This window comes from Rossellomorea aquimaris (genome assembly GCF_003315075.1).
GTDB classification, from domain to species: domain Bacteria; phylum Bacillota; class Bacilli; order Bacillales; family Bacillaceae_B; genus Rossellomorea; species Rossellomorea aquimaris_C.
The window spans coordinates 229,654-287,324 of record NZ_QNRJ01000005.1 but is presented as its reverse complement, the minus strand read 5'-3'; the positions used below and the strand labels follow the sequence as shown (position 1 = coordinate 287,324).

Sequence of the window (57,671 nt, the reverse complement as noted above, 5' to 3'; positions counted from 1 at the left end):
TTTGGAATGTCCAATCCTTCAGCCTTTGCCTTTTTTCGTAAAATGGCAATTCTCGTCTCTAGATCTGGAGGAGTGATGTCTGTAATAAGTCCCCATTCAAATCGTGAACGAAGTCTGTCTTCGAGTGTCGGAATTTCTTTCGGTGGCCGATCACTTGAAATGACAATCTGCTTGCTTTCTTCATGTAAGGTATTAAAAGTATGGAAAAATTCCTCTTGCGTTTGTTCTTTTCCTGCTAAAAATTGAATGTCATCTATTAATAAAACATCAACGCTGCGGTATTTATTGCGGAAATCGACTGCTTTATTGTCACGAATGGAGTTAATGAATTCGTTTGTGAATTTCTCAGAGGATAGATAAACCACTTTAGCAGCAGGATTATGCTCCAGTACATAATGTCCGATCGCATGCATTAAGTGAGTTTTTCCCAGTCCTACTCCACCATATATAAACAAGGGATTATAGGCTTTTGCAGGTGCTTCAGCCACAGCCAAAGATGCGGCATGGGCGAAACGGTTGCCCGAACCGATAACAAAGGTGTCGAATGTGTATTTTGCATTCAGCATATTTTGATTGATATCCTGTTGTTCGTCGTCTTTCATCGACTTCTTTGGCGGTAATTGAATATCAAATTCTTCCGGCTCCTGATTTTGTGGAATGATAAATTTCACGACCAGCTCTTCGCCCGTAATATCATACAAAACCCCGGAGATTAATTGAGAGTAGCGTCCTTCCAGCCAATCTCGTGCAAATTCATTTGGAGCTGTAATGACAAGTGTGTCACCTTGAATGGAATGTGCCTTAGTCGATTTTAACCAAGTATCAAAGCTCGGTTTACTTATCTTTTTTTCGATGCTTTCTAAGGCTTTGCTCCAAAGATCCCCGATATTCTCCAATCCTGATCCCTCCTTTTCTCAGTTTGTATAACTTCTGTACAACAATTACATGCTATAAAATCCGTGAACTCTCGCTATTTTATAAAAATACAAAACAATGAATGTGGAAAATATATATAATAAGGAAAGAAAATGGTTTTTCGACAATATCCACCACTTGTGGACAACGTTTTACAAACCCTCTGTATAAGTTACCCACATGATATCCACATTTTGTGGATAAGTTATTTCCGTGAACCTAGTTATCAAGAGTGAAAACACAATAATCATATCAAAATATCCTAAGCGGTGCAATGCTTTTTAAATTTTATCCACAAGCCCCCACCCCTTGTGGAATGAAATTGTCCACAACCCAATAACTTGTGAAAAAGTTGTCAGTATGTGTTGTGGATAATTTAAAAACCTGTCGAATCCTATCCACAGGCAGGGTGGATAGAGAAATTGAAGATGATTTGTAGAAGGATAAAGATCAAACAGGGAGATGAGTTATATTCGAAGTAATCGTTCAAATGGACTTAATAATTAGCACATGATCATTTTTCATAGATTTTAATAAATTGGTTTTGGGAAAAGTATAGTAAATAATTTTGTTGATTGTAGCGGAAGGTGCTCGACTCCTGCGGGAATAGCGGGAAAGTTGAGACCCCGCAGGGCGAAGCCCGAGGAGGCTCAACTCACGCCCCGCGGAAAGCGAGCACCTGGAGCGGAAATCAACCACTACACGCTAATAGTAAAGAGCGAAAAGACTTTAAAATGATTTCCGAAATAACATTTAAAAAGAAAAATAATATGAGTGTTGACTTTTTATGGGTACCGTCTTTATAATAGTGAGGAATGTCTTTAACTTTTATAAAGATATCCTTCAGGGAGGTGTCATAGATGAAAAGAACGTTTCAACCAAATAATCGTAAAAGAAAAAAGAACCACGGTTTCCGTGCACGTATGAGCTCTAAAAACGGACGCAATGTTTTAGCTCGTCGTCGTAGCAAAGGAAGAAAAGTATTATCTGCCTAGACCACTGAACTGACTCAGTGGTCTTTTTTTTCCTTTATCCCAAGTGAAAAGACGATTTGGCTCGTTCGTATTTTGTTTTAAGAGAAAAATTACTTATAATTTCAAATGAATGAGCCAATAATGTCGAGGATACATCAAGACAAAAATGAAAATTAGGTGTGGTCAATGCGGAAAGATCAGAGAGTGAAGAAGAATAAAGAGTTCCAGGAGATATTCAAAAAAGGCACATCCTTTGCCAATCGGCAATTCGTCTTATATCTATTGAAGAAAGAAGAGCCTCAACCATTTCGAATTGGAATCTCTGTAAGTAAGAAAATTGGAAACGCTGTTTGTCGAAACCAAATTAAACGATATGTCAGACAGGCTTTCTTAGAATTACAAGAAGATGTAAAAGATCAGTACGATTACTTAATCATCGCCAGAAAACCGGCGGCCGAAATGAATTTCTATGAGGTGAAGGGCAGCCTCACCCATGTGCTGAAAAGAGGAAAAGTGTTGAAAAGATCCTCTAATGGAAAACATGTTAGAAAGAAGTCATAACATTTTACGATATTGACAGGTTTCGTCATCACAAGCCTATGAAAAGATGTTACAATACGAGAGATTGTACTTTTTAAGTAGAGAGACCTGTTTTACATTTAACTTGAAAGATATTAGTAGGGAGGAAATGAAGGGTGAAAAAGAGAATGATAGCCCTGATGGGAATCATTGGGCTAATGGCTATACTATCAGGTTGTACGGAATATAATCAGCCTATAACACCTGAGAGTAGCGGAATATGGAATGAATATATTGTCTATCCTTTATCACAATTAATTACAATGGTAGCTGAGTTCATGAGCGGTTCTTATGGATTGGCCATTGTCATTGTTACATTGATCATTCGTTTAGCGATTCTGCCATTAATGATCAAACAAACGAAAAATTCAAAAGCCATGCAGGCTTTGCAACCGGAAATGAAAAAGCTGCGTGAAAAATATAGCTCTAAAGATGCACAAACTCAACAAAAGCTTCAACAAGAAACGATGGCTTTATTCCAAAGCCACGGTGTTAATCCACTGGCGGGTTGTTTCCCATTGATCGTTCAAATGCCGATCTTAATTGGTTTTTACCATGCGATCGTGAGAACAGAAGAAATTAAAGCTCATAATTTCCTGTGGTTCGATCTTGGTAACCCGGATCCGTACTATATTTTACCTTTAGTAGCAGGTATAACGACGTTTATCCAACAGAAATTAATGATGGCGGGTACAGCGAATCAAAATCCGCAAATGGCGATGATGCTTTATATCATGCCGGTCATGATCATCATTTTTGCGATTAACTTCCCTGCAGCTCTATCCCTTTACTGGGTAGTCGGAAATCTATTTATGATCGTTCAAACGTATTTCATTAAAGGACCTGAAATCAAAGAAGCGCAAACCGCTAAAGCTGGTGGGAATTCGGGAGGAAAGAAAAAGTGAGAGAAGTAGAAGCGACTGGTCAAACGGTGGAAGAAGCCATTGAATCAGCCTTGTCTCAACTGAATATCACCAAAGAAGAAGCAGAAATTGACGTCATTGATCAAGGTAAAAAAGGCTTGTTCGGATTGTTTGGTGGAAGACCTGCTATCGTTCAAGTCAAAAAAGCGATGGATCCGGTAAATGAAGCGAAAGATTTTCTTCTATCTGTTGCACATGAAATGGGAGTGAACGCTACCATAGAAGTGAAAAGAGACGGAAGAGATGTTGAGTTCAACATTTCTGGTGAAAAAATGGCTCTATTAATAGGAAAAAGAGGACAAACGTTGAATGCTCTTCAACATTTAACTCAGCTGATTGCCAATCGGGTTTCCGATCAGTTCATCACCATCCTTTTAGATGCGGAGAACTATCGTGAAAGACGTAAGCAAACATTAACAAACCTGGCGGAACGATTAGCAGAGAAAGCATTGCGCACAAATCGTTCCGTTTCATTAGAACCAATGCCTTCCTATGAACGAAAAGTGATTCATACAGCACTTGTTGATTCGACTACTGTTGATACACATTCAGAAGGCAGAGAACCCAATCGTTATATTGTAATTGCTCCAAAATAAATAAGAGACGATTCCTTTCGGGGGATCGTTTTTTTTTGCAATCCAGGAAACCCCTTTATATTTCTTCCCATGTCGCCGCGTCGCAACCTTGTGGATTCTTATTTTCATCCCGGTTTATTGTTATTCACATGTGGATAAGTTAAAATAATAGAGATGAAGTGTTATCTGTGTGGATAACATTATTTGTTGACGAATAGAGGGTTTCCTTTCTTTAGTATTAAATAGGATTGTGATATTCTAATAATTTGGGGAAACTTTGCTCTCTACTATAATTCATTTATAAATAGATCAACTAAGAAATAAGAGAGGTGAATACAATGGAGTTTGATACAATTGCTGCTATTTCCACGCCGATGGGTGAAGGGGCGATTGCGATCGTGCGTTTAAGCGGTGATCAAGCCTTCGATATCGGTGATGAGGTCTTTAAGGGTATGAAAGGAACCTCTATGAAAGAATTTGCTTCTCATACCATTCATTATGGACATATTATCGATCCGGACACAGAGCAAGTGGTGGAAGAAGTCATGGTTTCTGTCATGAGGGGGCCAAAAACCTTCACCCGTGAAGATATTATAGAAATTAACTGCCACGGAGGACTTGTGTCGGTCAATAAAGTATTGCAGCTCGTCTTGAAAAATGGAGCCCGCCTTGCAGAGCCGGGTGAATTTACGAAACGGGCGTTCTTGAACGGACGAATTGACCTTTCCCAGGCAGAAGCCGTGATGGATCTTATTCGGGCAAAAACCGATCGGGCGATGAATGTTGCCCTTAATCAAATGGAGGGCCGACTTTCCAATTTGATTCGAAAGCTTCGTCAGGAAATCCTTGAAACACTGGCTCATGTAGAAGTGAATATCGATTATCCGGAGTATGATGATGTAGAAGAAATGACGCATCACGTACTGTTGGAGAAATCCAAACACGTCCGTGACGAAATTGACGAGTTGGTCCGAACATCAGAGCAGGGGAAAATTCTGAGAGAAGGTCTTTCTACCGTGATCATCGGACGGCCAAATGTAGGGAAGTCCTCTCTATTGAACAGTCTTGTTCATGAAAACAAGGCGATCGTAACCGATATCCCTGGAACAACCCGGGATGTGATTGAAGAATACGTGAATGTACGCGGTGTTCCGCTACGTCTGGTTGATACAGCCGGAATTCGTGAAACAGAAGACATTGTAGAACGAATCGGTGTGGAACGATCACGACAGGTATTGAAAGAAGCGGATTTAATTTTACTCGTACTCAACTATGCGGACGAATTGACTCCCGAAGATGAACAGCTTTTCGAAGCGGTAAGAGGAATGGACGTTATTGTCATCGTGAACAAAACGGATCTGCCTCAGAAGATTGATATAGATAAAGTAAGAAAACTGGCGGAAAATCATCAGCTGGTCACAACGGCTTTACTTGAAGAGCAAGGGATCGATGAACTGGAAGAAGCGATTTCTTCTTTATTCTTTGCAGGTTCCATTGAATCCGGGGATATGACATATGTGTCCAATAGCCGTCACATTGCTCTGCTTAATCAAGCTTCCCTCTCGATTAATGAAGCCATCAATAGCGTAGAAATGGGGACTCCCATCGATATCGCTCAAATTGACTTAACCAGAACGTGGGAGCTTTTAGGTGAAATCATTGGAGAGAGCGTTCATGAGAGCCTGATTGATCAGCTGTTTTCTCAATTCTGCTTAGGGAAATAAATACTATTATAATGTGGACTCTGAATTCAAGGTCCTACAAGGAGGAAAAAATAAACCATGCAATATGACGCAGGGCAATATGATGTCATTGTCATTGGTGCTGGCCATGCCGGAGTTGAAGCAGGACTTGCTTCTGCCCGTATGGGAGCTAAAACGTTAATGGTCACCATTAACTTGGATATGGTCGCCTTTATGCCATGTAATCCATCGGTTGGCGGACCGGCAAAAGGGATCGTTGTAAGAGAGATTGACGCTCTGGGTGGAGAAATGGGGCGTAATATAGATAAAACACATATTCAAATGAGAATGTTGAATACAGGAAAAGGTCCGGCTGTCCGGGCATTACGGGCTCAGGCGGATAAATTCCTTTATCAGCATGAAATGAAACGCACGATCGAAAATGAACCGAACATGACCTTGCTTCAAGGAATGGTTGAGGAATTGATCGTTGAAGATGATGAATGTAAAGGTGTCGTAACGATGACGGGTGCTGCCTACCGGGCGAAAACAGTGGTCATCACAACGGGTACATTCCTGCGTGGTGAAATCATATTAGGAGATCTGAAATATTCAAGCGGTCCTAATAATCAACAACCTTCCATCAGACTTTCTGATCATTTACATGAATTAGGCTTTGATACTGTTCGTTTCAAAACAGGGACGCCACCGCGAGTGAATAGTTCGACAATCGATTACTCGAAAACAGAAATTCAACCAGGTGATGATGTTCCCCGTGCCTTCAGCTATGAAACGACGAAATATATTACCGATCAACTTCCATGTTGGTTAACGTACACGAACGAACACACTCATCAATTGATTGATGACAACCTGCATCGTTCTCCAATGTATTCTGGAATGATTAAAGGAACCGGACCGCGCTACTGTCCTTCCATTGAAGATAAAGTCGTACGTTTCCATGATAAACCGCGTCACCAGATATTCTTGGAGCCGGAAGGACGAAACACACAAGAAGTCTACGTACAGGGATTATCGACGAGTTTACCTGAAGACGTACAACAAAAGATTCTTCAAACCATCCCGGGTCTTGAGAAAGTACAGATGATGCGTGCCGGGTATGCCATTGAGTATGATTCCATCGTACCGACTCAATTATGGCCGACCCTTGAAACGAAAAAAATAAAAAATCTTTATACAGCGGGACAAATCAACGGAACGTCCGGTTATGAAGAAGCGGCTGGACAAGGTCTGATGGCGGGGATCAATGCTGCGTGCCGTGCCCTGGATAAAGAAGAGGTTATCTTAAGCCGCTCTGATGCGTATATCGGGGTCTTAATCGATGATCTTGTGACAAAAGGGACGAACGAACCGTATCGTCTATTGACTTCCCGTGCTGAATATCGCCTGTTGCTTCGTCATGACAATGCCGATCTTCGCCTGACTGATATCGGCCATAAAATAGGATTAATCTCCGATGATCGATACGAAAGGTTTACAGCTAAAAAAGAAGCGATCTTTTCAGAGAAAAAACGCCTGGAAGGAATCCGCATCAAGCCTACTGACGAAACACAGGCCGTTATCCGTGAAGCGGGCGGCAGTGAGCTGAAAGACGGCATATTAGCAGCGGATCTTCTGAAGCGCCCTGAAATGAACTATAGTCATATTAAATCACTCGTTCCAAGTGAAATCGAGCTTGATCCCGATGTAGAGGAACAGGTTGAAATCCAAGTGAAATATGAAGGCTATATTGAAAAATCCCTTCAACAGGTCGATAAAATGAAGAAGATGGAAAACAAAAGAATTCCTGAAAACATTGATTACAGCGCCATTAGCGGTTTAGCGTCTGAAGCAAGACAGAAATTAATCGAGGTCCAGCCTCTTTCTCTTGCACAGGCTTCCCGGATTTCAGGAGTGAATCCTGCAGACATCTCTATTTTACTCGTCTATATCGAGCAAGGGAAAATCGCAAAAGTATCAGGTGATCAATAGAGGTAAAGGAAGGATAATTTCATGAATGTAAATGAATTTCAATCAATGCTTGAGGAGAAGGGGATCTCCCTTTCTCCAGAGCAATTAAATCAGTTTGAGCGCTATTATGAATTGCTGGTTGAATGGAATGAAAAAATGAACCTGACGGCCATCACTGAAAAGGAAGATGTTTATTTAAAGCATTTTTACGATTCGATCAGTGCAGCTTTTTATGTTGATTTAACCGAGGTGACAACTCTTTGTGATGTTGGGGCAGGAGCCGGTTTTCCGAGTATCCCTCTTAAAATATGCTTCCCGCACTTACATATCTCAATTGTTGATTCCTTGAACAAGCGGATTACGTTCTTAAACCATTTATCAGATGAATTAGGGCTTGATCACACGAACTTCTATCATGATCGTGCTGAGACTTTTGGTAAAAACAAGGCTCATCGTGAAAAGTATGATATGGTTACAGCAAGAGCCGTTGCCAGAATGTCTGTTTTAAGTGAATTATGTTTGCCACTTGTTAAAAAGGGCGGCTTATTTGTAGCGATGAAGGCTTCAAACGTGAAAGAGGAGCTATCCAATGCGAAGAAAGCCATTGGCATGCTGGGTGGACAAACAGATAAAATGTATTCGTTCGTCTTACCGGAAGAGGAAAGTGAAAGAAATATCGTGAAGATCGACAAAGTGAAAGAAACGCCTAACAAATATCCCAGAAAACCTGGGACACCCAATAAATTACCGTTATAATAATATGAATGGTTCTCCTGCCGTGATGTCTTTGATCAAGCTTTGAAAATCTCAGCTTAGGCAGGAACTGGTCATATTTTAGAGAATATTAATAAAGGGAGTTTCTTAAAGGTGGTGTAGGAAGATGAAGCATCCTTTCTCTCGTTTTTTTGGCCTAGGTGAAAAGGAGCAAGATGTTGAATCTGAAGAATCAAATGTAGTGGAAGAAGATCGAGATGAAGTGAAAAAGATACCCGTCTCACAAATCATCCCTAATCGCTTTCAACCAAGAACAGTGTTCAATGATGAAAAGATAGAAGAGTTATCCAGAACGATTCATACTCATGGTATTATCCAACCGATTGTGGTTAGACAATATGATGATGAGCAGTTTGAAATCATTGCAGGTGAACGTCGATACAGAGCCGTTCAGAAGCTTGGCTGGGACACCGTACCGGCCATTGTAAAGAATCTTAATGATACAGAAACAGCATCTGTTGCATTAATTGAAAACTTACAAAGGGAAGAACTCTCTCCTATAGAAGAAGCCATTGCGTATGGAAAACTGTTGGAGTTACATGATTTAACTCAAGAAGCCCTTGCTCAACGCTTAGGAAAAGGACAATCGACTGTGGCGAACAAGCTTCGTCTCCTTAAGCTTCCAAAAGAAATTCAATCAGCCTTATTGGATAAACTAATAACTGAACGTCATGCCAGGGCTTTGATTCCTCTGAAGAATGCTGAAAAGCAGATCCAGCTCCTTCAGGAAATCATTGAAAAAAGCTTGAATGTCAAACAAACCGAAGACCGGGTTGTGAAAATGCAAGAAGGAACGACTCAAAAGCCAAAACCGAAACGAAAAGCCTTCAGTAAAGATATGAGAATTGCTGTGAATACGATTCGTCAATCGCTTTCCATGGTATCAGACAGCGGAATCAATCTGGACTCTGAAGAAGAAGAGCATGAGGAATTCTATCAGTTCACCATCCGTATTCCTAAAAAAAAATAGATTCGTAGTCTAAAAGTGAGAAACATATCGGATTGGTTTCTCACTTTTTTGTTTAGTTCTTTTTGTAAAGTGTTCTTAAATATGTAATCTTCCAGAGTCTCTGTCAACCAGTGTGTGCTGGATGGTGAGGGGAACGGCTCCGCTTGCAGCTAGCGTTCGGCCGAGCCTCCTCAGCTTCGCTTCCGGGGTCTCGGCACGCCCGTTCTTCCGCAGGAGTCTACGCCGTTCCCCTCACCATCTATCTTAAGTTTTTCGTGACAGAGTTATAGAACTTAATAAAAAAATTTTATAGATAAAAGCAATTCTAGTATACAAGCAGTATTAGACCACTCTCTTTTTTAAAAGCTGTTACTAGAAAGTTTTTTGTATGTCTACTAGATTTTCAAACACATGCTTTGAAAGTTGATTGTAGCGGAAGGTGCTCGACTCCTGCGGGAATAGCGGGAAAGTTGAGACCCCACAGGGCAAAGCCCGAGGAGGCTCAACTCACGCCCCGCGGAAAGCGAGCATCCTGTAGCGGAAATCAACTACCACTGTCTCTAGTTCTGTCGATTCAGGACAAACACTGTCGATTCGTGAACGATGATCTATTCACAATTTCCTATTTCTAGAAACACTGCACTTTTTGAAAAATTGACAGACAATTATCGGGGAATTTTGATAGAATAGAAGAATACTGTAAAAAATTTAGTGAATCTTAGGAAGTCAAAAGGTAGGTGACAACCTTGGGCAGAATAGTAGCCGTTACTAACCAAAAAGGTGGAGTGGGAAAGACCACAACATCCGTCAATTTGGGGGCTTGCTTAGCTTATATAGGGAAAAAGGTTTTACTGGTAGACATTGATCCCCAAGGAAACGCCACTAGTGGTGTAGGTGTGGAAAAAGGGGATGTCCAGCAGTGCATATATGATGTGCTGGTAGATGATGTGGATGTCAGAGAAACCATTAAACAATCAAAAGTTGAGAATTTATCCATTGTACCTGCAACGATTTCATTGGCGGGAGCAGAAATTGAACTTGTTCCAACCATCTCCCGTGAAGTGCGTTTAAAGAAAGCGTTAGAGAAAGTGAAAGACGATTTTGATTATATTATCATTGATTGTCCTCCGTCTTTAGGGTTATTGACAATCAATGCCTTAACAGCCTCAGATGCTGTCGTCATACCGGTCCAATGCGAATATTATGCTTTGGAAGGATTAAGTCAGTTATTGAGTACCGTTCGTCTAGTTCAGAAGCATCTGAATCATGATCTGATGATCGATGGTGTGCTGCTTACGATGCTTGATGCGAGAACCAATCTGGGAATACAGGTCATAGAAGAAGTCAAAAAATACTTTCAAGATAAAGTGTATCGCACAATTATTCCGCGTAACGTTCGTTTAAGTGAAGCGCCCAGTCATGGTGAACCGATCATCATCTATGATGCAAAGTCCAGGGGAGCAGAAGTTTATTTAGAACTAGCAAAGGAAGTGGCGGCGAATGGCTAAAGGTTTAGGAAAGGGCCTCAATGCTCTCTTTACCAATATTCAAACAACTCAAAATGAAGAGTCCGTGCAAGAAGTGAGCCTGAAAGAAATACGGCCGAATCCATATCAACCACGAAAGATCTTTGAGCCGCAAGCAATTGAAGAATTAAAAGATTCGATCTTAGAACACGGTATCCTGCAACCGATCATTGTGCGTAAAACGATCAAAGGGTATGAAATTGTCGTTGGGGAACGCCGTTATCGTGCAGCCAAAGCGGCTAAATTAGAATCGGCTCCTGTCGTGGTCCGGGAATTGAATGAGCAACAAATGATGGAGCTTGCCGTTTTAGAAAACCTTCAACGTGAAGACCTGACACCGATCGAAGAAGGCGCTGCTTATCAAATGCTGATGGACAAGCTAAAGCTCACTCAGGAGGAATTAGCGAAGAGATTGGGAAAGAGCAGACCTCATATTGCCAATCATATTCGCTTACTCTCCCTCCCTGCTCCTATTCAGGAACTTATTTCAGAAGGTAAGTTAACGATGGGACATGGACGTGCACTCCTTGGGTTGAAAAATAAGAAGAATCTATCAACGGTTGTCAATCGTATCCTTAAAGAATCATTAAACGTACGCCAATTAGAAAAAATCATTCAGGAGCTGAATGAGAATGTTCCACGTGAAACAAAAAAGACAGAACGGAAAGATGTCTTCATTCAGGAGCAGGAATCCCTTCTACGCGAACGCTTCGGGACAACGGTTACGATTAAACAAGCGAAGAAAAAAGGAAAAATCGAGCTCGAATTTTTCTCAAAGGAAGATCTCGATCGTATTTTGGAATTATTGCAGTAACCATTGGGCAAAAGGACTGGCTTAAAAGGTATACTTATACCACTTAAGCCAGTCCTCTTCCATATGGTACATAGAAGATGCACTATTCTTTGGGAAATAATCATGAAAATATGTGAATAATTTTTCAGACAGATAAGGAGAACGTCATGGTACTGTTAGGAACGCTGGTAAATGGAGTATGTATTATCATCGGAACTCTCCTGGGTAAGGTCCTTCATCGCATCCCGGAAGATATGAAGGGAACTGTCATGAAAGCGATTGGTTTAGCCGTCATCGTCCTTGGGTTACAGATGGGATTGAAAAGTGAAAACTTTCTCATTGTCATCATCAGCCTCGCTCTGGGTGCTGCATGGGGAGAGTGGATGAATCTGGAGGACAAGCTTAACTCCTTGGGTAACTGGTTGGAAAAGAAGCTCGGCAGTAATAAAGATACCTCCATATCTCAAGGGTTTGTCACGGCTACCCTTATTTTTGTTATTGGGGCAATGGCCGTAATAGGTGCGTTGGATAGCGGCATCAGGGGCGATCATGATGTTCTGTTGACGAAGTCGATCATTGATGGCTTTACATCCTTGATCCTCACGACGACTTTAGGAATTGGTGTCATGTTTTCGGCGGTCCCTGTCGTCCTTTATCAAGGTTTCATTGCGTTATTTGCGACTCAGATTCATCAGTGGGTTCCAGAAGAGCTGATGGATGCCTATATCGTAGAAATGACCTCAACGGGAGGAATCATGATTTTTGCGATTGGACTCAACCTCCTCGGTGTAACGAAGATCAGAGTCGCCAATTTACTTCCCGGGATCATCGTAGTGGGATTGGTCGTAGGAACCATACACGCATACCAGTTGTATATGTAATAAGTGAAAAGGGAGATGACCCGGAACGTATCTGGATCATCTCCCTTTTATTGCTGTAATTCTTCCCGCCATTTTTCAATACTGACGGCGTTGCGGCGTTCCACTGAATCTCCTGCCAGCACAATGGCTTGAGCGATCGTCTTTGCCATTTTCATCACAAGATTCAGACGTGTATTTTGTAAAACAAAGAACTCCATAAATCCACTGACATTCACAATTCCGGTCAGGTGAATCTCCCCAACCTCTGGTAACTCTTTATTTACGCCGGCACCAGGTTTCAATGGTCCCTCACTTAGTTGAATGGCACCGACACTTTTTAATCGACCGAGACAGGCATCTACACCGATAATAAAAGGATTGATATGTTTAGAGGCAATTTGACTGAGCTTATCTTCCAGGTTTACTGCATGGATCGGATCATCCAACGTTCCATATACATGGAATGGTTTGATATCTTGTTCTTCTATCAGGGTTCCAACCAATGGGCCCAATGAATCCCCTGTGGAACGGTCTGTGCCAATACACACGAAGACAATGGGTCTTGTACGATAGTAAGTGGGAAGCATCGACGACAATTGAACGGAAAGATCCTGTGCCGCACGCTCTTCCTGATGAAGGACTCTAAAGGGTTCAGGTCTTCGTTCAAATAGTCCTTTTTTAAGATTCATCGCTTCCACTCCTTTGGATATGTTTAAGGGGAATTTTATAGTGAACATACTTTATCGGACTTGACTGCCATAATCATATTTTCTAAGTATTATCAGTATACGGACGATTTCTTTTTTTCATACATAATATGGTTGGATTTTTCATAAAATAAAAATTTTCTATAAACTATAGTAATATGAGGTTATATCTACACAAGGAGAGGGAAAGTTGATAAAATAAGGAATACTTCTTATTGAATGATAAGTGGAGGTTCGGTATATATGTCGAGTACTAAAAAAGTTGAAGACACCGTAGACAAAATAAAAGATAGTGAAGCAGCCCAAAAACTTATAGATAATGATTTATGGATTGCCTTAGGGTCCGGCGCGATAAAAATAGTGGCAATCATGGTCATTACCTATATCGCTCTAAGGTTGGGAAGGTCAGCCATTCGAAATGTGTTCAGGGTCCGGTCCCGCTCACCCCTTAAATTTACGGAGCGTCGGGAAGCCACTTTATCAAAACTATTAGAGAATGTATTGACCTATGTGATTTATTTCATTAGTTTAATGACGATTCTATCGACTCTTGATATTGATGTGAAAGGACTGATTGCCGGTGCCGGGATCGTTGGTCTGGCGGTAGGTTTCGGAGCACAAAACCTTGTTCGGGATATCATCACGGGTTTCTTTATTATATTCGAGGACCAGTTTTCAGTCGGTGACTATGTTCGAATCGGTTCTGCTGAAGGTACTGTTGAAGAAATCGGCCTTCGTACGACAAAGATCAAAAGCTGGACCGGGGAATTACATATTTTCCCCAATGGTAATATTACGGAAGTAACGAACTTCTCCATTCACAACAGCATTGCGGTCGTAGATGTCAGTATTGCCTATGAAGAAAATATAGAAGAAGCAGAGAAAGTGATGCAGGAGCTTCTCCTTGCGTTACCGCAAAAATATGAAGATCTCGTGAATCCACCTGAACTGTTGGGTGTTCAAACCCTGGGAGCATCAGATGTGGTCATCCGGATCGTGGCTGAAACGGTTCCGATGAGACATTGGTATATGGCAAGAATGATACGTAAAGAGGTTAAACTATGCCTGGATGAGCATGGTATTGAAATTCCATTCCCTCGTATGGTGATGTATTCACGTCAGGATCAGGAAGATCTCCAGCCACGTGAAGAAAAGCAAAGAAAACTTGAAAGCGAATAAGGAGGAGAAATCCAGTGGAGCCCAAGACATTCACTTTAAATGATATTGTAGAAATGAAAAAGCCCCATCCATGTGGAACGAACCGCTGGAAAGTGATCCGTATGGGAATGGATATTCGCATCAAATGTGTCGGATGCGGACACAGTGTCATGATTCCCAGAAAAGATTTTGCGAAAAAAATGAAAAAAGTCATCGGTAGCGGCGAAGAAGAATGAGCATTCTTTTTTTACCCATATTTCTTTTGGCCTAATCCAGCCTATGGTTATTTTGCCGAGGTCAAGAGCATTCAGTCGGTTTCAGTCGATTGGATGCTCTTTTTAGTAAGCTGTGCCGATGCCTGAAGCTTCACTTGTCTTTTCCCTCTATTATCTCTATAATTGTGAAAGGTTCGACCGTTTACTTATTTTAGATCTTACATGATTTTTTAATAGATAAGAATTTAGATGAGGAGTGACTATAATGGCTTTAACAGCTGGTATTGTTGGATTACCAAACGTAGGGAAGTCCACTTTATTTAATGCAATTACAAAAGCAGGTGCAGAATCTGCCAACTATCCTTTCTGTACAATTGATCCGAACGTAGGAATTGTAGAAGTTCCCGATCACCGTTTAGATAAATTAACAGAGCTTGTAGAACCGAAGAAGACGGTTCCCACTGCCTTTGAATTCACGGATATCGCCGGGATTGTAAAAGGAGCGAGTAAAGGAGAAGGATTAGGGAATAAATTCTTATCTCATATTCGCCAAGTGGATGCAATCTGTCAGGTTGTCCGTTGTTTCGCCGATGATAATATCACACACGTTTCAGGAAAAGTAGATCCGATTGCGGATATTGAAGTCATCAACCTGGAATTGATCTTAGCTGACCTTGAGACAGTGGATAAGCGTCTTGCCAGAGTTCAGAAAATGGCCAAACAAAAAGATAAAGAAGCGGTATTTGAGCATGATATCCTTGTGAAAATCAAAGAAGCTCTTGAAGCAGAGCAGCCGGCTCGTACGGTTGAGTTCTCTGATGAACAAATGAAGCTTGTGAAACAGCTTCACCTTCTGACTTCAAAGCCTGTATTATATGTAGCAAACGTAAGTGAAGATGAAATTGCCGATGCTTCTGATAACGAATATGTTCAGAAAGTACGTGAATTTGCTAAAGAAGACAATGCAGAAGTGATTGTTGTCTGTGCGAAAATCGAATCTGAAATTGCTGAGCTTGATGATGAAGAAAAAGCGATGTTCTTAGAAGAGCTGGGGATTGAAGAGTCCGGCTTAGATCAGCTGATCCGCGCTACCTATTCTTTATTAGGACTGGCAACGTACTTCACAGCCGGCGTTCAAGAGGTCCGCGCCTGGACATTCCGTGAAGGGATGAAAGCTCCCCAATGTGCCGGAGTCATCCATACCGACTTCGAAAGAGGCTTCATCCGTGCCGAAACGGTTTACTACGACGATTTAGTCGCAGCAGGAACAATGGGAGCAGCCCGTGAAGCCGGAAAAGTACGTTTAGAAGGAAAAGAATACCTCGTAAAAGACGGAGACATCATTCACTTCCGTTTTAATGTGTAGGTTCTGAGAAAGAAATAGGCGAGACTATGCATTTTTCATTGGAATTTATCCGGAACTAAATTCTCTGAGAGTTGATTGGAGCGGAAGGCACTCGACTCCTGCGGGAGTAGTGGGACAGGTGAGACCCCGCAGGCGCTTGCGCCGAGGAGGCTCACCGCCCACCCCGCGGAAAGCGAGTGCCTGGAGCGGAAATCAACCAGCACTCGCTTTTTAAAAAGAAACAAAGTTTACAAAAAAGCATTTGAAAGACTAGAGTCCCGATTCTAGTCTTTTTTTTACGTCATATTGCAATAATAGATAACCTATGCTATAATTTTATTTCGTGAGTAATGAACGCATTGCTCCTTGTCCTTTCACAAAGAAAGGACCGCATAGACCACGAGGAGGTGACATTCAGATGAGAAAGTATGAACTTATGTACATTGTCCGCCCAAACATTGACGACGAGTCAAAGAAAGCAGTAGTTGAGCGTTTCGATAACGTTTTAACAACTAACGGCGCGGAAATCATCGAGTCAAAAGATTGGGGTAAACGTCGTTTAGCGTATGAAATCAACGATTTTCGTGATGGTTTCTATCAACTAGTTAAGATGAGCGCTACTTCTGATGCAGTTAACGAATTTGATCGTTTAGCTAAAATCAGCGATGATATTATCCGTCATATCGTTGTTAAAGAAGAAGAATAATCCGTACGTTTTTTAAGATATACACTTCTATCACCTGTTTCACGTGAAACAGTAAACTAGAAGGAAGGGGTTGATTCTGATGATGAACCGAGTTGTATTAGTAGGGCGTTTAACCAAAGACCCTGAATTAAAATATACTCCAAGTGGAGTGGCTGTTGCTTCGTTTACACTGGCTGTCAATCGTAGTTTTACGAATCAATCAGGAGAACGGGAAGCAGATTTTATTAACTGCGTTGTATGGCGTCGCCCTGCAGAGAATGTAGCAAACTTTCTTAAAAAAGGCAGCTTAGCTGGCGTTGACGGTCGTATTCAAACACGTAATTTCGAAGGACAAGATGGACGCCGTGTGTTTATGACGGAAGTTGTAGCAGAAAGCGTTCAGTTCTTAGAGCCGCGTAGTGCGAATCAAGGCGATCGTGGAGGAAGTCCGGGCTATTCGGGTGGAGGTCAACGCGACCAAGGAAATCCGTATAGTCAGAATCAGAATCAACAACGCAATAACAATAATAACAACAACTATACACGTGTAGATGAGGATCCATTTGCAAATGACGGTCAGCCGATCGACATTTCCGATGATGATCTGCCATTCTAAACGAACGATAATAAAATCCAAACAAGATAGGAGGCGAAACAAATGGCAGGAGGACGTAGAGGTGGACGTAGACGTCGTAAGGTGTGCTACTTCACAGCAAACGGAATTACACATATCGATTTCAAAGATGTAGATCTTCTTAAGAAATTCGTATCTGAACGTGGAAAAATTCTTCCACGTCGTGTAACTGGAACAAACGCTAAGTACCAACGTAAGTTGACTCGTGCGATCAAACGCGCTCGTACAATGGCATTACTTCCATACGTTACTGGTGAATAATATCATCGATTAAAAAGCAGCAGAGACTTGTCTCTGCTGCTTTTTTTAATGCCATTTTATAACGGGTGAGTATAAGATATCTTCCTCCATAGCAAAGCACCCTTCGATTATCCTATCCAGCATCACTTTGTTCTTGTAAATTCACATGTACCTCTAAAGAAATAGCGAAAAATGTCGATGAATAAGTGTATATATAGATAGTTTTTTGGTAGTAAGAGGGGGAATTTATGTGAAAAAGAAAAACACAAGGAAACAGGTGGAAGGAAAGAAGGGTTTTCTTCTATCATCCATTAGAATGAAGCTTATTGTAATCATATCCATTTTATTTATGGTATCGTTAGCTGTCATTATTGCGATTACAAGCTTACAGACGAGAATGAAAACAGAGAAAGAGGTTATTGATCAAACTCAAGGGATTGTAGGAGAACTAAATAATTCAGTGCAACTCTTTCTTGGACAATACGAAAAGAGTATTGATCAATATTCAATCTCCAACTCGTTAAAAGATTATGCAAAAGCACAATTGCAAACAGAATCTGGTGGTGAAAATACAGAACTGTTTGCCAATATTCAATCTGATTTTGATAATTACTTAAGCCTTTATGGGGAAGCTACTTCAATTTACTTCGCATCACCAAATAAGAAATTAAAAATCGTCCCATCCGTCTCTCTGCCCAGTGACTTTGATCCGACAAGCAGGGATTGGTATAAAAACGCTGAGGAAGTAAGGGCTGGCGTGGTTTGGAGCGAGCCTTACGTAGATACTGCAACGGAGGAATATATCATTACAGCCTCCAGAGCGATTGTATCAGATAATAAAGTAGTAGGCGTTCTCGGTGTGGACATTAATTTGACGAAACTTACTGACCGCGTCTCGGAAATGGACATTGGATATAATGGCTATCCGTTCTTAATCGGGCTTGATGGTACAGCCATCGTCCACCCCACTAAGCGAGGTGAAGATCTCTCCAAACTACCTTTCATCAGCAAAATGCTCGCTTCTGAAAAAGATTCCGACACGATCCGGTATGAACTGGACGGAGATGAAAAAGTGTTAGTGTACAGTACGGTACCTAGGACGAACTGGAAAGTGGGATCTGCCTATAGCATGAAGGATCTCATTCAGTCATCGAAAGAAATTGAGCGGTTACTGATCGTGACAGCCCTCATTACCCTGGCTGTCATGTTGGTGTTAATTGTGCTTATTTCGAATAAGATCACTAAACCAATCAAGCAGCTTCAAAAAACGGTAACCGATGTCTCTGCTGGAGATTTATCCATTCAGTCAGAAATTAATTCCAAAGATGAGACAGGATTACTGGCGTCCGATTTAAACAAAATGATCGTAAATATGAAAGATACAATTCAAGTGGTCCAACAATCGATCTATAATGTCCGGGAATCGGCTGAAGGATTAAGTGCGGTTTCTGAGGAGACAAATGCCTCAAGTGAAGAGATGGCCAAGGCTGTTACAGAAATTGCGACAGGGGCTTCTCAATCAGCGGCTGACTCTGATCGGGCTCATCATCAAACAGAGCAATTAGGCACAAGAATTAATGGAGTCTATGAAAAGTCGAAAGCTATGTCTGAGATGGCAGGACAGGCAGATGCCATGAACCAGTCCGGGTTAAACCAGGTAAAAGAATTAGAAAATGCCTACCATTCTTCCAGTGAATACATCTCCTCCATGGAGAATGTCATCTTAAGTTTGGAAGCAAAGGTGAAGACGATTGAGTCGGTCATGGGTACAATAACGGATATTTCTTCTCAAACGAACCTCCTTGCTTTAAATGCGAGCATTGAGGCGGCTAGAGCAGGTGAACACGGCAAAGGGTTTGCCGTCGTGGCAGAAGAAGTGAGGAAGCTTGCCGATCAGTCAGTGAAGGCAACCGAAGAAGTGAAACGTACCATTATAGAAATTCAACAAGGCTCTCATCAAGCAGTTGATGAAATGGTGAAAACGAAAGAGACCTTTGAGGTGCAAAATGAAGTGATTGAAAGAACCAATGATGTTTTTGACCAAACCTCACAGTTAATGAAATCCATGCAGGATGAAATAGAAAGAATGTATGAGGAAGTTGGTCAAATCAACCTTGAAAAAGATGAAGTGGTCAATGTGATACAAATGATGGCCGCTACAGCAGAACAAACGGCTGCTTCCTGCGAGGAAATGAGTGCCTCTACAGAAGAACAAGTGAGGGCCGTCCAATCGGTTACAGAAGCAGCTGAACGCTTAACAGACTTAAGTCAAGAGCTTCAGTCTTCAATCGAACGTTTTAAAATTTCATAATTCTCTCTGGAGGGTGGTCCTGAAACATTGCCATTCTTCATCTACTGGGTATACTCCTTTTTAAAGTGAGTGCATACTAGAGTTGATGAAGATGTGAATCATGTTGAAGGGGCTCCCTCTCTTTTATTTGGTAAGCCGCCTCCGCTTTTGTTGTCATCCAGCTCCGGCGGCTAGAGGCTCGAGGTCATAAGCTAAACCTTCCAAAAAGGCAAAGAACGCCGCCTTTCCGGAAGGGTCATCTTATGCTTGTCGCCTCTTCCCAAGCCGCCTCCGCTTTTGTTGTGAGTCATTAAGATGAAATCTATCTCCAAAATTGATATGATAGTGCTATTGCATGTTTTTGAATTTATCGTAAGGAGCGTTTCAATTGAAAAATCCCCGTGTGTTAACGGAAGGCGCGCTTATGCTCGCCATCTTTACTGTTTTACTGTTATTGGCTTTATATGTTCCGCTTATTGGGACCCTTGCCTTTTTCGTATTGCCCCTCCCTCTTATTCTGTTTAGTTCTAAGTATTCGTTACTGAATTCTTTTTACGTATTGATCGGATCGTTAGGGTTATCCTTCTTGTTTGGAGGGCTGATTGCGCTGCCTGTTGCCTTCATGGTTGCGACGACCGGGGTCGTGATTGGGTGGTGTGTGAAAGCGAAAGTGGATAAAATGAGACTGTTTATGGCGTCAAGTCTCACACTTGTCATCAATATTGTCATTGGTTTTGTTTTTTCTATCCTCCTCTTCAATGTTAATATTATAGAAGATAGCTTAGCTGAATCGAAGACCGCTTATTATTCTTTAATTGAGAAGCTTGGTCAGGAACCGGACAAGAGACTGGTCGAAAGTCTGGAGAGCTCCATTGATCTTATTCAGACGTTGATGCCCACCTTGTTCCTGGGAATTGCTGTCGTATTGGCTCTGTTGTTTATGCTAATCAACTTTCCCATCATGAAACGTTTAGGGAGAGATGTACCCGTATTTAAACCATTCAGAGAATGGAAGCTTCCTAAGAGTATCCTTTGGTATTATTTACTTACCTTGGTCCTATCCATGATTCTGCAGCCGGAGAAAGGAACGTATGCCTATACGGCCCTTCTGAATGTTTTGTATGTATTGCAAACTTTGATGGCGGTACAAGGCCTGTCTTTCCTCTATTTCTTCGCGCATATAAAAGGATGGTCAAAAGGAATTTTGGTATTAATTACAATCATTTCGATTCCTCTTCTTTATCTCGTGCGAATTTTAGGTATAATTGACTTAGGATTTGATCTAAGACAACGCCTACAACGCAAGTCATAGAAATTTAAGGTCCAGGAGCTGAAATCATGCCATCTTATTTTAATAAGCGAATGATCCGCTACCCATTGTACGGTCTTGCTATATTAACAGCTCTATTGTTAGTATCGGTTTCCTTTTACCAATGGATCATTTCGTTAATAGGGTTGATTGTCTTTGGAATCGTGTATTTTCTCGCTTTCTATTTTGAGAGAAGATCGCACGAAGAAACAGAGGAGTATATCTCCACTCTATCCTATCGTGTAAAGCGTGTAGGGGAAGAGGCGTTAATGGAGATGCCCATTGGGATCATGCTGATCAATGATGAATATTACATAGAATGGACGAATCCTTTTCTGGCCTCTTGTTTTAATGAAGACACAGTCGTTGGAAGGTCCCTTTACGATGTCGCAGAATCTCTAGTTCCATTAATCAAGCAGGAAGTAGATTCGGAAATTGTGACGATTAATGAGAGAAAGTATCATGTCGTATTGAAGCTCAAAGAAAAGCTTCTCTATTTCTTTGATGTCACGGAACAAAAAGAAATAGAAAAGCAATATCATGATGAACGCACGAATATTGGAATCATCTTTCTAGATAACTATGATGAATTAACGCAAGGGATGGACGACCAGACAAGAAGCAGCTTAAATAGTTTAGTGACGTCCATTCTGAATAAATGGGCAAAAGAGTATGGCGTGTTCTTGAAGCGGGTCTCTTCTGAGAGGTTCATAGCCGTCATTAATGAGAAGATCCTTCAAGTATTGGAGAAGGAGAAGTTCGGTATATTGGATGATGTCCGGGATACCACTTCCAAGCAAAATGTTCCCCTTACCTTAAGTATTGGAGTAGGGACTGGCGTATCTTCCCTGCCTGAACTGGGAACTCTCGCTCAATCAAGCCTGGATCTCGCCTTAGGTCGTGGAGGAGATCAGGTGGCCATTAAGCAAACGAATGGAAAGGTTAAATTCTATGGTGGAAAAACCAATCCAATGGAAAAACGTACCCGGGTACGCGCCAGAGTCATTTCCCATGCTCTAAAGGAAATCATGATCGAAAGTGACAAGGTCATCATTATGGGACATAAACATCCCGACATGGATGCGATTGGAGCCGCCATCGGCATTCGAAAAGTGGCTCAAATGAATCAGCGTGAAGGATACGTTGTCTTAAACTTTAATGAAATCGATAATGGTGTGAAACGATTGATGAAGGAGATCAAAGTGAACTCCGATCTTCACCAACGCTTCATCACCCCTGAGGAAGCACTTGAGATGGCGACGGAGGACACGGTGCTCGTCGTAGTCGATACCCATAAGCCCTCCTTGGTCATTGATGAAAAACTTCTAAATAAAGTGGATAAAGTTGTCGTCATCGATCATCATCGACGCGGAGAAGACTTTATTAAAAACCCATTACTAGTTTATATGGAGCCATATGCTTCTTCTACAGCCGAACTTGTGACGGAGCTACTGGAATATCAGCCTAAACATGAAAAAATCACTATGTTGGAAGCGACTTCCCTGCTGGCGGGAATCATTGTGGATACGAAGAGCTTTACGCTAAGAACAGGATCGAGAACCTTTGATGCTGCTTCCTATTTAAGGGCACAAGGGGCAGATACCGTATTAGTCCAAAAGTTTCTGAAAGAGGATGTCGATACCTATATAAAACGTTCAAGGTTAATCGAATCGGTTAAATTTTTCCGTGAAGGCGTTGCGATAGCGAAAGCAGAGGATAATGTCATTTATGACCCTGTTCTTATTGCACAGGCAGCGGATACGTTATTGACCATGGATGAAGTGATTGCCTCCTTCGTCATCTCTAAGAGGGATCCGGAAACAATCGGGATCAGTGCCCGTTCTTTAGGTGACGTGAATGTACAAATCATTATGGAAAACTTAAACGGTGGAGGTCATTTAACCAATGCCGCTACTCAAATAAAGCAAGCATCTGTATCAGAAGCTGAAGAACAGCTGAAGGAAGCATTAAATGATTATTTTGAAGGGAGAAAAGAGATATGAAAGTAATTTTCTTAAAAGACGTTAAAGGTAAAGGGAAAAAAGGGGAAATAAAAAACGTAGCAGATGGCTATGCACATAACTTCTTATTAAAAAAAGGCTTGGCCGTTGAAGCAACAAATGCAAATATGGGTCAGCTTGAGGGTCAAAAGAAGAAAGAAGAGCAACTGGCTCAGGAAGAATTGGAAGAAGCAAAAAGATTGAAAGCGACTTTAGAAGAAATCACGGTTGAAATGAAAGCAAAATCGGGTGAAGGCGGTCGTTTATTCGGTTCCATCACAAGCAAGCAAATTGCCGATGCGTTGAAAAAAGCACATGACATCAAAATCGATAAACGTAAAATTGAAATGAACGATGCCATTCGTGCCCTTGGCTATACGAATGTCCCTGTGAAGCTTCATACGGACGTTTCAGCAACCTTAAAGGTACATGTAACAGAAGAGTAAGATTTTTTTAGAGAAAATATACGAAATTTGGTAACTTCATTTTGAGAAAAACATGTTAAAATGAATATAGCTTGATAACAAATGTGATCTGGATACTATCCCGATCACATTTTTTCGGTAGGACTACATTCTTATTTTTATATAGATTAGACGCAGGCAGCAGATGCCTATAGACGTGGCGAAGCCCCTTCGCAGTTTGAATTGGAGGTTATGCATAGATGAATGAAGTGTTCCAGGATCGGATTCCACCTCAGAATATTGAGGCAGAACAAGCGGTATTAGGTGCTATATTCCTAGAGCCCAGCGCGTTAACGACCACATCAGAAATATTGATTCCAGAGGATTTTTATCGTCATTCTCATCAAAAAATATACAATGTCATGCTGAATTTAGGCGACGGGGGAAAAGCCGTCGACTTAATTACGGTGACAGAGGAGCTCGCAGCAGCGAAAGAGCTTGAAGATGTTGGCGGAGTCGCTTATTTAAGTGAGCTTGCAGCCTCAGTTCCGACGGCTGCGAATATTGAATATTACGCAAAGATCGTGGAAGAAAAATCTTTACTGAGACGATTGATCCGTACAGCGACCGACATTGCTTCAGACGGCTATGCCCGGGAGGATGAAGTGGATGCTTTATTGGGAGAAGCCGAAAAAAATATTATGGAAGTGGCACAAAGGAAAAATGGAGGTGCCTTTCATAATATTAAAGATGTCCTTGTCAGAACCTATGACAATATCGAAACCTTAACGAATCGTAAGGGTGACGTAACAGGGATCTCCACTGGTTTCGCTGATTTGGATCATTTAACAGCGGGATTCCAAAGAAATGATCTCATTATCGTCGGGGCCAGACCGTCCATGGGTAAGACGGCATTCGCTCTGAATATCGCTCAGAATGTCGCTATTAAGGCGAAAGAAAATGTAGCCATCTTTTCCTTGGAGATGGGAGCAGAACAACTGGTTATGCGTATGCTGTGCGCAGAGGGGAATATTAATGCCCAAAATCTTAGAACAGGGGATTTAACAGATGAAGATTGGAGAAAACTTACGATGGCGATGGGAAGCCTCTCCAATGCAGGAATCTTCATAGATGATACTCCGGGTATAAAAGTGGGTGAAATCCGTTCAAAATGTCGACGTCTTGCCCAGGAACAAGGTCTTGGAATGATTCTGATTGACTACTTGCAACTTATTCAAGGGAATGGTCGTTCCGGAGAGAACCGTCAGCAGGAGGTTTCTGAAATCTCCCGTTCCCTAAAAGGACTTGCCCGTGAGCTTGAAGTACCGGTCATCGCCTTATCCCAGCTCTCCCGTGGTGTGGAACAGCGTCAAGATAAGCGTCCGATGATGTCTGATATCCGTGAATCAGGAAGTATCGAGCAGGATGCGGATATCGTAGCCTTCTTATACCGTGAAGATTACTATGACAAAGAAGCGGAAAACAAAAACATTATCGAAATCATCATTGCCAAGCAACGTAACGGTCCGGTTGGAAACGTGTCCCTTGCGTTTGTGAAGGAATACAATAAATTCGTGAATCTGGAGCGGCGATTTGACGACGCTCCGGCGTAATAGAAGAAAAAAATCCAAGCCCTGCAGATGCAGGTGCTTGGATTTTTTTACTTTATAGAATGGTTGCATGCTGATGGGCATGAAGTCTTGTGAAGATCCCGTCCTCTCTCGAGAGTAGTTCTTCATGAGTACCATCCTCGGCAATGCCGTTTTCCGTGACGACCAGAATGCGGTCAGCCTTGCGGATCGTCGCCAATCGATGGGCGATGACCAGGGTGGTCCGGTCTTTAGCCAGTTCATTCAAAGCCTCCTGGATGATCGCTTCCGTTTCCGTATCCAGAGCGGAAGTGGCTTCATCCAGAATCAAGATCCGTGGATTCTTCAGGAACATGCGCGCAATGGATAAGCGCTGCTTTTGACCACCGGACAGCTTCAGTCCTCTTTCCCCGATTTGGGTATCATATCCGTCTGGAAGGGATGCAATGAGATCGGTCAGATGAGCACGTCTCGTTGCTTCTTCAATTTCTTCCTGTGTTGCATCCAGTTTTCCATAGGCGATATTTTCCCGAAGAGTCCCGGTGAATAAGAATACATCCTGCTGAACGATGCCAATTTGAGCACGAAGGGATTCCTTCGTCATCTCCCTGATATCGATGCCATCAATGGTGATGGCTCCTTCTTCTATATCATAGAAGCGTGGAATCAAAGAACAGATCGTTGTTTTCCCTGCACCTGAAGGTCCGACAAACGCCACGGTCTGTCCTGGTTGAATGGTAAAGGATAAATCCCTTAGAATTGGCCGGTTTGACTCATAACCAAACGTAACGTCGTCAAAAGCAATATCACCACGTAGAGTGGGAACTTCTATGGCATGTGGACGGTTTTCAATATCAGGCTCCATATCCATGAGCTCGGTGAACCGTTTAAAACCGGCCATTCCCTTCGGATATAATTCAAGGAGGGCTGATATCTTGTCGATCGGTTTAAACAGGACATTGATATAAAGAATGAAGGCAACGAGTTCCCCATAAGAGAGCACCCCGGAAAAGCTTAACCAGGCTCCATATACCAGAATGATCAAGGTCATCAATCGAGTCGTAATGTAGATTCCGGATAAATTCACGCTCATCACGTTATAGGCTTTCAGTTTGGATTTACGGAAGAATTGATTATTCTCATTGAATCGTTCCATTTCATAGGATTCGTTTGTAAAAGACTGAACCACTCTCGCCCCGGAAACGCTGTCTTCAACGCGACTGTTTACATCGGCGATATTTCCGTACATTTTCGTCCAGGCTGTATTCATCTTAATATTCGAATACGAAATAAGCCAAACAAGAAAAGGAACAATTATAATAGCGACGAGAGCAAGCTCCATATTAATCGTGAGCATGATCCAAAAAGCACCGATGAAGGTCATGACCGCGATGAACAGATCTTCGGGTCCATGATGGGCGAGCTCCCCTATGTCCATGAGATCGTTTGTCACACGACTCATAATATGACCCGTTTTCGTATTATCAAAGAAACGGAAAGATTGTCTTTGAACATGGTGAAACAATTCCCGTCGCATATCCGTTTCGATATTGATCCCGAGCTTATGCCCCCAATAGTTCACGACAAACTGCATACTCGAACTGAGTAGGTACAGAACAAGTAGACCGGCAGATACAGCCAAAATGGTACTCCAGTTCCCATCAGGCAAAAGGGAGTCAATAAACCACGATACCGCCATGGGAAACCCTAACTCTAAAAGTCCAACCAACACGGCACAGGCAAAATCAAGGTAAAAAAGCCGACGATGAGGCCGGTAATAGCTAAAGAATCTTTTAATCATCAAAAAGTCACCTCAATATTCAATTGTAATAAAATTCAAAAAGCTTATTATAGATTAGCAAAAGTTTCTAAATTGCGCTATCCTAACCTGATGATACCCCCTCAATTTTTTATTTATCTTAAGATTCTTAAAGTAGTGGATTTTCGAAGTGTAAAGTGTCGGTTTATACGAACATAAATATAATTACCTATATAAACGTTCGTGTTTTCATTGACTTTCCTTTTTAGTGTTGATAAAATGAGTTTGTTTGATAAAAGAGGGAATACTAATTCCCGTCGGAGGTGCTTAATATGTCTTCAGTAGTAGTAGTAGGTACGCAATGGGGAGACGAAGGAAAAGGAAAGATCACTGACTTCCTTTCTGAACATGCAGAAGTTATCGCGCGTTACCAAGGTGGGAACAACGCGGGTCATACGATTAAGTTTGACGGAGAAACATATAAATTACACTTAATTCCATCAGGTATTTTCTATAACGAGAAAACATCCGTAATCGGAAATGGGATGGTTGTCGATCCTAAAGCTCTTGTGAAAGAGTTAAAATATCTTCACGATCGCGATGTAAAAACAGACAACCTGCGAATCAGCAACCGTGCACATGTAATTCTTCCCTATCACTTAAAGCTTGATGAAATTGATGAAGAACGTAAAGGTGCCAATAAAATCGGTACAACGAAAAAAGGAATCGGTCCTGCTTATATGGATAAAGCAGCACGTGTCGGAATCCGTATCGCAGATCTTCTGGATCGTCAATCTTTCGAAGAAAAGCTTGCTCGTAACCTTGAAGAGAAAAACCGCCTTTTTGAAAAATTCTATGAAACAGAAGGCTTCAATATTGAAGATATCCTGGATGAGTACTATGAGTACGGTCAACAAATTAAGCACTACGTTGTGGACACATCCGTTGTATTGAACGATGCCATCGATAACGGTCGCCGCGTTTTATTTGAAGGAGCTCAAGGGGTAATGCTTGATATCGATCAAGGTACATATCCATTTGTTACTTCTTCCAACCCGGTAGCTGGTGGAGTGACAATCGGTTCTGGAGTAGGCCCGACAAAAATCAACCACGTAGTTGGAGTATCAAAAGCATACACAACCCGTGTGGGGGACGGACCTTTCCCTACTGAACTGACGAACGAAATCGGAGACAAAATCCGTGAAGTAGGCCGTGAGTACGGGACGACGACCGGACGCCCTCGTCGTGTCGGCTGGTTTGACAGCGTGGTTGTACGTCATGCCCGTCGTGTTAGTGGCTTAACGGATCTTTCATTGAACTCGATCGATGTATTGACTGGAATCGAAAACTTGAAAATCTGTGTAGCATACAAATACAAAGGTGAAGTCATGGAAGAATTCCCTGCTAACCTGAACATTCTAGCTGAATGTGAACCCGTGTATGAAGAGCTTCCAGGCTGGACAGAAGATATTACAGGATGTAAAACGTTGACGGATCTGCCAGAGAACGCTCGTCACTACTTAGAGCGCGTTTCTCAATTAACTAATATCCCTCTTTCCATCTTTTCAGTCGGTCCGGACCGCTCTCAGACAAATGTTGTACGAAGCGTGTGGAGCCCGATTTAATTCAAAAAAACTCTCAGCCTGTAATTGAGGCTGAGAGTTTTTTATTGATTTAATTGTTCGAACACCCTGTCATGACAAACGACATAGAGAATATCATCCGCATACAGTTCCCTGTTCATGGCATCGGTGAAATCCATATTATCATTCACAGCGAGCAGGATAGCTCCCTTCTCCAGCAGCTCCTCAGAAGCCTGCTTAATGGTCTTCCAATTCTCTTTCACCTTGAATTCGTGAATATTATTTCCGTATCGTTTACTGAGTAACTGTCTGAATAAATTAGTCGTTCCAGGATGAAGGGTCGCTTTGGCCATCAGTAGGGAAACAGAATCATTCGATAAAATAAAATCCTCAACAGCAATATGCTGGAACTTTGGAATATGACGATCTTCAGACACTTCCACGATCGTATGGACGGCTTTCTCATGAGTCTTCGATAATCCCTCAACGGCAGACGCAATCAATAAGGTTTTCCCATCAATAAGGGAAGGGTCTTCAATCTTTGAATCGGAGAAAATCGCCACTCGTTTTGCCTCAAAGATATTGGCCTTCAGTAAAACATTTTCATCGGAAGGATCTCCTTGGATGAAATGAATCTGCTCATGCTCAATGGGTGTGATGGGAAGCATGTCAATGAGCACGATTTCAGCATCTGGCACATGAGCAAGAATTTCTTCAATGGCTCTCTCTGTTTTCTTCGACCAATTGATGTAGATATAATGATCTTCATATGTATACACTAACTTTCCCTCCCTCTTAAATTTCTGAAATGTGGTAATGGAATCAACAGTTTTACTGATCAACACCCCGATAATACCGATCCCAAAGATGAATAGGAAGATTCCCAATAACCTTCCTCCCACTGAAACGGGAAAATAATCTCCATATCCGACAGTGGTTAAGGTCGTCATCGTCCACCAAAACCCATCAAAAAGCGATGGAAATGTCTCAGGCTCCAAAAAATGGCTGCCAAAGGTTCCCAACAGGATAATAATCAGGGATAATAGAAGAATGAAACCGAAGTCCATCTTCGTAATCTGTTTCCAAAGCCTTTGGAATATAATCATACATACCCTCCTTACGAAAAAATCATAGTTCAATAATACCAATGAATCCCTGAGGAATGAAACCTTTTCCTCATTGGTTCGTATATTTAAAGAAATCATATCCTTCAAAACAGGAGGCTGGAGTCAAAAAATGAAACAACCTGTACTGGAATACCGTTTACGAAAAGGCAACGAAACGTATGAAGCGATCTATCATTACCCTGATATCGAATTAGAACAAATCCTGGCAAGAAGGGAATGCGAATTTTTTGTGAAAGAAGGTGTGACGTATCGTCAGCTTTCTTCAGCGATTGAAGGGAATCGATTTATACTATATGTAGAAATATATGAGGAAGAACCTGTTACCGATCCCCTGTTTCCACCTGAAGGATTGGTATTGGAGATTCGCGAACTGAATCCAAGAAACAACCACCCGATTTTAAAAATAGAACACCATGATTATCATCTCGATATTCTAAGCGTCATCGGTTCCGTTTATTATTATATTGACGGGGCGGAATGGGAACGTGATTCTGCTGAAATCGATGAGGATCGCTATGTGTATATATTATATGTAAAAGCAACGGGCTATAAGCTAGAGGAGGAAAGCCAATGAACAAAACGAAGAAAATGATGGCCGGGGTAGTCGCATCCGTTATGGCGATATCGGTGACCGGCTGTGGAAATCAGGAGCTTCCACCTGAACCGACCGATGTTGACTGTGACGACTGGGATTGGGATGACGAAAGCGGCACCTATTATTGTGATGACGACCGTTCCCCTCACTTTGGCTACTTTTGGTTTGCTGGCAGGATGTTCAAAAATAAATCCAGTCTAAAAAATTATTCAAGCTATAAATCGTACTCTAAGAGCTACAAATCAGGAATCGGAAGCGGCTCCAAAGGCGGATTCGGAGGATAATATGACAGCCTCTCACCGCGAAAAAAGAAACACTTTCTATCAGGGCATTACGGAATTTTGGCATGATTTGTATGACATGGAGTACTCGTTATTGGATATTAAGATGGAATCACGTGACACGATTTCAGCGATTCATGAAGCATCCCGAAGAGTATACACTATTTATCAAAAAAGTGCGGATCTGCTTCGTGAGCTGGAGGATGAAACCCTTCTGGAGCTAGGTTTTCCAAAGGAATCTCTTGCCTATATTAGATTTAAGTCCATTCCTCAAGAATGTATTGTGGGTCGCTTTGATTTCGTTGTAAGTGGCGGGGAAATCAAGCTATTAGAGTTCAATAGCGACACCCCCACCTTTATCAAAGAGCTTTATCATGTGAATGAAAAGGTTTGTCAGTACTTTGGATGTTCAAATCCTAATGAGGGATTCGAGTCGGGATTAGCGAAAGAGCTAAAGCGGGCACTCTTATCTTCCTGGAAGTCTTTGCAACGGGAAGGCGAACCTAAGATCGTCTTCACTTCTCACCAGGATCACGAAGAGGATCACCTGACAACAAAATATCTACAAAAGCTTTCAGGTGTGCCGTCTGAATATGTGAGCCTGGATCAGCTGCAGATTCGAGAAAGTGGTCTTTATACTCCTCAAGGGGAGCGGATCGATGTATTGTACCGGCCGACGTATCCTATCGAACATCTCATTGATGATAGGGACCCTCTCACAGAAGAACATGTAGGCTTGGACCTGATGCAAATGGTAGTGGAAAAAAAGGTTGCCATCTTGAATCCCCCCTCCGCTTTTTTACTCCAGTCTAAAGGAGTTCAAGCACTTATATGGGGTCTTCATGAAGCATGCAGTGCCTTCTATACAGATGAGGAACATCAATGGATCGAACAATACTTTCTTCCAACCTACTTAGATTCTGATCATTTCGAGAAGAAAGGGATCACCTACGTTCAAAAGCCTGCATTTGGCCGTGAAGGAGATACGGTCAAAATCATGGGAGCGACAGGCAAGATTCTCTTAGAAGATAAAAAAGAAACCTATAAGCAAACCCTTCCTGTATACCAACAGTTCATCCCTCTGCCTGTTACGGAGATTAAGACGGATGAAGGAATGAAGGAGGCAAGCTTGATGGTAGGCAGCTTTATTATTAATGGTACGGCCGGTGCAGTCGGAATACGGGCTGGAAATGCCATCACCGATAATGAATCATACTTTCTGCCTGTAGGGTTACAGGAGAATTAAAAAGGAGAGAAACTCATGCAAATCATAACAAGTGAAGCACTAATTAGCTTTCTGGCTCACGTCGGAACGGGCCTGGGACTGATGATCCTCGGAATCACCGTTTTCGCCTTTACCACTAAATTCTCTGAAGCTACCTTGATCAGGGAAGGAAACATTGCCGTGGCCCTCAAACTATGGGGAAAAGCCATCGGGCTCGCCATCGTCATCTACACCGTTTGGGCTAACAGCCTGAATCTGCTTGACGCCTTTATCTGGGGCCTCATCGGTATCGCGACTCAAGTCATCGCCTACTGGATCATTGAGTACGTATTAACACCTAAGACGAATTTAGCGAAGAAAGTGGAAGAAGGCAATATCGCCATCGGATTCAGCCTTTTCTCTGCTGCGATTGTAGTGGGATTGGTTGTAGCTGCTAGTTTGACTTATTAATATTGGTTTTGAAGGAGATCTGCTGTTGGAGCGTTGTGTTGGTGCTCTGGTGGCGGGTCTTTTTTATGGTGAACTCGAGGCCCCAACCAAGGGCATTTTCCCATCATTATTCCCCGAGAAATAATTTTCGACAATATATCCAAAAAAACTATTGCCCTCGACATTCAACCTGTGATAATATTAATTTCGTTGTCACGAAAGCGGCTTTGATCAAGCTTGCTATCCGTGTTTATATATATACTTAGAGCCATTAGCTCAGTTGGTAGAGCATCTGACTTTTAATCAGAGGGTCGAAGGTTCGAATCCTTCATGGCTCACCATTTTTTCTCTTACATGGCCCATTGGTCAAGCGGTTAAGACACCGCCCTTTCACGGCGGTAACACGGGTTCGAATCCCGTATGGGTCATTTTTATTTTTGTGAAGATAGATTGATGGTTTACGAGAGGTCGCTTCACGGAAGTGGATTGCTAGCGTAATTCAAGGTTAAATATTATGCTATCGCAAGGTAATGAAAGTTATTTTGCTAAAGCAATTCAAGGAAAAATATTTTGCTATCGCAAATAATGAAAGTTATTTTGCTAAAGCAATTCAAGGAAAAATATTTTGCTATCGCAAAAATTTTTGGTCCGGTAGTTCAGTTGGTTAGAATGCCTGCCTGTCACGCAGGAGGTCGCGGGTTCGAGTCCCGTCCGGACCGCCATTTACATATTTAGATTCTTAAAACGATATGGCTCAGTAGCTCAGTTGGTAGAGCAATGGACTGAAAATCCATGTGTCGGCGGTTCGATTCCGTCCTGAGCCATCTTACAAAAAGTACTGCGACGACTTTGACTCTCGTAGTACTTTTTTATTTGTTTTTGTAACACTAATGTAACAAAACACAAGGAATTTCCTCTAATTTCTACCATGATTGTTTCAACGGCTAATCCACCTTTAGACCCACGCAGTTCCTACTATGACGCTAAAAACACCATTGAAACGCTTTCTTTGATGTCTAATCAATTATACAGTTTTATTACAATCTTAAATCTGCGTCCCGGATTTCGTCGAATTATGGTAAATTAGTAAAGTACGAATTTAATAGAATTTTACTAAATTAGGCTTAATGAACTAGCGTAACTGGGATTTTTGCTTTAGTTTATAGGAGGCAACTCAATGAGTTTCGGAGAGAAATTAACACCCATTTTAGAAAAATATAAAAAACTTAATATTCGACATAGATCAAATCAATTTGTCAAAAGAGTAGGGATCACAACTCTCGCTCTTACGACCCTAACTTTTTCATCTGCGGCAGCAAGTACTGGAACGGATGAAAATCTGAAAACCATTTATCATGTATACATGGGTAGTGAATATGTAGGGGCAGTTACGAATCAGGAAGAAGTAGAAGCTGTTTTAGATGAGAAACTGTCTGAGGCCAAGAAGGAATACACGGATTTCCAGGTTGATTTTAATCATGATGTAACGTACATACCTGAGAGTGTGTTTTCTGCTGTGAAAACAAACAACCAAAAGGTAGTTGAAAATGTAAATAAATCAGTATCGGTTGAAGCAAATGCTTTTGCTGTAGTTGTGAACAATAAACCGGTTGCTTATGTGAAAGACGAAAAGGCTGCTGAAGAAGCGTTAAAGACTTTTAAGCTCAACTATGTTTCTGAAGATGAGCTAAACGAATTGGAAGCGCGAAAAAATGACTCTTCATCCTCTTCTCTACCCGCTTTAAAGGAAAATGAAACACGTTTATTGGAAGTTTCTTTTAAAGAAGAGGTAGAGATGAAGAAGACGCAAGTGGAGCCGGAAGAAATGATGTCTTCTAAGGAAGCTGCAGATCTTCTTAAGAAGGGTACCTTAGAAGAAAAGAAATATAAGGTTCAGAAAGGGGATGCCCTTGGTACGATTGCAGAAGAGCATCAGTTAACTACCGGGAAATTACTGGAGTTAAACTCAGCGTTAAAAGAAGACGATGCCCTGAAAGTTGGTTCAGAGCTAAACGTAACGGTATATGAGCCACTTGTTCATGTTCTTGTTAAGAAAGAAGCAAACAAGATCGAAAAGATTGCCTATGAGAAGGAAGTAGTAGAAGACTCTTCTATGAATAAAGGCGATACGAAAGTGAAGCAGGAAGGTCAAGAGGGTGAAAAATCCGTTACGTTTGAAACGACAGAAGTGAATGGCTCTCAAATCGAGAAAAACGTAAAAGAAGAAAAGAAACTGAAAGATCCAGTGAAATACATTGTCACTAAAGGAACAAAAGCAACTCCATCCAGGGGGTCAGGAAACTTTGCATGGCCGACAAATGGCGGCTACATCTCTTCTAAGCAAGGACCAAGATGGGGTAAAATTCATAAAGGATTGGACATTGCTCGACCAGATGATCTTACAATTAAATCCGTTGATAACGGAAGAGTGGTTTCAGCCGGTTGGGACGATGGCGGCTACGGAAATAAAATTGTAATCGATCATGGAAATGGATATAAAACGATTTATGCTCATTTAGAGTCCATTTCAGTTTCTGCTGGTCAAACGGTGGGAAGAGGCCAAAAAATCGGTATCATGGGAACAACTGGTAAATCGACCGGTGTCCATCTCCATATCGAAGTTTACAAAAATGGATCGCTTATCAATCCATTGGATGTACTGTAATTGTATATAGGTAATCAAGCACGGGACTGACACAAACATTTTATTTGTCAGTCCCCTTTGTTATATTTAGATTATAGTCAAAAAGAAATGAAATAAAGGTTATGATAGAGTTAAAGATGAATTAATATGGAGATAGTGATAAATTTAAAGGAAGAATCCTATACTAATCACAACTTTATATGATACATTACTTTTTTCTAAAGGAGATCAATTGACATGGAAAAGAAAATATTAGTCGTTGACGATGAGAAACCAATTGCAGATATACTACAGTTTAATTTGAAAAAAGAGGGTTATGAAGTGCATTGTGCGTACGATGGAGACGAAGCCGTCAAGATGGCGGAGGAAATCAAGCCAGATCTTGTCCTTCTTGATATTATGCTTCCGAATCGTGATGGAATGGAAGTTTGCCGTGAAATCAGGAAGAAGTATGAAATGCCTATCATTATGCTGACAGCGAAAGATTCTGAAATTGATAAGGTATTGGGATTAGAACTTGGAGCCGATGATTATGTGACGAAACCGTTCAGTACGCGTGAACTTATTGCCCGGGTAAAAGCAAACTTGCGACGTCATCAGCAAGGGGCACAGCAAAATGCTGAAGATGAGAACAATGAAATCACGGTTGGTTCTTTAACCATCCACCCTGATGCGTACGTTGTTTCGAAAAGAGGAGAAACGATTGAACTGACACATCGTGAGTTTGAGCTTCTTCATTATTTAGCGAAGCATATTGGACAAGTGATGACCCGTGAACACTTGCTTCAGACTGTTTGGGGTTATGATTACTACGGAGATGTACGTACGGTCGATGTGACCGTCAGACGTCTTCGGGAGAAAATTGAGGACAACCCAAGTCACCCTACCTGGATCGTAACACGTAGAGGAGTCGGTTATTACTTACGAAATCCTGAACAGGAGTAATTGGTAATGAAGAAAGTTGGTTTAACCCGTTCCATCCATCTGAAATTCGTTTTGATTTATGTTCTGCTTATTCTTCTCGCCATGCAAATTATTGGGGTTTATTTTGTGAGGGCCTTAGAAGAGAAGCTAGTCGATAACTTCCAGACGTCTATTAAAAATAGAGTGGAATTATTAGAGTATACAATTCGTGAAGAAATAGTAAAGAAACGCAGTGAAGATGACCCCACGCTTGAAGAGGATATCGGGAGGGTGTTAGATGATAGTAAAACATCTGATATTTCCGAGATTCGAGTGATTAATAATAGAAGCAAAATTATTGGTACTTCAGATCCCAATAATCAGAGTTTGGTTGGTCAGGTCAGCGGGGAGAAAGAGGTTAAAAGAGCTCTCGCTGTAGGTTTAGGTCATGAGGATATCTACCTTGATGATAAAACGAAAGATCGAATCTGGGTGTATACAGCACCAATAACTTCAAATGAAGAAGTCATTGGTGCTATTTATCTTGTCGGTGAAATTGAATCGGTTTATGACCAAATGAGTGAAATCAACAAGATTTTCACGAATGGTACCCTAATTGCCCTGGTCATTACAGCAATACTGGGTGTGTTATTGGCTCAAACCGTGACAAGACCGATATCTGATATGAGAAAACAAGCACTTGCCATGGCAAAAGGAAACTTTTCCAGGAAAGTAAAGGTCTATGGGTACGATGAAATAGGTCAGCTTGCGATTACATTCAATAATTTGACGAAACGTCTTCAAGAAGCACAAGCCACGACGGAGGGCGAGCGAAGGAAGCTTTCTTCCGTGCTTTCTTATATGACAGATGGAGTCATAGCCACAGATCGCAAAGGAAGGGTCATTCTGATTAATGATCCTGCGGCGGATATGCTGAATGTTTCACGTGAAACAGTCGTTTCTCAACCCATTGTAACCTTACTGGGATTGGATGAGGAATACACGTTTGATGATCTATCCAATGAACAGGATTCGATCATTCTAGATTACAGTACAAAAGAAAAACCTTATATCTTACGGGCGAATTTCTCCATTATTCAAAAAGAGACCGGGTTTGTGAACGGTCTTATAACGGTGTTACATGATATTACGGAGCAAGAGAAAATTGATTTAGAGAGACGGGAATTTGTGGCAAACGTATCCCACGAACTTCGCACGCCGCTAACTACGATGAGGAGCTACTTGGAGGCATTGGCTGAAGGGGCATGGCAAGATGAAAACATCGCACCTCAATTCCTTGATGTTACTCAAAATGAGACAGAGAGAATGATTCGGTTAGTCAATGATCTTCTTCAATTATCGAAAATGGATAGTAAAGACTATCGTTTTAATAAAGATTGGGTTGATTTCATTCTCTTTTTCCATAAAATCATTGATCGATTTGAAATGACCAAGGATGTAAATGTAACCTTTAACCGCTTCTTACCAGACAAAGCAATGTTTGTGGAAGTGGATCAGGATAAGATCACTCAGGTATTGGATAACATCATCTCGAACGCATTGAAATATTCACCAGAGGGCGGAACCATTACGTTCAAAGCTATAGAAAAGAACGGATTTATTGAAATCAGTGTATCAGACCAAGGATTAGGGATTCCGAAAGAAAATCTGGAGAAGATCTTTGAACGTTTTTACCGTGTCGATAAAGCCAGAACAAGACAAATGGGTGGCACAGGACTTGGCCTTGCCATAGCAAAAGAAATGATTTCAGCACACGGTGGTGATGTATGGGCGACAAGTACTGAAGGAAGAGGAACCACCATTACATTCACTCTCCCATATGATTCCACACAAGAGGATGATTGGTCATGAATTACGAAAAAATAAAATCGATAATTCTAACGCTGCTCGTATTCATCAGCATATTTCTTACCTTCAATCTTTGGACGTATCAACCAGGGTACGATACGATTAATAGCGATGAAGCGTACGATGTGTCTGTGGGTGACAAGATACCAGAGAATGAACTGAATAGCATTCTAATCAAACCGTTTAAACTTTTTTATCATTCAGGAAATAAGACAGTCGGAACTTCAGATGAATTCGAAATCAATAAGGTTATTGAACAATTAAGAACCTGGACATTATTTGATATGAAAGATCTTTCGCGAGAGTATAATATGTCAGAAATAAAATCTGTTATACACGGTGAGCAAAAGGTAGAAATTGTTTTCCCGGACAATGTTCCCATTTCTATTTATAGTCAAGTGTTAAAATTAGAGGAGAAAAACACCCTGAACGGTTCATTTGACCGAATCATTATCGATCTGAATACTAACGGTTCAGATACAGGTTCCGTCTATTTTGTTTTATATGAAGAAGGAGAAAAGAAATTATACGAAAGCCGGGTAAACCGTGCTAGTTTAGAAGCTTTTGAAAAAAGTTTTGTTCAAAAAGCCGTATATAATTTTGATGAATATATAGAGCAGCCATTAAATAATAAAAAAACGATCTTTCTGCCTAAAAATGCTGAGGATTATATCAGCTATAGATATTATTCGGATCTTGATTCCCCCGAAGAATATGTTCAAGCACTGTTTAGTGATCCTAATAGTGTAGATAAGGGATTTACTGAGCAGGGCGAAAAATATACAAATGTGTACAGTTTATTAAAAACGAATAAAGAACATAACACTTTGTCTTACGTGAATCCATCAGAAGAAAAAAATGGAGGATCATCTGCCACAGAGCTGCTTCAAAAAAGCATGGAGTTTGTGAATGATCATGGCGGCTGGACCGATCAATATCAATTTTTCTCGATCAGCCCTCTTGAGAATAAAATTGTATACCGATTGTTTATGCAAAACTATCCTGTTTTTAATGACAATGGGATGGCTGAAATTTCTCAAATTCTGGGTGAAGAATCAATCAACGAATACAATCGTCCGTACTTTAAATTGGATTATGATTTATCGTTTGAAAGTGTAGATGAGGTCCAATTGCCATCCGGATCAACCGTTTTATATCTTTTGGCAAAGGATGATACGATCGACCTTAAGTACGTAGAAGATGTCATTGTCGGATATAAAATGACAAGAGATTCGAATGAATCAAATAGAAAATTCCTTGTATTTGAACCTTCCTGGTACTATAAATACGATGGTAATTGGTTACGCCTACCCTTGGAAGAACAGGAGGGGCTCGGAATTGGATTGGAGTAAAACGAAGAGCATCTTTATTATTGTCTTTCTTATTTTAGATATCTTTCTAATGTCGTTGTTCATTAACAAAGTTTCTGAAAGCAATCCAGAGACGTTAAGTCAAGTTTCCTTTGAAGAACAACTAAAGACAGATAAAATTGATTACCCGAAAAATCTTTCAAAGGAATCAATAAAAGAAGCTTATATTAGTGCCAAAACGAAAATGTTCACGGAAAAGGAAATCGAAAAGCTGAAAAATCAAGATGTCAGTGTCGTCACGGATAATACGATTCATTCAACGTTAGAAGAGCCATACTCCATCAGTGAAAAGTTTTCACCTGATGAATTAACCGATTTTATGAAAAATCAGGTCGTGAGCGGTGAAAAGTACAGCTTCTGGAATTATAATAAAGATGAACAAACGATTATTTATTATCAGACGTACAAGGACAGACAGATTTTTAACAATTCAAATGGTAAAGTGATTCTTATTCTAAATAAAGAAAGTGAGATCGTCTCTTACAAACAAACACTGCTTGAAGATTTAGAGGAATTAAGCGGGGAAAAGAAAAGCCTGCTCACTTCTCTCCAAGCTCTTCAGGTTTTGTGGACCAATCATAAGATCAGCACGGGCAGCACGATCAAAACACCTGAACTCGGATACTATACTTTTTTATCACGGGAAGAATCCCAGGTCCTGGCACCCACCTGGCACTTTGTCGTTGAATCAGGTGATAAAAAGGAAGATCTATTCATTAATGCAGTTGAAGGACAGATTTTCGAAGTCACCAAACCAGAAAAAGAAACATTGGAGTGAGCGTTATGACCATGCATTTTAGTGTGCTTGCCAGTGGCAGTACAGGAAATGCGATATTTGTGGAGACGGAGGAGCATTCCTTCCTTGTCGACGCAGGATTGAGCGGGAAACAGATGGAAGGGTTGTTCAGTCGGATCGACCGGAAGATAGAAGATTTATCGGGTATTCTGGTCACTCATGAGCATAGTGATCATATTAAGGGGATCGGTGTGTTAGCGAGAAAGTACAAGCTTCCGATTTACGCCAACGATAAGACCTGGAATGCCATGGACGGGTTAGTAGGGAAAATAGACACGGAACAGAAATTTTCATTTGATATGGAAACAGCCAAGCACTTTGGAGGAATGAGCATTGAGTCCTTTGGGGTTTCTCATGATGCGGCAGAGCCCATGTTCTATATTTTTCACCAGGGCGAGAAAAAGCTTGTCCTGGTAACGGACACGGGATATGTAAGTGATCGGATGAAAGGGATCATTTCCAATGCCGATGCGTATGTATTTGAGAGTAATCATGATGTGGGGATGCTGCGAATGTGCCGGTATCCTTGGAATATCAAGCGTCGGATTCTTGGTGATTATGGACACGTATCCAATGAAGATGCGGCCATTGCCATGAGTGAAGTGATGGGCGATAAGACGAAAGGAATCTATTTAGCCCATCTCAGCCTCGATAATAATATGAAAGATCTAGCCAGAATGAGTGTTTCGCAAACACTCGAGTCAAAAGGAATAGTAGTAGGAGAACAAATTGACCTGTTTGATACGGACCCTAAAGTACCAACACCTTTAGTTGCGATTTAAACCGATTCAAATGTTTACGATTTTTCTTTTGAAGGTATGAAAAAGGTGAGGGCTGAGGTCTTCACCTTTTTTTGTCTTCTTTAGTATTTACATATCGAGTGAGAATTTGAAATTCTTACCCTTTTTTTCATCATTTTTTCATTTAACCTGACTATAATCATGCTTGTAAAGATAAAATAACAAAAGGAATAGTACGTAGAAAGGATGAAGTTATATGGGATATTATGATTCGGATCATAATTCTGAAAGCCGGAGCAGGCAAAAGGGCAACCGGGGAGGAATGTTCCTTGCCGGGTTATTGGGAGCGGTACTTGGAGCTATCTTGGTCATTGTAGCGATTCCTCAGTTAACCAACTTTGACATCTTACCATATTCAATTCAACCAGACGAGGACCTGAAAGAAACGGATGATGCGTATCATAATGGGGCCACTCAAAATGTTTCTGTCGATGTGACGACGGATGTGACGAAAGCCGTAGAGAAAGCTGGAGACTCTGTTGTAGGAATCACGAATATCCAATCTCAAAGCTTCTGGGGACAGGGTGAGGGACAAACTCAGGATCAACAGGCGGGTACAGGATCCGGGGTTATGTATAAGAAGGAAGGCAATAAAGTCTATATTGTGACCAATAATCACGTGATTGAAGGAGCAGATCAGCTGGAAGTGACGCTTGCAGACGGGACAAAGGTGCCTGCCGAAATGCGTGGTGCGGATATTTGGACAGACCTGGCTGTAATCGAAATTGATGGCAGCAAAATCAAGAAAGACGACATTGCCGAGTTTGGAAATTCAGACAAGCTAAAAGCGGGAGAGCCTGTCATTGCGATAGGTAACCCACTTGGACTGCAATTTTCCGGTTCCGTTACACAGGGGGTTGTTTCGGGTGTCGAGAGAACGATTCCGGTCGATATTAACCAGGATGGAATGGAAGATTGGAATGCAGAAGTTCTGCAAACCGATGCAGCCATCAATCCGGGGAACAGTGGTGGAGCCCTCATTAATATTTCCGGTCAGTTAATCGGAATCAACTCCATGAAAATCGCCCAGAGTGCGGTAGAAGGGATTGGACTTGCCATCCCTATCAACTATGCTCAGCCGATTATTGAAGACCTTGAGCAGTATGGTGAGGTCAAACGTCCGGCAATGGGTGTGACACTGGAGGATGTGAATAAAATCTCTGCCTATCACCAGCAGGAAACATTGAAGCTTCCGAAAGAAATCAATTATGGTGTCATGATCAGACAAACCGTTCCCAATTCTCCAGCTGCCCAGGCAGGCTTACAAGAGCTCGATGTGATTACGGAGCTGGACGGAGAGAAAATTGAAAATGTCATTGAGTTAAGAAAGCATCTTTATAACCAAAAAGATGTAAACGACCAAATGAAGGTTACGTTCTATCGAAACGGGGAAAAGAAAGAAGTAACCATGAAACTCACTGACGAATCCCGATTATAGAATGTGGATAAGCGAAAAGCAGGATGGCCAAGCGCCCTTTCCTGCTTTTTCTTTACATGATATGATAACTGTGGATAAGTATATACACTAAAATCAGAATTCAGATTAGGAGGAAACGACATGATTTACTGCTGCTTGGAACATGTAGAATTAGCCATGGATATTGTCGTGGATGAGCATGAGGTAGCGCCTCAACTAACAGAGCTTTCAGAAGAAAAGAAGTTATCCACAACCTGTGAATATTGTGGGAATAACGCAATATATATAGTGGCGAACTAATATTCCCATACGATATGTGGATCGTCTTTGTGGATATGTGGATAAATTCTGTGGATAACGTGTTTGTAAATTGTTTGTAAAGTGAGTGTGGATAGTGAATATCACCATTGTAACGGTTGGTAAATTAAAAGAGAAATATTTAAAGCAAGGAATAGATGAATATGTAAAGCGCTTAGGTGCTTATGCAAAGATAGAAATCGTCGAGCTTGCCGACGAAAAAGCTCCTGAAGTGTTGAGTGAATCTGAAATGGAGCAAGTGAAAAATAAAGAAGGAGAACGGATCTTAGCTAAAATCTCTCCTGATCATCATGTCATTGCCCTGGCCATCCAAGGAAAAATGCGTTCATCGGAAGACCTTGCCGATAATCTGGACAAGCTTGCTACGTACGGGAAAAGCAAAGTGGCGTTTGTTATCGGTGGATCACTTGGATTGAGTGATGATGTGATCAAGAGATCCAATGAGACCCTTTCGTTTTCGAAGATGACTTTCCCCCATCAATTGATGCGGCTGATTCTGGTGGAGCAGATTTATCGTGCGTTTCGGATTAATCGGGGTGAACCGTATCATAAGTGAGGGTAAAATAGAAAGGGACTTCAACGTGTCCCTTATCTCTTTAACCGTTGGATTTTGCTTATCTAAGGCAGATAAATCAACGTTCTGATCAAGAGCATAGCTTCCCATCTTCCTTATGAGGTCTTTTGACTTTTTTTTTACACCAGCTGGCGTGAAATCAAAGTGAAGATGTATCTTGTCTATTTGTCTCCCTTCTTTTGGGGAGGGAGCCGTAGGCGTGATTTCTATTTCTTTAATGATCATCCGAAGGAGTTCTTTCTTTTCTTCACTATCAGCTTGATCCAAAATGCTATCGAGATTTCTTACGAAGTAAAGCAGGGCCATCAAGTCTATTGGTTTACTTGTTGTATTTGCTAGCTTTTCTTCTGTTTCTTCTAGTTGCTGCTGATAAGCAAGTTTGACTTGTTGTTGTTCTTTTAATTTTTCAGCGAAGGTAGTCATCAAATCAGGGTCTTTCATTAATTTGTCAGTGATATTGGAGATATACCTTTCACATTTATTTAATTCGGATTCTAAGTGTTTCTTTTCTTCCATGAGTGGTTGTTTGGCATTTTCTCTTTCTTTATTCATTTTATAGACCAATCGTTGAAGAAATTGTGATTCAGTTACAATGCGTTTGAATTCCTCAAGGACTTGACGTTCTGCCTTATCTGCATTGATACTATTAGCAGAGCATTCAGAGGCTCCCTTATTATGAAAGGTGCCGCATTTATAGTACCGATATGTTTTATTTGCACCTTTTGATTTGCCAGCCACCATTCCAGCACCGCACTGTGGGCAGCGAATAAGCTTGGTGAGAATATAAGGTTGGTCTGATTGAACAGCTTTGTATGATCGAGCAGAGCGCTTCTGCTGTACCCTTTCCCATAAGTCTTCAGGAATGATTGCTTCATGTTCTCCTTCAACTATAATGGCATCTTTATTTTTACCTGAACGTCTCTTTTCTGCCCAATTCTCATATTGATTAAAGCGAACTTGCCCGATATAAACAGGATTATCCAAGATCCCTTTCAATGTACCGATAGAGAAGACGTTTCCTCTCTTTGTGGTGTATCCTTTCCGATTGAGAATACCTACAATCTTCTTGTAACCGAAACCTTGATCAGCGTATTCAAATATTTCTTTTACAATTCTCGCTTCAGTTTCATTTACTAATAGCTTCTTTTCTTTAGCGTCATATCCAAAGCATTGTCCGCCATTCCATTTTCCTTCCTTAGCTCTTTGGGTCATTCCCATTTTAACCCTACCTACAATTTGCTCCCTCTCCATTTCAGCCAATGAGCTTAATACTGTATAAAACATCTTTCCATGAGGAGTCGTGGTGTCTATGTTTTCTGACAAACTTATGAGTTGTACGCCATGGCTACCTAAAGTTTCTACAATTTCGAGTGAATCCCGTGTTTTCCTAGCTAATCTGTCCAGCTTGTAAACAACAACTGCTTCAAATTTCTTCTGTTTGGCATCCTCTAATAAGCGCATCATTTGAGGGCGGCCATCTATACTTTTTCCGCTTTTTCCTTCATCGATATACTCCGAAACGATTGTCAGGTTATGTTTTTCTGCATACGAGCTTAATAAGTCCTTCTGGGCTTTAATACTATAGCCCTCTGTTGCTTGTTCTTCTGTACTTACACGTGCATATATTACTGCATCTATCTTTTTTATCATTTTTCAATACCTCCTATATAAAAATGAAAGCGGCTATTGCCGCTTCATTAGAGTGATTTAAAAAGGTGCTTTGGGGGCTTTAAGTTGTTTAATGGAAATGATAGTTCCATCAGGGCCGATTGTATGTCTACAGCCATTCACAACATTGCGAGGTTCTTCATCACTTAGTTCAGATAACCTCCATTGCTTCTCTTTTAACTCTCCATAAACGCCGAAGTAATCAAACTGATAATCCAATAAAGTGGAGTAGTTACTCCCTAAAACTCTTTCAAGATACCGATGTAGTTTATCAATCTCCTGAAGTAGCTGTTCTCTGTCCTCTCCTTGAGTGAATCTGACAGTATTAAGTAGATAAAGGAGATAGTCCATTGAACCATCCAAGTCCTCAGTGATTTCTGGTGTTCCCCAATTAGGTAAGTTCAAAGTTAAATCCATTCTTTTTTCCTCCTGTTCTCTTTCTCTTTCGGTTTGATTTTTTACTCAGCTAATCTGCCTAGAAAAATAGCTATCCATCCTTTTCCCTTGCCACCTTTCCTTGTTCCCAGTCGTGTATAGCCTTGGACATCAACTGCATGACTTGATTTAGGAAAGCTTCCTCATTACTGGTTTGATCCTTTCGAACATTCCCATTTACATAAAGTGTAGCTTCGGTTGTATTATTGTCAGTCATTTTGTATTCCCCCTGGTAATGAGTAGTATCAGGGGTTTTGGCTATTGGTTTGTTAGTATGATTTGATGCTTGATTTGCTGCCATATCTATTCCTCCTTTCTGCTAAACAGCTTTTCAAAAGCAGCCTGTTTTGTCTTCCAGTTTTTTCGTCTGTTTCTTACCTTTGAAATAAGTGCATTCACTTCATCAGCGAATTCCTCATGTTCAATTGGGGATAGAAAAACTGTTTCTTCAATGTTTTTATAGTCACGCCCTTCATGTGTGTTTATTGATAATGAAAGGGTTGCCTCATATTGAGTGTCGAGCAAGCTAAAGGTTCTCTTTGTTAAACCTTGTAAATTACTGTCTTTCTTTTCACAAATGGTAAAAGGTTTTCCACCATCTTCGTAATAGGAATCAGTAAACACAGCGATAGAGACTCCTAATTGTGCAGCAATCTTTTCGAGTAGATCGACTCTTGGTTGAGTACCCGACTCAATACGGGATATCGTTGATTGAGCGACTGAAATGCTTTCTGCAAGTCGATAAACCGTGAATAAAGGGCTGTTATATTCATTTGCTTTCTCCCTTATCCACTTTAAACGCCCACCTAAGTTTTCGTTTTTGAGATATGTTAAATCATTTTCTTCCACTCGGTACATCTTTAAATCCGTCATGAAATCACTTCCTTTTTTGTATTTGTCTCAAGATTATCACCGTTAATGCGTAATTGCAAGTAATGTGCATAACGCTTGCTTAAACGGATATTAATTGATATCTTTTATACAAAGGCATGCACTTAGTCTTGTCCAGGAAAGGAGGAAATCTTATGAGTAAGTCACAATTTACAGAAATATTAGAGCAGGCAGTAGGTGGAGCTCTTACAGCTGAACAAGCCCGTAAAGAAATTGGTAGCAAGTATGATGTTCGAAATAAAAACCAAATAGCAGGATTCCAGAAAAAGTTCAAGAAAAGATATGAACATGTTATAGAGTTTCATACAGTTCACGACCTGTATTTTCAGATGAATCATGCAGAAGTAGGGACATTCTATAAATTGGTGCTCTATCTTCAATGGGACAAAGATGGTGTCTTAATTAAAGATGGAAAATCGATGAAACTGAAAGAGCTAAGAACCATTACTGGTCTTGGGGACCGTCAACTTCGGAAGGTACTTAATCGATTAGAGGAGCTTGGGTTAATCATTAAGAGTGGTTCGAAGAAAGATCAAGAGTACATTGTTAATCCAATGTTCGTAAGAATAGGTAACACGAAAGGAAACAAAGCTCCATTTACACGGCTCTACAAAAAAACTGGGCGCTATATCCAAGATAAATTGGATGCTAAAGAGTTGGGGTTTCTATTGAAGTTAAGTCTTTTTATCGACTTTAACACGCTCATAATAGCTCAGGACCCATACGAAAAGAATCCTGATAAATTGGTGCCACTCAGGGTTAAAGACATAGCTCAACGAATGGGTGATAGTGAACAGACAACGAAAGCCTATATTAAGGCACTAGGAAATGCTGGCATACTATATGAAGACGGACCAGCAGGGAGCCCATTAACAAAGAAGATTTTCTATATCCATCCACAACTTGTATCCAGAGGAAATGAAGAAGGCGATGTCTATGCAAAAGTAATGGGGTATTTCGCTAATCTACACCTACAGATGAAATACGATTCAGCCAGAGACATTAAAACAAAGATGAAACTATTGATTGAAAGATGTGATGTTGCTAAGAAAGCTCATTAAAAGAATGTATCCAAACAACTGCAAAATGAGTTAGAAATCCACCACAATTAGCGGGAGGATAGGTCGTTGCCTTTATGGATAAACAACTGCGGGGCATAGACCAGCCCTCCACAATCTAATGGGGACGAAAGGTCTCTTTAGAATAAGAGCTCCTTGGTAAGAGGGAAGTAACTAAAAGGCTGGAAGAATTCATTGTCGTATCCACTCCCATTCACCATCATGGATGTATAGTTCCCTAGTGGAATCACGCATGTAATATCTGAATTACCTGCACTACGTTTGGTAAGTGGCATTTCGCTTTACGCTCATGCCTATTGTCTCTACCACGCAGTTACTTTTTGGTGGTGGGTTTTTCTAATTTGTATTAGCTAACAAAAGGATGCTCTCTGCACAAGATGATGCAATTTAAGTACAGCATACATGAATAGATATAAATACTAAGAGGGTAAAAGTGTATTGTAACCTTAGGTACGTTATTATAGCAGGGTTTATAGATGATTTTTAATCGGCATTATTTTATCGTTTTTAAAGGTTTAATCGGCACTTTTTCACTAAAACAGTAGCAAGCCCCACCTTGGCTGTTTCATAAAAGACATACTGTAATAAAGTGATCTTGGATTTGCAAGTCCTTTAATATAGCGGTTTATGCAACTTTTCGAAGGGAATTTTATGGAGGGTGGTGTAATTTTAATAGAAATCAGATATTCTACGCTGACATATTATTTAAAGAGGGCTAACTGGATATAGATAGCCCCCCCACAATAATTCTTACAAATAACCTTTTTCTTTTAAGCTAACATACTTTTCATGACCAATTATTATGTGATCAAGCAATTCAATGCCGACTACTTTTCCGACCTCTGCAAGGCGTTTCGTGACATCAATGTCTTCCCTTGAAGGGTCTGGCTGTCCTGATGGATGGTTATGAGCCACGATACAACTAGCACAACTTCTTTTTATTAATGGAAGGAAGGTTTCTCTTGGATGAACGATTGATGCGTTTAGAGAGCCAGTGAAGACAGTTTGTCTAAACAAAATTTCATTCTTCGTGTTCAATCCTAAGCAAACAAATTCCTCACGAGTCAGATACTGCATGTCTTTAAGGTAATCGTATGCATCCTGTGGTGAACGGATAGCATATCTTTCCTCAGCCGTAGTTGGATTTAATCTCGCCAGCCTTAATGCAGCGATAATTTGCTGAGCTTTGATTCTCCCAATACCTTTAATAGATAGAAGCTCTTCCTCAGTAACATCCAATAACTCCTGAATTGAAGGAAAGCGGGTAAAGATTTCACTAACGATGTAGCTGTCATCCTTTTCACGGATTGTGGTAGCCAGCAATAGTTTGAATGTAAATTTATCGAAATGAGTAGTCATTATATTTTTCCTCCTAATAATTGAAATGAAAAAAGGAGAGACGAATGAACGCCTCCCCAATTGATTGATATTGATTTTTTCTGTATGATATAGCTAGTCGATATTATTACTGATGAGTCCGTTCCAGCGGCTCATCTTTTTTCTGCAAAAAAATAGCCCTATGAATGCGTGCTGCACTCAAAGAGCTTCATTGATTCAAGGTATTAACTGATTCCATACATTCTCACCTCCTTTAAGGCTTGATTTTCAACAGTAACAAGTCTTGTATGAAAGAGGATGCTTGTTGTTTTGTGAGCTTGGTGCTGTGATCTACTTGAAACATCATTTGCATCATTTCTTTTGCGACTTCTGGACGCATATTCAACTCTGATACCGTCCTGAATATCATTTGTAGTTGCTTATCTGTGGCTGGTGCCTCACCCCCTTTGTTTTGCGGGATATCCTTAGGTAAGTCCTCGAAATCCTGTGTGAATAGACCACTAGCTCTTGTAGCTGAAAGAACAGCATCAATTAATGCTCTTTTCTTAGCCATCTTAAGAAGTGTATTAACAACGCTAAAAGGGTCCTGGTTTATAAATGACTGTTCTTTATTGTTGCAAGTCCCGATCCCTTCTGCTTCCATATAACCTGTTTGCTTGCTGACAAGAGTCACTTTCACATCATAGGCAAATATTCCCTCTTCCCAGTTTTCAATTCGGTTAACAATATTCACATGTTTGGAAAAACCGAAGATGTCACAAAGCTTCTCTGCCCCAGGTTTTAAAAGCGTGGGCTTCCGAAAGCCTTTAATCATTCCGTAATCCAAGCCTTCATTCATCATTTCTTTTACAAATTGCTCTAGCAGATCTATTCTTTCTTTAGCTTCAGTTAAGGATATAGCTAGACTTGGCACTAGGTTCACTTCTACGTTTCTTTCCTTTATGGGTATCACCTTACGATTACCCCCATTATCTCCAAGCATTGTAATCACTCCTTCATTTCAATTTTCGCTTACAGGAAAAGCATCCTACTTATTATAGAAGGATACACGATTCCCTAATTCACGATTACAGTTGTAGTAAGCAAACCTATTAATGGCTTTATCAAGTTCTTCTATGCTAGATACTTTTACTCTAAAGCCTAATTGCCAACACCCCTTTACATGAACAGGATTCACTTTGTTAGCTACAAGAAAGCCAGTCCAGTAACCATTCTTAGCAATTAATGACTTTACAGTATTTTTATTCTGCTTTTCCATTGACTCACCTCCTTTCAATAATATAGATAGCTTTGTTAATCGTTCCTTCTTGATGGCAACAGAAGCTCACCTCCTTTAAAAGGAACGGGTGGGCACCGATCAACGTACAAACCTTTCATATAAAACATTACCTGGGGTCAAAAAATTTCAATATTTTTCATTGTATAAGATTTACATTTTTTTACATATAGTAAATTGGTTAGAAAGAGAGATTACTATTTTTGTAAAATTGATTTATCCTTGATGGAAAGTCTTGTAGAATAAAAGTAGTAGAATAGTTATATTTTTGTCTTTTTGGAGGTGTAAGGATGATAGGAAAAATGTTAGATAACAAAAGGTCTGGTATTGTGGGAGATGCATTGAAACCATATTTTAAAAAAGATGCCAAGGTAGCGATCATGTCATCCTACTTTACGATATATGCGTTCGAGGCTTTAAAGAAGGAATTAATGAAGGTGGATGAGGTAAGGTTTTTATTTATAGACCCTACCTTTACTTCAGAAAAACATACACAAGGTACTACAGACATTGACAAGACAGGTCGAGAGAAAAGGTTATCTGGTTCAGAACTTGAAATTAAGATGCGGAATGAACTTACACAGGCGAAAATAGCTAAAGAATGTGCTAATTGGATAAGTGCTAAAGTAAAGATGAAGTCTTTGACATCACCATTAATACAGAATCGTCTGTTCCATATTGAAAATAAAGATGGTACATCAGTGGCTATTCAAGGAACCTCAGATTTTACCAGCAGCGGTTTAGGCTATACATACTCACCAAATCTTCACATGAATTCTCTAATGGATGAACCTCTTCTAACAAAGCAATATATTGAGTGGTTCAATGAAGCTTGGAAGAACGACACTATCGTTGAAGAGGTGAAAGAGGAAGTTCTGGAAAGAATCGCAACAATTTATGAAAATCACTCTCCAGAGTTTCTCTACTATGTCACGCTATATAATATCTTCAGTGACTACATGGAAGAATTCGATGAGGATGCGATTGTAAAATCAAAAACTGGCTTTAAAGACACTACAATTTGGAATAAGCTTTATAAGTTCCAAAAAGATGGTGTACTCGGAGCTATTGATAAATTGGAAAAACATAACGGTTGTATCATTGCAGATAGTGTAGGTTTGGGAAAGACATTCGAAGCCCTGGCTGTTATTAAGTATTACGAGTTAAGGAATGACCGAGTACTCGTTTTGTGCCCCAAAAAATTAAGAGAAAACTGGCTGGTTTACACTCAAAATGATAAGAGGAATGTCCTCTCTACTGATCGCTTCAACTATGATGTGTTAAATCATACTGACTTGAGTCGTACAGGTGGTTTATCAGGGGATATTAATTTGTCTACTGTGAACTGGAGTAACTATGACTTAGTTGTTATTGATGAGTCGCATAATTTCAGGAATAACCAGGCTAGAAATGACAGGGAAACCCGTTATTCCAGATTAATGAATCAAATCATCAAAGCAGGGGTAAAGACGAAGGTCTTAATGCTATCAGCAACTCCAGTAAACAACAAAATGAATGATTTGAAAAATCAAGTTGCCTTTATTACAGAAGGTAAAGATGAAGCTCTGGAATCAGCAGGCATTGAAAGCATCGAACAAACTTTAAGAAAAGCACAACTCTCTTTCAATAAATGGCTCAAGTTAGATGAAGAAGAGCGAAAGTCAGATAATCTTCTGGAAATGTTAAACTTTGATTATTTTAAATTGCTCGATGCAGTGACAATTGCTCGTTCAAGAAAACATATTGAAAAATACTATGATATGTCCGAAATTGGGAAGTTCCCACAACGATTAAAACCAAGCAATATATATGCTGATATTGATGAGTACAATGAGTTCCCTGAAATAAAGGAAGTTAATAAGCTCATTAACAGATTAAATTTAAGTGCGTACTCACCATTAAAGTATGTAATGCCTGAAAAGCAAGAAGAGTATAGTCGTAAATATGATAAGAAAGTAAAAGGCGGTTCAGTATTTAAACAAATTGACCGTGAACGCAGTCTTGTTCATTTAATGAGGGTTAACTTACTAAAACGTATGGAAAGCTCTATCCATTCATTTGGTATGACGGTAGCTTCTCTTCTAAGAAAAATCGATGACTTGTTACTAAAGCTTGATAATATTCAGCAATATTCTAATGCCGATATTAATATTAATGAGATCGATATTGACGATGATGATGTGGAAAATATGCTAATAGGATCGAAAGTAAAAGTCCTCCTTCAAGATATCGACCGAATTAAGTGGAAGCAAGATTTACAGGATGATAAGGAGAAACTCGAGCACCTACTGATTGAATCAGCAAAAGTTCAAGCGCCACGTGATGCCAAATTGAATAGGATTAAATCTATGATTGACCATAAGCTCCTTCATCCCATCAATGGCGAAAATAAGAAAATCATTATTTTTACAGCTTTTGCCGACACAGCAAGCTATTTATATGGTGAGTTATCACAATGGGTGTCGAAGCAACATGGGATAAATACTGCCCTTGTAACAGGTTCTGGAGGCAATCAGACCACACTCAAAGGAGTCCAGAAAGATTTAAACGCAATTTTAACCCACTTTTCACCCGTATCCAAAGAGAGAATAAAAATAGATTCCAAAATTCGGGATGAGATCGACATATTGATTGCTACCGACTGCATTTCGGAAGGTCAGAACCTGCAAGACTGTGATTACCTTATTAATTATGACATTCACTGGAACCCAGTCCGAATCATCCAACGGTTTGGTCGAATCGATCGTTTAGGCTCTAAGAATGATGTTATCCAACTGGTGAACTTCTGGCCAAACATGGATCTTGATGAGTACATTAACTTAGAAGCTCGTGTCAGCGGCAGAATGGTGCTCCTTGATATTTCGGCGACAGGTGAAGAAAACGTAATTGAATATGATGAAAAGAAGCAAATGAACGATTTAGAATATCGTAAAAAGCAATTGAAGCAGCTACAGGAAGAGGTTGTTGATTTAGAGGATATCTCTGGGGGAATCTCTATCACAGACTTGACTCTGAACGACTTTAAAATGGATTTACTTGATTACATGGATACCAATAAGAAGGAAATTGAGACTGCTCCTCTAGGATTACATGCGGTCACATCGCTTCAGTTGGCTCCGTCTATTGATACTGAAACAGGTGTAATCTTCTGTATCAAACAACGCAATGCAGTAGTACAAGTAAAAGAAACAAGCGCACTATATCCATATTATCTAGTGTATATGAATATGGATGGAGAGGTGCTCTTAGGACATTTAAAGTCAAAGCAGATACTGGATCTCTTCCGTAAAGTTGCTAATGGCCAAGCAGACGTGTTCAATGAGTTAATTCATCAGTTCAATCGTGAAACAGAGGATATGAAGGATATGTCTTCGTACAAGTATCTGTTGGATATAGCAGTCGAGTTTGTACTCGGTATTGTTGAAGAGCAAGGAATGGAATCGTTGTTCAGTCTTGGAAATTCTAGTCTTTTACAAGAAACAGCTACAACCTCTGATGATTTTGAATTGATATCATTTTTAGTGATAAAGTAGGTGATGGAATGAGGGAATGGTTGATTAATCGTTTGCAGATACCTCAACGTGCTGTGTTAAACCGCAAGATTCCAAAGAAAGCATTTTTTACTCAAGCGGACCTTTCTACATCTGAGAAGGAAATGTTTACTTCCCAGATAGAGGGGATTTATCTATTAAGTGTTATGAATCAGCAGAGTACGAATATCCCAATCTACCAAGATGACGAATTCAATTATGCAGAAGTAGTATGGATATACGTTGAGCTTAGAGCGGAAAAAAATATAAATAGGATTATTGGTGCTGTTCATAAGTCTATCCCTAATCCAGTCGTATTAATAGTGGGATCTTCAGAAGGTCAGATTCTTTTAAGTACAAGTCACAAAAAGCTTAATAAAAATGACAAAACCAAAGTGGTTGTCGAACAACCAACTATTACTAACTGGATTAAGCCGAAGGAAGAAAATACTGCATATTCCAAATTACTGAACGCTTTGGTCGTTTCAAATTTATCTTTTGAAAACCTACATAGCATTTATGAAGATATTCATCAATGGATAAGATGTGAAGAATTAATTCAGTTGATAGGGACAGTACCGACCAGTTCAGACAAGAGCAAAGAAGCAGTTAGCATATTAAGTAATGTTCAAAAACATCGTAAGGAAGTTGAACAATTGCAGCTTGAACAGAAAGGCCAAGTTGACTTTGGTGCAAAAATGGATTTACACATGAAGATAAAGCAACACGAGCAACATATCCAATCTCAATTACAGCACATAAAGGAGTTGTGTTAAATGCAGAAATTAGAAGGACGAACATTTGATGTTGTACAAGATAATATAGAAAAGTTAAAAGAGCTATTCCCAGAAGTATTTATAGAGAACAAAGTAGATATCGATAAATTGTGTCTAGCTCTTGGTGAAAATGTAGAAAAAGAAAAAGAACGGTATGAATTTACTTGGAACGGGAAAACAGAGGCTATTAAACTGGCACAAAAACAAACAACTGGCACATTGATCCCGTACCAGGAAGAGAGTGTTGATTGGGATTTTACTAAGAACCTTTTTGTAGAAGGTGATAACTTAGAGGTCTTACGAATATTACAAAGCTCATTCAGAAATAAAGTGAAAGTTATATATATAGATCCCCCTTATAATACAGGGAGAGACTTTATTTATAAAGATGACTATCATGATAATTTAAATAACTATAAAGAAAAAAACATGGAAAGTATGAAATCTAATCCTGAAACAAATGGGAGATATCATACAGAGTGGCTAAATATGATTTATCCACGATTAAAATTAGCTAGAAATTTTCTAAGTGATGATGGAGTTATTTATATTTCCATTGATGATCATGAACTTCATAATTTAAGAAAAGTTTGTGATGAAATTTTCGGTGAAAATAATTTTCTCGGCAATATTGTTAGAGCAACAGGTCAAACAACAGGTCAAGATAGTGGTGGATTGGGTAGTTCTTTTGACTTTGTTCTTGCATACAGTAAAAATCCAAATGTTAACTTAAGTGGACTTCCACTCACAGAACACGATTTAAAAAGGTTTGATAATGAGGATGAAAAAGGGAAGTACGCATACGATCAAATGAGAAAAACAGGTAGTAATGATCGACGTGAGGATAGACCAAGAATGTACTATCCTGTTATAGATCCAGATGGTAATGAAGTATATCCTATTGCGCCAGCAGGTTATGAAAGCTGTTGGAGATTTGAACAAAAAACTTACAAAAGGCTATTAGATGAGGGATATATCTTATGGAAGAAATCCAAAAGAGGAGAAAATGAAATTTGGTGGCCATATGTTAAATATTATTTAGAAGGCAGAACCAAACGCCCATCTCCCTTATGGAATGATTTAGATGGGAATAAAAAAGCTACTAGAGATCTAAGAGATTTATTCGACGGAAAGAAAGTATTTGATCACCCTAAACCCATTGACTTTATTAAGAGATTAATACAAATAGCACCTAACGCAAATAAAAACGATATAATCTTAGATTTCTTTGCAGGATCAGCTGCAACTGCTCACTCAGTGTTAGATTTAAATAGTTCTGATGGAGGTACGAGAAGGTTCATTACTATTCAGATACCTGAAGAAATTGAGAAAAATACTGAGGCATATAAGGCAGGTTTCAAGAATATCTCTGAGCTCTCGAAAGAAAGGATACGACTTGTTGGTAATAAAATTATCGAACAGAATAAAGGGAAAGTTGGAATAGAAAAACTGGATATTGGATTTAAAGTGTTTAAACTTGATGAGACCAATTTGAAGATGTGGGATGAAGAGTCCCTTGACCTTGAAAAGAGCCTATTGGATATAGTTGAACCTGTTAAAGAGGGACGTACTAAAGGAGATGTTGTTTTCGAAATTTTGTCTAAGTACGGTATTGATTTGGCAGCTCCAATTGAAGAGATAAACATTAAAAAAAATACAGTATATTCTGTAGGGATGGGATATTTGATCATATGTCTTGACAAAGACTTAGATCTATTACAAATAGAAGAAATGGCAAAGCTAAAGCCTGCAAGGATTGTTTTTTATGATGAGGGGTTCAGAGATGATACAGTCCGTACAAACGCTCAGCAAATACTAAAAAGATATGGTGTACAGGATATTCGAGTGATATAAGAGGAGTGAAAAAATGAAGATTAAGTTTGATAAACAACAGTATCAGCTTGATGCTACTCACTCAATCACCGATATCTTTGAGGGTCAAGCAGCAAAGGTATCAAATTTTACAGTTAGTATGGGTGATATTGTTGGGCAAGAAATAACAGAGCTTGGAATTGGAAACAAGCTGGAACTATCCGAAGCAGAAGTTCTAGAAAATGTGCAAAAGGTACAGGTGAGAAATCATCTTAAGAAAAGCAATAGTATTCAAGATTGGAATTTTACAGTTGAAATGGAAACAGGTACGGGAAAAACATATGTATATACCAGTAGCATTTTTGAGTTGAACAAAAAATATGGTTTTTCTAAGTTTATTATTGTTGTGCCGAGTGTGGCTATTCGTGAAGGAGTATATAAATCATTTCAAATGACTGAAGAACATTTTGCAAATGAGTACCCTGGACAACATTGTCACTACTTTAAATATGATTCCTCTAAACTAGAACAAGTACGTGAATATGCAACGAGCACCAATATTGAAGTAATGATAATTAATATTGACGCCTTTAAGAAAAGTTTTGATGATCCAGAAAAGGAGAATAAGGCTAATCTTATCCACCGTGAAAGAGACACAATGAACGGGAAAAAGCCAATTCAATTTATTCAAGAAACAAACCCTATAGTTATTATTGATGAGCCGCAAAGTGTTGATAACACGGACAAAGCAAAGGAAGCCATTGCTTCATTGAATCCACTTTGTAAATTGCGATATTCTGCTACCCATAGGGACACATACAATCTAATGTACAAGCTAGACCCTGTTGATGCTTATGAGAAGAAGCTTGTTAAGAAAATTGAAGTACTATCCGTCAATTCCGATGACGACTATAACGACCCATACATTAAGCTGTTGAGTGTCTCCAATAAAAACGGTTATAAGGCAACTGTGGAAATAGATGAGAAAAAGAAAAATGGTTCTGTTACCAGGGTAAAAAAAGAAATAAATCCCAACAATAAGAACAACTTATATCTGTTATCTGGTGAGAGGGAACTCTACCATGGTTATATTGTAGAAGGTATCGACTGTTATCCTGGAAATGAAATGGTTGAATTTGAAAATGGTAAGGTACTGAAACTGGGAGAATCGATTGGTGGTATCGATGATGACTTACTCAAGAGATATCAAATAAGAGAAGCAATTCGTACGCATTTAGATAAGGAAAAAAGGCTTGTCCACCAAGGTATCAAAGTACTTACTCTTTTCTTTATAGACAAAGTAGAGAACTATCGGGTTTATCCAAAAGGGCAACCTTGGCAAAAAGGAAAGTATGCCGAAATTTTTGAAGAAGAATATACTTCCCTTATTAAGTTACCCAAATATCGATCGCTCTTTGAAGAAGACCAGTATATTTCGAACCAGAGTGCAGATGAAGTACATGATGGATATTTTTCACAAGATAAGAGCGGCAATTTTAAAGATAGCAGGGTAACAAAAGATGGCAGCCTACGTTCTAATAAAGACGATGAATCTGCATTCGAACTTATAATGAAAGAAAAAGAGAGATTGCTAAGCTTTGAAACACCTTTACGATTTATCTTTTCCCACTCTGCCCTTAAAGAAGGATGGGATAATCCTAACGTTTTCCAAATATGTACTTTAGTTGAAACCAAAGATCCCTTCACTAAACGGCAAAAAATTGGTCGGGGATTGCGACTATCTGTCAATCAAGATGGACAAAGACAATATGACGAAAATGTTAATGTCCTTACAGTAATTGCAAATGAAGCGTACCAAGATTTTGCTGAATCACTCCAGAAGGAAATGGAAGATGAGACAGGTGTTAAGTTTGGATACCTTGAGGAACAATCCTTTTCTACCATCACTCTGACAGATGAGGTGACTGGAGAGTCCAAGGAAATAGGCTATGATTATTCTGCCAAAGTGTATTCCTTTCTTGTTAAAGAAAAATTCCTTGATAAAAAAGGAAAGGTTGAAAACAAGTTGAAGGAAGCAATTGCAGCTGAAACTTTCGATGTTCCAGATGAATTTCAGGA

General features: G+C 40.2%; 51 protein-coding genes, 4 tRNA genes and 1 pseudogene (2 of these 56 only partly in view). 45 read left to right on the top strand and 11 right to left on the bottom strand.

What is annotated here, in order from left to right; all coding sequences use genetic code 11:
- Positions 1–896 carry the 5' portion of a chromosomal replication initiator protein DnaA gene (gene dnaA / locus DET59_RS09420; RefSeq protein ID WP_113969420.1) on the bottom strand. Its footprint begins 451 nt before the window's first position, so the window shows 896 of its 1,347 coding nt (coding positions 1–896); the start codon lies at positions 894–896; its stop codon lies beyond the left edge, outside the window.
- Positions 897–1,775: 879 nt separating this feature from the next.
- Between dnaA and rpmH the strand changes: the two genes are divergently transcribed.
- The 11 genes from rpmH (at position 1,776) to DET59_RS09365 (ending at position 12,542) form a co-directional block, all read left to right on the top strand.
- Positions 1,776–1,910: a 50S ribosomal protein L34 gene (gene rpmH, locus DET59_RS09415; RefSeq protein ID WP_034764748.1), complete on the top strand. Its 135-nt coding sequence runs from the start codon at positions 1,776–1,778 to the stop codon at positions 1,908–1,910.
- Between the two features lie 165 nt (positions 1,911–2,075).
- Positions 2,076–2,450, top strand: coding sequence for a ribonuclease P protein component (gene rnpA, locus DET59_RS09410; protein ID WP_113969419.1), 375 nt, complete (start codon positions 2,076–2,078; stop codon positions 2,448–2,450).
- Between the two features lie 134 nt (positions 2,451–2,584).
- Entirely contained in the window at positions 2,585–3,373 is a 789-nt protein-coding gene (gene spoIIIJ / locus DET59_RS09405; protein WP_113969418.1) for a YidC family membrane integrase SpoIIIJ, read from the top strand.
- Positions 3,370–3,987 carry an RNA-binding cell elongation regulator Jag/EloR gene (gene jag, locus DET59_RS09400; RefSeq protein WP_113969417.1) on the top strand — a complete coding sequence of 206 codons (618 nt, stop codon included), beginning with the start codon at positions 3,370–3,372 and terminating at the stop codon, positions 3,985–3,987. Before spoIIIJ ends, jag begins: the two co-directional genes overlap by 4 nt.
- 317 nt (positions 3,988–4,304) lie before the next feature.
- On the top strand, positions 4,305–5,690 hold the full coding sequence (gene mnmE / locus DET59_RS09395) for a tRNA uridine-5-carboxymethylaminomethyl(34) synthesis GTPase MnmE (protein ID WP_113969416.1): 1,386 nt from the start codon (positions 4,305–4,307) through the stop codon (positions 5,688–5,690).
- A 57-nt stretch (positions 5,691–5,747) separates the two neighbouring features.
- Entirely contained in the window at positions 5,748–7,640 is a 1,893-nt protein-coding gene (mnmG, locus tag DET59_RS09390) for a tRNA uridine-5-carboxymethylaminomethyl(34) synthesis enzyme MnmG (protein ID WP_113969415.1), read from the top strand.
- 21 nt (positions 7,641–7,661) lie between these two features.
- On the top strand, positions 7,662–8,375 hold the full coding sequence (gene rsmG / locus DET59_RS09385; RefSeq protein WP_113969414.1) for a 16S rRNA (guanine(527)-N(7))-methyltransferase RsmG: 714 nt from the start codon (positions 7,662–7,664) through the stop codon (positions 8,373–8,375).
- A gap of 124 nt (positions 8,376–8,499) precedes the next feature.
- Complete coding sequence (noc, locus tag DET59_RS09380) at positions 8,500–9,363, top strand: nucleoid occlusion protein (RefSeq protein ID WP_113969413.1); 864 nt, start codon at positions 8,500–8,502, stop codon at positions 9,361–9,363.
- Positions 9,364–10,088: 725 nt separating this feature from the next.
- Positions 10,089–10,850, top strand: coding sequence for a ParA family protein (locus tag DET59_RS09375; RefSeq protein WP_113969412.1), 762 nt, complete (start codon positions 10,089–10,091; stop codon positions 10,848–10,850).
- Positions 10,843–11,682 carry a ParB/RepB/Spo0J family partition protein gene (locus DET59_RS09370; RefSeq protein WP_113969411.1) on the top strand — a complete coding sequence of 280 codons (840 nt, stop codon included), beginning with the start codon at positions 10,843–10,845 and terminating at the stop codon, positions 11,680–11,682. The genes DET59_RS09375 and DET59_RS09370 overlap by 8 nt, the downstream gene beginning before the upstream one ends.
- A gap of 146 nt (positions 11,683–11,828) precedes the next feature.
- Positions 11,829–12,542 carry a DUF554 domain-containing protein gene (locus DET59_RS09365; RefSeq protein ID WP_113969410.1) on the top strand — a complete coding sequence of 238 codons (714 nt, stop codon included), beginning with the start codon at positions 11,829–11,831 and terminating at the stop codon, positions 12,540–12,542.
- A gap of 47 nt (positions 12,543–12,589) precedes the next feature.
- Here DET59_RS09365 and yyaC read toward each other — a convergent pair whose 3' ends face one another.
- Entirely contained in the window at positions 12,590–13,210 is a 621-nt protein-coding gene (gene yyaC / locus DET59_RS09360) for a spore protease YyaC (protein WP_113969409.1), read from the bottom strand.
- A gap of 261 nt (positions 13,211–13,471) precedes the next feature.
- Here yyaC and DET59_RS09355 point away from each other — a divergent pair, with 261 nt between their 5' ends.
- The 11 genes from DET59_RS09355 (at position 13,472) to dnaB (ending at position 25,121) form a co-directional block, all read left to right on the top strand.
- The gene (locus DET59_RS09355) at positions 13,472–14,407 is read left to right on the top strand and encodes a mechanosensitive ion channel family protein (protein WP_113969408.1); all 936 of its coding nucleotides are present in this window, start codon (positions 13,472–13,474) and stop codon (positions 14,405–14,407) included.
- Between the two features lie 14 nt (positions 14,408–14,421).
- Complete coding sequence (locus DET59_RS09350) at positions 14,422–14,622, top strand: DUF951 domain-containing protein (RefSeq protein WP_113969407.1); 201 nt, start codon at positions 14,422–14,424, stop codon at positions 14,620–14,622.
- A gap of 244 nt (positions 14,623–14,866) precedes the next feature.
- Positions 14,867–15,967: a redox-regulated ATPase YchF gene (gene ychF / locus DET59_RS09345; protein WP_113969406.1), complete on the top strand. Its 1,101-nt coding sequence runs from the start codon at positions 14,867–14,869 to the stop codon at positions 15,965–15,967.
- 397 nt (positions 15,968–16,364) lie between these two features.
- Complete coding sequence (gene rpsF, locus DET59_RS09335) at positions 16,365–16,652, top strand: 30S ribosomal protein S6 (RefSeq protein ID WP_113969404.1); 288 nt, start codon at positions 16,365–16,367, stop codon at positions 16,650–16,652.
- A gap of 79 nt (positions 16,653–16,731) precedes the next feature.
- A complete protein-coding gene (gene ssb, locus DET59_RS09330) occupies positions 16,732–17,247 on the top strand; it encodes a single-stranded DNA-binding protein (RefSeq protein ID WP_034764778.1) in 516 nt (171 codons plus the stop codon).
- A 42-nt stretch (positions 17,248–17,289) separates the two neighbouring features.
- The gene (gene rpsR, locus DET59_RS09325; protein ID WP_034764780.1) at positions 17,290–17,526 is read left to right on the top strand and encodes a 30S ribosomal protein S18; all 237 of its coding nucleotides are present in this window, start codon (positions 17,290–17,292) and stop codon (positions 17,524–17,526) included.
- Between the two features lie 229 nt (positions 17,527–17,755).
- Positions 17,756–19,816, top strand: a complete 2,061-nt coding sequence (locus DET59_RS09320; protein ID WP_113969403.1) for a methyl-accepting chemotaxis protein — start codon at positions 17,756–17,758, stop codon at positions 19,814–19,816.
- A 367-nt stretch (positions 19,817–20,183) separates the two neighbouring features.
- Positions 20,184–21,107: a YybS family protein gene (locus DET59_RS09315; protein ID WP_113969402.1), complete on the top strand. Its 924-nt coding sequence runs from the start codon at positions 20,184–20,186 to the stop codon at positions 21,105–21,107.
- 26 nt (positions 21,108–21,133) lie between these two features.
- Positions 21,134–23,107: a DHH family phosphoesterase gene (locus DET59_RS09310; RefSeq protein ID WP_113969401.1), complete on the top strand. Its 1,974-nt coding sequence runs from the start codon at positions 21,134–21,136 to the stop codon at positions 23,105–23,107.
- A complete protein-coding gene (gene rplI, locus DET59_RS09305) occupies positions 23,104–23,550 on the top strand; it encodes a 50S ribosomal protein L9 (protein WP_113969400.1) in 447 nt (148 codons plus the stop codon). Before DET59_RS09310 ends, rplI begins: the two co-directional genes overlap by 4 nt.
- Positions 23,551–23,768: 218 nt before the next feature.
- Positions 23,769–25,121, top strand: a complete 1,353-nt coding sequence (gene dnaB, locus DET59_RS09300) for a replicative DNA helicase (RefSeq protein ID WP_113969399.1) — start codon at positions 23,769–23,771, stop codon at positions 25,119–25,121.
- 52 nt (positions 25,122–25,173) lie between these two features.
- On the opposite strand, the gene DET59_RS09295 is transcribed toward dnaB, so the two are convergent.
- On the bottom strand, positions 25,174–26,898 hold the full coding sequence (locus DET59_RS09295) for an ABC transporter ATP-binding protein (protein WP_113969398.1): 1,725 nt from the start codon (positions 26,896–26,898) through the stop codon (positions 25,174–25,176).
- Between the two features lie 290 nt (positions 26,899–27,188).
- On the opposite strand from DET59_RS09295, the gene DET59_RS09290 reads away from it, so the two are divergent.
- Positions 27,189–28,481, top strand: coding sequence for an adenylosuccinate synthase (locus tag DET59_RS09290; RefSeq protein ID WP_113969397.1), 1,293 nt, complete (start codon positions 27,189–27,191; stop codon positions 28,479–28,481).
- 41 nt (positions 28,482–28,522) lie between these two features.
- On the opposite strand, the gene DET59_RS09285 is transcribed toward DET59_RS09290, so the two are convergent.
- Positions 28,523–29,545: a potassium channel family protein gene (locus DET59_RS09285; protein WP_258549629.1), complete on the bottom strand. Its 1,023-nt coding sequence runs from the start codon at positions 29,543–29,545 to the stop codon at positions 28,523–28,525.
- A 130-nt stretch (positions 29,546–29,675) separates the two neighbouring features.
- On the opposite strand from DET59_RS09285, the gene DET59_RS09280 reads away from it, so the two are divergent.
- The 17 genes from DET59_RS09280 to rlmH all read left to right on the top strand — a co-directional run bounded on the left by DET59_RS09280 (position 29,676) and on the right by rlmH (position 42,769).
- A complete protein-coding gene (locus DET59_RS09280; RefSeq protein ID WP_113969396.1) occupies positions 29,676–30,140 on the top strand; it encodes a hypothetical protein in 465 nt (154 codons plus the stop codon).
- Positions 30,137–30,445 carry a hypothetical protein gene (locus DET59_RS09275; protein WP_113969395.1) on the top strand — a complete coding sequence of 103 codons (309 nt, stop codon included), beginning with the start codon at positions 30,137–30,139 and terminating at the stop codon, positions 30,443–30,445. The genes DET59_RS09280 and DET59_RS09275 overlap by 4 nt, the downstream gene beginning before the upstream one ends.
- 1 nt (position 30,446) lies before the next feature.
- The gene (locus tag DET59_RS09270; protein ID WP_113969394.1) at positions 30,447–31,688 is read left to right on the top strand and encodes a glutathionylspermidine synthase family protein; all 1,242 of its coding nucleotides are present in this window, start codon (positions 30,447–30,449) and stop codon (positions 31,686–31,688) included.
- Between the two features lie 15 nt (positions 31,689–31,703).
- Positions 31,704–32,117 carry a DUF350 domain-containing protein gene (locus DET59_RS09265; RefSeq protein WP_113969393.1) on the top strand — a complete coding sequence of 138 codons (414 nt, stop codon included), beginning with the start codon at positions 31,704–31,706 and terminating at the stop codon, positions 32,115–32,117.
- 244 nt (positions 32,118–32,361) lie between these two features.
- Positions 32,362–32,437 (top strand) — tRNA-Lys (locus DET59_RS09260).
- 15 nt (positions 32,438–32,452) lie between these two features.
- A tRNA-Glu gene (locus DET59_RS09255) sits at positions 32,453–32,524 on the top strand.
- Between the two features lie 217 nt (positions 32,525–32,741).
- A tRNA-Asp gene (locus tag DET59_RS09250) sits at positions 32,742–32,818 on the top strand.
- A gap of 29 nt (positions 32,819–32,847) precedes the next feature.
- A tRNA-Phe gene (locus DET59_RS09245) sits at positions 32,848–32,920 on the top strand.
- 353 nt (positions 32,921–33,273) lie between these two features.
- Positions 33,274–34,761, top strand: coding sequence for a M23 family metallopeptidase (locus DET59_RS09240; RefSeq protein WP_113969392.1), 1,488 nt, complete (start codon positions 33,274–33,276; stop codon positions 34,759–34,761).
- A 216-nt stretch (positions 34,762–34,977) separates the two neighbouring features.
- Positions 34,978–35,685, top strand: coding sequence for a response regulator YycF (yycF, locus tag DET59_RS09235; protein WP_113969391.1), 708 nt, complete (start codon positions 34,978–34,980; stop codon positions 35,683–35,685).
- A gap of 6 nt (positions 35,686–35,691) precedes the next feature.
- Complete coding sequence (walK, locus tag DET59_RS09230) at positions 35,692–37,515, top strand: cell wall metabolism sensor histidine kinase WalK (RefSeq protein WP_113969390.1); 1,824 nt, start codon at positions 35,692–35,694, stop codon at positions 37,513–37,515.
- Positions 37,512–38,864, top strand: coding sequence for a YycH family regulatory protein (locus tag DET59_RS09225; RefSeq protein ID WP_113969389.1), 1,353 nt, complete (start codon positions 37,512–37,514; stop codon positions 38,862–38,864). The genes walK and DET59_RS09225 overlap by 4 nt, the downstream gene beginning before the upstream one ends.
- Positions 38,851–39,660: a two-component system regulatory protein YycI gene (locus tag DET59_RS09220; RefSeq protein WP_181778102.1), complete on the top strand. Its 810-nt coding sequence runs from the start codon at positions 38,851–38,853 to the stop codon at positions 39,658–39,660. The genes DET59_RS09225 and DET59_RS09220 overlap by 14 nt, the downstream gene beginning before the upstream one ends.
- A 5-nt stretch (positions 39,661–39,665) precedes the next feature.
- Positions 39,666–40,460, top strand: coding sequence for an MBL fold metallo-hydrolase (locus DET59_RS09215; RefSeq protein WP_113969387.1), 795 nt, complete (start codon positions 39,666–39,668; stop codon positions 40,458–40,460).
- Positions 40,461–40,674: 214 nt separating this feature from the next.
- Entirely contained in the window at positions 40,675–41,916 is a 1,242-nt protein-coding gene (locus tag DET59_RS09210; protein WP_113969386.1) for a S1C family serine protease, read from the top strand.
- A 120-nt stretch (positions 41,917–42,036) separates the two neighbouring features.
- Entirely contained in the window at positions 42,037–42,195 is a 159-nt protein-coding gene (locus tag DET59_RS09205) for a CxxH/CxxC protein (RefSeq protein WP_113969385.1), read from the top strand.
- A 94-nt stretch (positions 42,196–42,289) separates the two neighbouring features.
- Positions 42,290–42,769 carry a 23S rRNA (pseudouridine(1915)-N(3))-methyltransferase RlmH gene (rlmH, locus tag DET59_RS22040; protein ID WP_113969384.1) on the top strand — a complete coding sequence of 160 codons (480 nt, stop codon included), beginning with the start codon at positions 42,290–42,292 and terminating at the stop codon, positions 42,767–42,769.
- Between the two features lie 630 nt (positions 42,770–43,399).
- Here the strand turns inward: rlmH and DET59_RS22035 are convergent.
- From DET59_RS22035 to DET59_RS09180, 4 genes and pseudogenes are all read right to left on the bottom strand, one after another.
- Positions 43,400–44,437 (bottom strand): annotated as a pseudogene (locus tag DET59_RS22035) (recombinase family protein); the annotation flags it as partial.
- A gap of 57 nt (positions 44,438–44,494) precedes the next feature.
- Entirely contained in the window at positions 44,495–44,872 is a 378-nt protein-coding gene (locus tag DET59_RS09190) for a hypothetical protein (RefSeq protein WP_046197930.1), read from the bottom strand.
- Between the two features lie 70 nt (positions 44,873–44,942).
- The gene (locus DET59_RS09185) at positions 44,943–45,191 is read right to left on the bottom strand and encodes a hypothetical protein (RefSeq protein ID WP_113969382.1); all 249 of its coding nucleotides are present in this window, start codon (positions 45,189–45,191) and stop codon (positions 44,943–44,945) included.
- A 2-nt stretch (positions 45,192–45,193) separates the two neighbouring features.
- Positions 45,194–45,763: a helix-turn-helix domain-containing protein gene (locus DET59_RS09180; RefSeq protein ID WP_113969381.1), complete on the bottom strand. Its 570-nt coding sequence runs from the start codon at positions 45,761–45,763 to the stop codon at positions 45,194–45,196.
- Between the two features lie 152 nt (positions 45,764–45,915).
- On the opposite strand from DET59_RS09180, the gene DET59_RS09175 reads away from it, so the two are divergent.
- Positions 45,916–46,842: a hypothetical protein gene (locus DET59_RS09175; protein ID WP_113969380.1), complete on the top strand. Its 927-nt coding sequence runs from the start codon at positions 45,916–45,918 to the stop codon at positions 46,840–46,842.
- Between the two features lie 768 nt (positions 46,843–47,610).
- On the opposite strand, the gene radC is transcribed toward DET59_RS09175, so the two are convergent.
- The 3 genes from radC to DET59_RS09160 form a co-directional block, all read right to left on the bottom strand.
- Complete coding sequence (radC, locus tag DET59_RS09170; protein WP_113969379.1) at positions 47,611–48,219, bottom strand: RadC family protein; 609 nt, start codon at positions 48,217–48,219, stop codon at positions 47,611–47,613.
- A 232-nt stretch (positions 48,220–48,451) separates the two neighbouring features.
- Positions 48,452–49,180, bottom strand: coding sequence for a hypothetical protein (locus tag DET59_RS09165; protein WP_113969378.1), 729 nt, complete (start codon positions 49,178–49,180; stop codon positions 48,452–48,454).
- Between the two features lie 45 nt (positions 49,181–49,225).
- Positions 49,226–49,456, bottom strand: a complete 231-nt coding sequence (locus DET59_RS09160; protein ID WP_046197934.1) for a hypothetical protein — start codon at positions 49,454–49,456, stop codon at positions 49,226–49,228.
- A gap of 308 nt (positions 49,457–49,764) precedes the next feature.
- Here DET59_RS09160 and DET59_RS09155 point away from each other — a divergent pair, with 308 nt between their 5' ends.
- The 4 genes in view from DET59_RS09155 to DET59_RS09140 are tightly spaced (at most 20 nt apart) and all read left to right on the top strand, a layout consistent with a single transcriptional unit that may run on beyond the window.
- Positions 49,765–53,007 carry a helicase-related protein gene (locus DET59_RS09155; RefSeq protein WP_113969377.1) on the top strand — a complete coding sequence of 1,081 codons (3,243 nt, stop codon included), beginning with the start codon at positions 49,765–49,767 and terminating at the stop codon, positions 53,005–53,007.
- A 20-nt stretch (positions 53,008–53,027) separates the two neighbouring features.
- Positions 53,028–53,780: a DUF4391 domain-containing protein gene (locus DET59_RS09150; protein WP_181778101.1), complete on the top strand. Its 753-nt coding sequence runs from the start codon at positions 53,028–53,030 to the stop codon at positions 53,778–53,780.
- Entirely contained in the window at positions 53,781–55,634 is a 1,854-nt protein-coding gene (locus DET59_RS09145) for a site-specific DNA-methyltransferase (protein WP_113969375.1), read from the top strand.
- Between the two features lie 13 nt (positions 55,635–55,647).
- Positions 55,648–57,671: the 5' portion of a type III restriction-modification system endonuclease gene (locus DET59_RS09140; RefSeq protein WP_113969374.1), read on the top strand. It continues 964 nt past the right edge of the window; the window shows 2,024 of its 2,988 coding nt (coding positions 1–2,024); the start codon lies at positions 55,648–55,650; its stop codon lies off the right edge, out of view.

What these genes read in the sequence shown, in the direction of transcription:
- DET59_RS09310 (WP_113969401.1), top strand. Translation starts at nt 21,134, where the DNA reads ATGCCATCTTATTTTAATAAGCGAATGATCCGCTACCCATTGTACGGT.
- radC (WP_113969379.1), bottom strand. Translation starts at nt 48,219, where the DNA reads ATGACTACTCATTTCGATAAATTTACATTCAAACTATTGCTGGCTACC.
- DET59_RS09270 (WP_113969394.1), top strand. Translation starts at nt 30,447, where the DNA reads ATGACAGCCTCTCACCGCGAAAAAAGAAACACTTTCTATCAGGGCATT.
- DET59_RS09155 (WP_113969377.1), top strand. Translation starts at nt 49,765, where the DNA reads ATGATAGGAAAAATGTTAGATAACAAAAGGTCTGGTATTGTGGGAGAT.
- rpsF (WP_113969404.1), top strand. Translation starts at nt 16,365, where the DNA reads ATGAGAAAGTATGAACTTATGTACATTGTCCGCCCAAACATTGACGAC.
- DET59_RS09285 (WP_258549629.1), bottom strand. Translation starts at nt 29,545, where the DNA reads ATGATTATATTCCAAAGGCTTTGGAAACAGATTACGAAGATGGACTTC.
- DET59_RS09295 (WP_113969398.1), bottom strand. Translation starts at nt 26,898, where the DNA reads ATGATTAAAAGATTCTTTAGCTATTACCGGCCTCATCGTCGGCTTTTT.
- DET59_RS09160 (WP_046197934.1), bottom strand. Translation starts at nt 49,456, where the DNA reads ATGGAAAAGCAGAATAAAAATACTGTAAAGTCATTAATTGCTAAGAAT.
- DET59_RS09175 (WP_113969380.1), top strand. Translation starts at nt 45,916, where the DNA reads ATGAGTAAGTCACAATTTACAGAAATATTAGAGCAGGCAGTAGGTGGA.
- rpmH (WP_034764748.1), top strand. Translation starts at nt 1,776, where the DNA reads ATGAAAAGAACGTTTCAACCAAATAATCGTAAAAGAAAAAAGAACCAC.
- ychF (WP_113969406.1), top strand. Translation starts at nt 14,867, where the DNA reads ATGGCTTTAACAGCTGGTATTGTTGGATTACCAAACGTAGGGAAGTCC.
- DET59_RS09190 (WP_046197930.1), bottom strand. Translation starts at nt 44,872, where the DNA reads ATGGATTTAACTTTGAACTTACCTAATTGGGGAACACCAGAAATCACT.
- walK (WP_113969390.1), top strand. Translation starts at nt 35,692, where the DNA reads ATGAAGAAAGTTGGTTTAACCCGTTCCATCCATCTGAAATTCGTTTTG.
- DET59_RS09225 (WP_113969389.1), top strand. Translation starts at nt 37,512, where the DNA reads ATGAATTACGAAAAAATAAAATCGATAATTCTAACGCTGCTCGTATTC.
- rnpA (WP_113969419.1), top strand. Translation starts at nt 2,076, where the DNA reads ATGCGGAAAGATCAGAGAGTGAAGAAGAATAAAGAGTTCCAGGAGATA.
- DET59_RS09215 (WP_113969387.1), top strand. Translation starts at nt 39,666, where the DNA reads ATGACCATGCATTTTAGTGTGCTTGCCAGTGGCAGTACAGGAAATGCG.
- mnmG (WP_113969415.1), top strand. Translation starts at nt 5,748, where the DNA reads ATGCAATATGACGCAGGGCAATATGATGTCATTGTCATTGGTGCTGGC.
- noc (WP_113969413.1), top strand. Translation starts at nt 8,500, where the DNA reads ATGAAGCATCCTTTCTCTCGTTTTTTTGGCCTAGGTGAAAAGGAGCAA.
- DET59_RS09275 (WP_113969395.1), top strand. Translation starts at nt 30,137, where the DNA reads ATGAACAAAACGAAGAAAATGATGGCCGGGGTAGTCGCATCCGTTATG.
- yycF (WP_113969391.1), top strand. Translation starts at nt 34,978, where the DNA reads ATGGAAAAGAAAATATTAGTCGTTGACGATGAGAAACCAATTGCAGAT.
- DET59_RS09290 (WP_113969397.1), top strand. Translation starts at nt 27,189, where the DNA reads ATGTCTTCAGTAGTAGTAGTAGGTACGCAATGGGGAGACGAAGGAAAA.
- DET59_RS09370 (WP_113969411.1), top strand. Translation starts at nt 10,843, where the DNA reads ATGGCTAAAGGTTTAGGAAAGGGCCTCAATGCTCTCTTTACCAATATT.
- DET59_RS09265 (WP_113969393.1), top strand. Translation starts at nt 31,704, where the DNA reads ATGCAAATCATAACAAGTGAAGCACTAATTAGCTTTCTGGCTCACGTC.
- DET59_RS09180 (WP_113969381.1), bottom strand. Translation starts at nt 45,763, where the DNA reads ATGACGGATTTAAAGATGTACCGAGTGGAAGAAAATGATTTAACATAT.
- yyaC (WP_113969409.1), bottom strand. Translation starts at nt 13,210, where the DNA reads ATGAATCTTAAAAAAGGACTATTTGAACGAAGACCTGAACCCTTTAGA.
- DET59_RS09205 (WP_113969385.1), top strand. Translation starts at nt 42,037, where the DNA reads ATGATTTACTGCTGCTTGGAACATGTAGAATTAGCCATGGATATTGTC.
- DET59_RS09210 (WP_113969386.1), top strand. Translation starts at nt 40,675, where the DNA reads ATGGGATATTATGATTCGGATCATAATTCTGAAAGCCGGAGCAGGCAA.
- dnaB (WP_113969399.1), top strand. Translation starts at nt 23,769, where the DNA reads ATGAATGAAGTGTTCCAGGATCGGATTCCACCTCAGAATATTGAGGCA.
- DET59_RS09185 (WP_113969382.1), bottom strand. Translation starts at nt 45,191, where the DNA reads ATGGCAGCAAATCAAGCATCAAATCATACTAACAAACCAATAGCCAAA.
- rsmG (WP_113969414.1), top strand. Translation starts at nt 7,662, where the DNA reads ATGAATGTAAATGAATTTCAATCAATGCTTGAGGAGAAGGGGATCTCC.
- DET59_RS09365 (WP_113969410.1), top strand. Translation starts at nt 11,829, where the DNA reads ATGGTACTGTTAGGAACGCTGGTAAATGGAGTATGTATTATCATCGGA.
- ssb (WP_034764778.1), top strand. Translation starts at nt 16,732, where the DNA reads ATGATGAACCGAGTTGTATTAGTAGGGCGTTTAACCAAAGACCCTGAA.
- rplI (WP_113969400.1), top strand. Translation starts at nt 23,104, where the DNA reads ATGAAAGTAATTTTCTTAAAAGACGTTAAAGGTAAAGGGAAAAAAGGG.
- rpsR (WP_034764780.1), top strand. Translation starts at nt 17,290, where the DNA reads ATGGCAGGAGGACGTAGAGGTGGACGTAGACGTCGTAAGGTGTGCTAC.
- DET59_RS09240 (WP_113969392.1), top strand. Translation starts at nt 33,274, where the DNA reads ATGAGTTTCGGAGAGAAATTAACACCCATTTTAGAAAAATATAAAAAA.
- DET59_RS09280 (WP_113969396.1), top strand. Translation starts at nt 29,676, where the DNA reads ATGAAACAACCTGTACTGGAATACCGTTTACGAAAAGGCAACGAAACG.
- mnmE (WP_113969416.1), top strand. Translation starts at nt 4,305, where the DNA reads ATGGAGTTTGATACAATTGCTGCTATTTCCACGCCGATGGGTGAAGGG.
- DET59_RS09165 (WP_113969378.1), bottom strand. Translation starts at nt 49,180, where the DNA reads ATGCTTGGAGATAATGGGGGTAATCGTAAGGTGATACCCATAAAGGAA.
- DET59_RS09355 (WP_113969408.1), top strand. Translation starts at nt 13,472, where the DNA reads ATGTCGAGTACTAAAAAAGTTGAAGACACCGTAGACAAAATAAAAGAT.
- DET59_RS09145 (WP_113969375.1), top strand. Translation starts at nt 53,781, where the DNA reads ATGCAGAAATTAGAAGGACGAACATTTGATGTTGTACAAGATAATATA.